Genomic DNA, 56,406 nt, shown 5'->3' on the forward strand with positions numbered 1-56,406 from the left:
CACCATGTGTTGATCTGGGCCGCGACCGTGTCCTGCGACGGCCATGTAAAGACCGGCAGCCCAAAGGTGCATTCGGTGATGAAGGCGTGGCAGGGCACCGGCTCAAACGGTTCGGACAGCCCGTCGGCGGCGGTCTTGTAGTCGCCGGAGGCCACCCAGACCTGCCCGCCGACCTCGACCCGGATCTGGGCGGAGCCGGGCAGGTGGCCTGCGGGGTGAAAGGACACCCGCGCGCCGCCGATCATGCGCGCCGCGCCATAGGCGATCTCCTCGGCGTTGATCTCACCCAGACGGTGACGGATGACCGGCAGCGCGCCGGTGGTGGCCAGATAGGCCCGGTGGCCCGGACGGGCGTGGTCTGCGTGGCCGTGAGTGATCAGCGCGCGGTCCACCGGACGCCATGGGTCGATGTAAAAATCGCCTGCGGGGCAATAGATGCCCCGGTCGGTAAAGGTGAGAACGCGCTTTGACATGAAGCTGAGGATAGGCGGTTTTTTCGCGCAGGCCAGCAAGGGTGCCCTTGCGTCCCGGCAGATGCTTGCGCAAGGGTGCCCCGCAAACAGGAGGGTGGCATGGGTTTTGCGGATTTCAGAAAACAGGTACTGAGCGGCGCGCCGCTGGCGGGGACATTCGTCAAGACGCCCTCGATCCCGGTGATCGAGGTGCTGGCGCAGTCGGGGCTGGATTTTGTCTGTCTGGATGCGGAACACGCGCCGTTTGACCGGGCGGCGCTGGACGCCTGCGTGGCGGTGGCGCGGGCGCTGGATTTCCCGATGATGGTGCGGGTCGGCGACGCCAGCCCGCGCGAAATCCTGCAAGCGCTGGACTATGGCGCGGTGGGCGTTGTCGTCCCCCATGTCGAGACGGTGGAACAGGCGCAGGCGGTGGCCCGAGCGGCGCGCTTTGGCCTTGGCGGGCGCGGCTATGCCGGATCAACGCGCTGGGCGGGCTATGCCACCCGCACCATGCCCGAGTTGCTGGTGCAAAGCCGGGAGGAAACGGTGGTGCTGGCCCAGATCGAGGAACCGGCGGCGGTAGAGGTCTGCGAGGACATCGCGGCGGTCGAGGGGGTGGACGGGCTGTTTCTGGGCCCGGCGGACCTGTCGGTGGGCTATGGCCACAGCAATACCGACAATGCCGAGGTGAAAGAGGCCCTGACCCGCGTGGGCGCGGCCTGCCGGGCGGCGGGAAAGGGCTATGCCAGCTTTGTCGGCACCGGGGCAGCGGCGCAGGACTGGGCGACAGCCTATGGCGTCAACATCTTTTGCATCGCGTCGGAACACACATGGCTGCGACAGGGCGCGGCAGAGGCGGCGCGTTTGGTTCACGATATCGGCGATTGACCCGCGGGGATGCTGCGGGTCAGGCCCGCAGCGCCGTCTGGTCACCGGCGTTGTCAAAGTGGGCGACGATTTCGGTCAGGACACGTTCACGGATCAGCGATCCTTCCATCAGGATTTCGTGTTCCCCCCGGTCGACCATGTCCAGCCGCCCGTTGCGCCAACGCGCCATACGAGAGCGAATCCGGTCGATATCGACGATGCGCTCATTGGTGCCGCAATAGCAGATGCAGGGTTGCTGCGGCGAGGGCAGACGGGTCAGGCGCCGCGTTTCGGCCAGCGCCTCATGCAGCCAGTGCAGGGACGGCCCGCCCAGTTGCAGTTCCGGGATCGCCAGCACCTGACGGCGCATGTAGTCCCAGCTTTCGGGGTCGGTGGTCAGCAGGTTTTCGGCAAAGGCGTTGGAGGCGACATAGCTGTCCACGCCGGTTCCGGGGGCAAAGAGGTGCCCCAATCCGACGGTTTTCGACATGCGCGAGATCGCCCATGCGGCGGGGCGCACCGGATCGGCGATGCGGATGCCCCACATCGGCCCGGTAAAGACGCAAGAGGCCACATCGAGCCCGTCATAAATCGCGCGTAAGCCGATGCAGCCGCCCATGGAATGGGCGATCAGATGGCGCTGCCCCGGCAGGCCCAGATCATCCGCCAGCCGGGTCATCGCGGCAACATCGCGCTGGTAGTCCTCAAACACGCCGACATGGCCGGTGCGGCGTTCGTCCAGCATCCGGTCGGCAAGCCCCTGACCGCGCCAGTCTATGGCCAGCGTGTGATAGCCCGCGTCCGACAGGACACGGGCCACACGACCGTATTTTTCGACGTATTCGGTGCGTCCGGGAAACATCAGCACCGTGCCCCGCGCCCCCTGACTGGCGTAATGCGCGATGCGCACGCGCAACCCGTCCGAGGTGGTCATCCACCAGGCGCGGGAGTCGGCCGGACCCTCAGCGAGGTCGGCATGGAATGGCGCGGGAGAGGCGTTCATCAGGCCAGAACCTGTGCAAGGCGCATGGCGGCGGACATGTCGCCGTCGATGGCCAGTTTGCCCGACATAAAGGCCGAGGTTGGGTCGAGGTCGCCGCTGACGATAGCCTCAAAGGTTTCTGCGCTGGCTGTCATGGTGACATCGGCCTCTTCATCACCGGCATGGGCACCGTTTTCATCAATGATCAGGCTGCCTTCATCTTCGATGGTCATTTTCGCGGTGCCGTCGAACCCGCTACCGCCCATTTTTTCATTCAGGGCGGTTACGGCCGCGTTAACAGTGTCGCTCATTTTTGCTCCTCGGCTTTCTCTCATAAACGTGCGCTGGAAAACCGGCGCACAGGCGCTACACTCAACCCAAGTTATGAGGACGGCAATTATGGAATACAAACGTATCCTCGCGGCATTTTGCGCCCTAGTCATGATTTCCCTACCTTCCCTTGGGCGGGCACAGGACAGGGCGCAGGCGTTGCTTCAGGAACTGTTGCAGGCCGAGACGGAGGTGGCCGCGCAACGGCTTGAGAATCAGATCATCTCAGAGTGGTCAAAGTCCGGTTCGGCCAGCATGGACTTGCTGTTGAAACGCGGACGGGATGCGCTGGACGTCAAGAATACCGCCGCCGCGATCGAACATTTCCACGCCCTGACCGACCATGCGCCGGATTTCGCCGAAGGCTGGCACGGGCTGGCGCTGGCCTATTTCGAGGCAGAGCGGTTTGGCCCGGCGATGGATGCGCTGGAACATGTTCTGGCGCTGAACCCCAACCATTTCGCGGCCTTGCGCGGGGTCGGAGCGATCAACGAGAGGGTCGGCAAAACCGGCCTTGCCTATCGCGCCTACGAGAAGGTACTTGAACTCAGGCCGCATGATCCCAACGTTGAAAAGGCGATGGAACGGCTCGAACGTGAGGCCATCGGCATCACACTCTGACGAGGCGGACGGGCGCGGCTCTGGCTGGGGCGCGACGCCCGAAATATAGGCGGCCCCATGGCCCAGAGATCGCGGATCGCGGCCGTTCTGGGCCCGACCAACACAGGCAAGACCCATTACGCCATCGAGCGCATGCTTGGCTATCGCAGCGGCATCATCGGCCTGCCGCTGCGCCTGCTGGCGCGCGAGGTCTATGACAAGATCGTGACCATTCGCGGCCCGTCCGTGGTGGCGCTGGTCACCGGCGAGGAACGTATCGTGCCGCCGCGCGCCCAGTACTGGGTCTGCACTGTCGAAGCGATGCCAGAGGGCATGGGCACCGATTTTGTTGCCATCGACGAAATCCAGCTGTGCGCCGACCCAGAGCGCGGCCATGTCTTTACCGACCGCCTGCTGCGGATGCGCGGCACCCATGAAACGCTGTTTCTGGGGGCCGACACCATGCGCGGCCCGATCTCGGCGCTGGTGCCGGGGGTGGAATACGTCCGCCGCGAACGGATGAGCCAGCTTGTCTATACCGGATCGAAAAAGATCAGCCGACTGCCCGCGCGCACCGCGATTGTCGGCTTTTCGGTCGATAACGTCTATGCCATCGCGGAATTGCTGAAACGCCAGAAGGGCGGGGCTGCGGTGGTCATGGGCGCGCTGAGCCCGCGCACGCGCAACGCGCAGGTGGAACTGTATCAGAACCGCGAGGTCGATTACCTCGTGGCGACCGATGCCATCGGCATGGGCCTGAATCTGGACATCAACCATGTCGCCTTTTCCTCGCTGACCAAATTCGACGGTCGGCGGATGCGCGCCTTGCAGCCGAACGAGTTGGCGCAGATTGCCGGGCGCGCGGGGCGGGGCATGTCGGATGGCACCTTTGGCGTCACCGGCGATGCCGGGCAGCTTCCCGACGACTGGGCCGAGGCGATCTGCAACCACAGCTTTACCCCGCTGAAAAAGCTGCAATGGCGGTCTGCGGCTCTGCGGTTTGGGTCCATCGACGCGCTGGAGGCCAGTCTGGATGTCAGCCCGGACCACGATACCCTGACCAAGACCCGCGAATCCGACGACCTGCGCGCCTTGCGCGCCTTGGCCAGCGAGGCAGAGGTGCGGGCGCGGGCCTCTGACGCGGTGTCGGTGCAGTTGCTGTGGGATGTCTGCCGAATCCCTGATTTTCGCGGAATCTCTCCGGCGGAACATGCGGGCCTGTTAAGCGTTATCTTCGGGCATCTGCACCAGCGAGGCGGCGTTCCCGATGATTTCATGGCCCGGCAGGTCAATCGGATCGACCGGACCGATGGCGACATTGACACATTGTCGAAACGGCTGGCGTATATCCGCACATGGACATATGTCGCTCAGCGCAAAGGCTGGGTTGGGGATGAAGACCATTGGCGCGGGCGGACTCGCGCTGTAGAAGACGCCCTGTCGGATGCCCTGCACGAGCGTCTGACGCAAAGATTTGTAGACCGCCGCACCTCTGTGCTGTTGCGGCGGTTGAAACAGAAGGAGGCCCTCTTGGCCGAAGTAAACGATCAAGGCGAAGTCACCGTCGAGGGCCATCTCGTCGGACGGCTCGAAGGGTTCCGGTTCCGTCAGGACAAAGAGGCAACCGGGCAAGAGGCCAAGACGCTGCGGCAGGCAAGCCTGCAAGCGTTGACGCCGCATTTCCATCTGCGCGCGGACCGGTTCTACAATGCACCGGACACCGAGATCGACTTTACCGAGCAGGGCGGCCTGATGTGGGGCAACCAGGCGGTCGGTAAACTTGCCAAGGGCGACGATGCGCTGAAACCCCGCGTGGTGGCCTTTGTCGACGAAGAAGCCGGGCCGGATGTGGCTGGCAAGGTCGAGCGTCGCTTGCAGCATTTCATGGACCGCAAGATCGCCGCGCTGTTCGAGCCGCTGCTGAAGATGCGCGACGACGAGACGCTGACCGGGCTGTCGCGCGGCTTTGCCTTTCAACTGGTCGAGGCGATGGGCGTGATTCCGCGCGCCCAGATCGCCGATGACGTCAAGGCGCTGGATCAGGACGCGCGCGGTGCGCTGCGCAAACATGGCGTGCGCTTCGGGCAATACACGATTTTCATGCCGCTGCTGCTGAAGCCCGCGCCGACCCGGCTGCGGCTGGTGCTGTGGTCGCTGGCCAATGGGCTGGACGAATTCCCCGAGGCGCCGCCGCCGGGTCTGGTGACCGTGCCCAATATCGATGAGGTTCCCGCGCAGCACTATTCGCTGGCGGGCTACCGCAAGGCGGGCGCGCGCGCGATCCGGATCGACATGCTGGAACGTCTGGCCGACATGCTGCGCGCCGAAGACAGCCGCGGCGGGTTCGAGGCCAAGCCCGACATGCTGTCGATCACCGGCATGACGCTGGAGCAGTTCGCCGACCTGATGCAGGGGCTGGGCTATCGCGCCGAAAAGGGCGAACGCGCCAAGGTGAAACCGGTGGATGCGGTTGTGGCGACAGAGGCCGGTGCGCCTGCGGATGACACACCGGTGATGGATGCCGCCGCCGAGGAACCGACAGGCGTGACACCTGATGCGGCTGAGACACCGGCCCCTGCGGATGTGGCCGAGCCGGTGGCCAGACTGGAAGATCAGGGAGAGGCGCCCATTTCTGCCGAACCGGCAGAGCCCGTGACCGAAACCCCGGTGCCCGACACCCCCGAAGAGGAAATCCTGCCGGGGACAGCCCCGGACGAGGCGCTGGCCGGGCCAGAGCTGGAGGTATTCTATGCCTTCACATGGGGCGGCAATCGCGGCAACACCCAGCGGCGCGGCGCGGGCGGCAACAAACCCCGGCGCGAGGCCCGCGGCGGCGAGGCCCCCAAGGGGGATCGCGGCGGGCGTCCGCAGCGTGGCAACAAGGGTGGCGAAGGCGGCGACCGGCCGCGCGGCAAAGGCGGCAAACCTAAGGGCAAGGGCAGACCGCCCAAGCACGAGGGCGGCAAGAGCTTTGAGGCGCGCCCGCCCCGCAAGGAAAAGCCCATCGACCCGGACAACCCCTTTGCGGCGGCGCTTATGGGGCTGAAGGACAAGACGTGATTGGCTGACCCCGCCCTCAAGATCCGCCTCGACAAATGGCTGTGGCATGCGCGTTTCTTCAAAACGCGCTCGCTGTCGGCCAAGGCGGTGCAGGGCGGGCATTGCCGCGTGAACAGCGTGCCGGTGGCCAAACCCGCCTACATGGTGTCCCCCGGCGACGTGCTGACCTTTCCGCAGGCCCGCGATGTGCGGGTGATCCGAGTCATCGCATTGGGCGAGCGGCGCGGCCCGGCCCCCGAGGCGCAGGCGCTGTACGAGGATCTGTCGCCCCCGGTCCCGAAAGAACGGCAACCGGACACCCCGCGCTATGACGGCGGCGGACGTCCGACCAAGAAGGACCGCCGCCAGTACGACAAGTCGCGCCCTTCGGCGCTTGAATGATGGCCGTTGCTGGATTAGCTAGAGCCAAACTTACGCCGCCAGGAACGAGAGCCTCATGACCTACGTCGTCACCGACAACTGCATCGCCTGCAAATACACGGATTGCGTCGAGGTATGTCCGGTGGATTGTTTCTATGAGGGTGAGAACGCGCTGGTGATCCACCCCGACGAATGCATCGACTGTGGCGTCTGCGAGCCGGAATGCCCTGCGGACGCGATCCGGCCGGACACCGAGCCGGACATGGAGAAATGGGTTGAATTCAACCGCAAGTATGCTGAAATGTGGCCTGTGATCATCACCAAGAAAGATCCGCTGCCAGAGGCAGAGGATCGCGACGGTGAGACCGGTAAGCTCGACAAGTACTTTTCCGAGGCACCGGGCGAAGGCGGCTGAATTGATTCGGGGCACCTGCTGCGCCGCCGCATGAGGTTGGTTCCTCAAGTGGCTGTTCTTGTGGGCGTTTCTGACGATTTGCGACGGCGCTAGGATGCGGTCGCATTCTGTGCTATACATATGTTTCACATGAGTAATGCACGTGCGTGGCGCAAAGCCCATCGGCCTTTCGAGGCATAACCAGACTGTATGACATGAGATGAACGGGAATCCTGCGGTCCCCGGTCGTCTTTCTTGTCGCCTGTCAACTGCTGAGTTGCGAGGACTGACTTACATGACCAAGACCAAAAAAGCTGACTTTCGTCCGAATGATTACGTTGTCTATCCGGCGCATGGCGTCGGCCAGATCGTGTCGATCGAAAAGCAAGAGATCGCCGGGATCAACCTCGAACTCTTTGTGATTTCTTTCGAAAAGGACAAGATGACCCTGCGCGTCCCGACGCACAAGGCCACCGAAGTTGGTATGCGGTCCCTGTCCTCGCCCGATGTGGTGGACGAGGCGATGAAAACGCTGCGTGGCAAGGCCAAGGTTAAGCGCGCCATGTGGTCGCGCCGCGCTCAGGAGTATGAGCAAAAGATCAACTCGGGCGATCTGATCGCGATTGCAGAGGTCGTGCGCGACCTGCACCGCGCCGACGATCAGCGTGAGCAGAGCTATTCGGAGCGTCAGCTGTACGAGGCCGCGCTGGAGCGTCTGACCCGCGAAGTGGCCGCCGTTTCGGGGGATGAGACAGCCGCCGCGAAACAGGTGGACGATGTTTTGAGCCTGCGCGCCGCGTAATTGCCGCAGATCTAAACGCACTGAACCGCGTCCCTACGGGGGCGCGGTTTTTTTTGTGCCTGTACGCCTGAACGCCTGTTCCGGCCTAGGGTCAGGCCGCGTCCTGCTTTCCGCGCGCGGTGAGGGCGGTATAAAGTTCCGTCTCCAACTCGCGCTCCAACTCCTTGGAGCGCGCCACATAGGCCGCGTTCTCGGCCTGCGGCACCGAAGGGTCCCACAATTCCGCCAGTTCCTGAATGGTCTTGCGGTCGTGGTGGTAAAAGGTCTCTTCGGCGATGGCCGCCTCGAACTCTGTCATGCCGACGTTTTCCAGCACGTAGCGCCCGGCGCGCAGGCTGGAATCGAACATTTCGCGCACGATGTCGTTGGCCCCAGCCTGATACAGCGCGTAGACATGCGTCCGGTCGCGGGCGCGGGCGACAATATGCAGGTCGGGACGGATGCGGCGGGCATAGGCCACCAGCTTGGTCGTGGCCTTGGGGTCGTCCAGCGCGGCCACCAGAACACGCGCGCTTTCGATCCCCGCCGCATGCAGCAGTTCCGGTCGGGTCGGATCACCAAAGAACCCCTTGACCCCGAATCGCCGCATCAGCTGGATCGTCTTGATGTCATGGTCCAGCACCACGGTCCGGTGGCCCGCCGACCGCACCAGACGATTGACGATCTGTCCGAACCGCCCGATCCCGGCGATGATGACCGGACCTTCCTCGTCAATCGTGTCCTCGGTGGTGTCGTCGACAACCTTGCTGAAGCCCTTGTTGAGATAGTCGAACAGCAGGAACATCAGCGGTGTGATCAACATGGTCATGGCGATCACCAGCAAAAGCCGGTCGCCCAGCACATCGGGAAAGACGTTTTGCTGGCGGCCAAAGGAGATTAGCACAAAGCCGAATTCGCCCGCCTGAGCCAGACCCAGCGTAAACAGCCAGAGCCCGCGCTTGCGCAGGCCAAAGCCGCGCCCCAGTCCGTATAGCACCGCGCCCTTGATCAGGATCACCGCCAGCGCCAGCCCCAGAATGGTCAGCGGCTCGGCAAACAGTGCTCCGACGTCGATCCCGGCCCCGACAGTGATAAAGAACAGGCCCAGAAGCAGCCCCTTGAACGGTTCCACATCCGATTCCAGCTCATGCCGGAACTCGGAGTTGGCCAGCACCACACCGGCGAGAAAGGTGCCCAAGGCGGGGGACAGGCCCACCAGCATCATCAGAAAGGCGATGCCGATGACGATCAGCAGCGCCACGGCGGTGAACATCTCTGGCAGACGGGCAGCGTGGATATAGCGAAACAGCGGCCGCGCGCCATAGATGCCGGCAAGGATGATCGCCGCGATCACACCCAGCGTCACAAGGGCCGCGCCCCAGCCGGGCAACCCCTCGACCAGCGACAGGCTGGCATGGTGCGCCTCGTCGGCGGCGTGGCCGTCGACCTTGTTCAGGAATTGCGCGGGGCTGACAAAAACTGCCACCGACAGCAGCGGAAAGATCACCAGCATGGGGATCACCGCAATGTCCTGCGTCAGCAACACCGAAAAGGCAGAGCGTCCGCCGTTGGTCTGCGTCAGTTTCTTTTCATTGAGCGTTTGCAACACGATAGCGGTAGAAGACAGCGCAAGTGCAAGGCCCACGGCCAGCGCCGTCTGCCAGTTCAGACCCAGCGCCATGGCCCCGGCAAGGATCGCGGTGGTCGTCAGCAGAATCTGCAATCCGCCCAGCCCGATCAGGCGGTGCCGCATGTCCCACAGCGCGCGGGGTTCCAGCTCCAGCCCGATCAGGAACAACATCATGACCACGCCGAACTCCGCGTAGTGCTGGATGTCCGCCGTATCGACGACAAGGCCCAGACCCGGCCCGATCGCAAGCCCCGCCAACAGGTAGCCCAGTACCGATCCCAGCCCCAGCCGCGCGGCCAGAGGCACCGCGATCACCGCCGCAAGCAGAAAGACAGAAGCCTGAAAGAGAAAGGAATCCACACTCCACCCCACTGATTGCGCCCATACACCATATTGTGCCCTAGAGTGCCGCAGAGGCAACAGGTGACATTTCGCGTGTGACTCAAATCAACGCGAACCGACCGCGCTCGGCCAGCGGCCGCTTACTCGGCGGGCAGCATCGGGATCTGCGGTCGGGGCAGGCGCGGGCGCAGGCGTGACCAGCGAGGGGCGCACTGCGCGGGCAGCAGGGCGCGCAGCCGGTCCAGCGGCATCTCGCCGGTCAGAACCGCGCGATACAGCGGGAAAACGCCATCGCGCAGGTAGGGCGACCAATGGCAGATCAGACGCTCCGGCGCGGCAATCGGAAAGCCCGCGCGGCGCAGGGCGGCAAGGCTTTGGGCGTCGTCCAGTTGCAGGGTGACCATGCGCGGGTGACGCAGGCCGCCATGGCCCAGCATCCGGTCGCCGCGCTGCTGCGGGGGAACCAGCCATTCCAGCACAAAATCGTAGAGATCGTTTTCGCGGCTGGTGACGTTCAAAACCTCGGTCCGCCGTCCGGCATCGCTGTCCAGTGTACCGCAGGCAGCGGCACCGTATTCTGCCGCCGCCAACAGGACCGCGCAAGAAATCGCGCCGGGCGCGCCAGCGCGCACCGCCGTCAGGGCAACCCGCGCCCCCAGCGAATGGGCAATCACATTGATGCGGCGGGAGGGCGCATATCGGCGGATGTCGCGCACCAGCGTGGCCAGCGCCTGACCCGCCGCCTTGGCCTGCCGGTGCGCCGCCCAGATCGAGCCGCGCGCCTTCCAGCCAAAGGAAATCGCCAGACCCTGTCCGTGCTGCCCGTGCAGGCCCAGCCGCTCTGGCCAGCTAACGATCTTCCGGCCGGTGTTGCGCGGTTCCGGCGACAGCAGCGATCCATGGGGGCAATGCACAGGATGTCCGGGCAGGTATTTGTATCCGTGCACCATGATCGTGACCGGCCCTGTGTCCGCCGCAAGGGCGGCGGCAAGCGCAGGCTGTAAAGGCAGGCCGTCGCCATGCAGGCGAGGGTCGGAATCCGTCACGGTGACGCATAGCATTGGCATTGCAACGTCCCACTACATCTTGTGCGAGGAGCTAAGCCAAGGCTGCGACGAAATCGTGAAGGTCCGGTTACATTGGCGTGACGCACTTGCAATGTGTTTTTAACGGCTCTATGCCAAGCGCAGTGGCGATTTGTTTACCGGATTGCGGGCCACGGAGGGCGTCGACCTTTCAAATTCCGCTAAAGAGGTCAGACGGAAGGCTCCTTTCGCTTGACCGCGATCGGGGCTTTTTTGTTGGGAGAGAACCCATGACAATCGATAACGGCCAATCAGTTGGCAAGGCGACCAAACTCGTACATGGCGGCACCAAACGCAGCCAGTGGGGGGAGGTCAGCGAAGCGATCTTTCTGACGCAGGGCTTTGTCTATGACACGGCCGAGGCCGCAGAGGCGCGCTTTCTCAAGGCGGGTGAGGACGAGTTTATCTATGCCCGCTACGGCAACCCCACGGTGGCCATGTTCGAAGAGCGTATGGCGCTGCTCGAAGGGGCGGAGGACGGCTTTGCCTGTGCCTCTGGCATGGCGGCGGTCAGTGGCGCGCTGACCTCGATGCTGAAGGCGGGGGACCATGTGGTTTCGGCTCGCGCCCTGTTCGGGTCCTGCCTGTATATCGTCGAAGAGGTGCTGACCCGCTTCGGGGTCGATGTGACCTTTGTCGACGGTGCCGATCTGGCGCAGTGGGAGGCGGCGCTGCGCCCCGACACCAAGGCGGTCTTCTTCGAGAGCATGTCCAACCCGACGCTGGAACTTGTCGACATCGAGGCAGTGGCGACTCTGGCGCACAGGGTCGGCGCGACGGTGATTGTCGACAACGTCTTTTCGACGCCTGTCTACTCAAAGGCCATCGCGCAAGGCGCTGATCTGGTTGTCTATTCCACGACCAAACACGTGGATGGGCAGGGCCGTTGCCTGGGTGGTGTGATCCTGGGGACGCGCGCGCACATCCGGGGCGTTGTCGAACCGTACATGAAGCACACCGGCGGCTCGATGAGCCCGTTCAACGCTTGGGTCATGCTCAAAGGGCTGGAAACGGTCGGCCTGCGGGTGCGCGCCCAGACTGAGGGCGCGGTGGCGCTGGCCGAGGCGCTGACCGGCCACCCCAAGGTGGCGCGGATGATCTATCCGGGCCATGCCAGCCACCCGCAGCGTGCGCTGGCGGAGCGTCAACTGGGGGCGGGCGGTACGCTGGTGTCCTTTGAGGTCACGGGCGGCAAGGAGGCAGCCTTTCGTCTGCTCAACGCGCTGCAAATCGTGATCATCTCGAACAACCTCGGCGATGCAAAATCCATCGCCACACATCCGGCGACCACCACGCATCAGCGGTTGAAGCCCGATCAACGGGCCGCGCTGGGGATCGGCGACGGGATGATCCGGCTTTCGGTCGGGATCGAGGATCCGCAGGACCTTGTGAACGATGTGCTGCGGGCACTGGACGCGGTCTGATCCCGGTGTGCCGCCTCTGAGTGATCCAGTCCAATCTTAATGACGTATAAGTTGATGAGATTGGAATTGCGGTAAACAGTTCTTAGGTCTCTGGTTGTAGGACATGCGCGAAAGGGGTGGACCTGACATGAACATCCACACACCGGACATTGACCGGAAACCCAGCAAGGAGGAGGCGGCAGAGGCGCTCGCCCTCCTTCGGCGTTGGGCGTCAAAGGCTCAGGACACTGAGATCGCGGCGCTCGACCCGGTGGTTGCACGGCTTGCGCCCGACGCCGCTCCGGACAGCTACCCGGCGCTGTCGAACAGCTATCCCGCGGATTTCCGCGTCGACTCCGCCTACAAGGCGTCGCTGCCGGACCTGCAAAATGGCCCATCCTCGCTGATCCGCGGGGCGAACCGGGCGATCCAGCATGTGGGAATCTCGAACTTTCGCCTGCCGATCCAGTATCACACCCGTGACAACGGCGATCTGCGGCTGGAAACCTCGGTAACGGGGACGGTCAGCCTTGAGGCCGACAAAAAGGGCATCAACATGAGCCGCATCATGCGGTCGTTTTATGTCCATTCGGAAAAGACCTTCAGCTTTGAGGTGATCGAGGCGGCGCTGGACGATTACAAGGCCGACCTCGACAGCTTTGATGCCCGCATCAACATGCGCTTTTCCTTTCCGATGAAGGTGGAAAGCCTGCGGTCGGGCCTGTCGGGTTATCAGTATTACGATATCGCGCTGGAACTGGTCGAACGCGACGGGGTGCGCCGCAAGGTCATGCACCTCGACTATGTCTATTCGTCGACCTGTCCCTGTTCGCTGGAGTTGAGCGAACATGCCCGCCGCACGCGTGGTCAGCTGGCCACGCCGCATTCGCAGCGTTCCGTGGCGCGGATCTCTGTCGAACTGCGTGACGGCGACTGCCTGTGGTTTGAGGATCTGGTCGACATGTGCCGCCGCGCCGTGCCGACCGAAACGCAGGTCATGGTCAAACGTGAGGATGAACAGGCCTTTGCGGAACTCAATGCAGCCAATCCGATCTTTGTCGAGGATGCGGCGCGGCTGTTCGCGGAACAATTGCAGGCGGACCCGCGGGTCGGCGACTATCGCGTCGTGGCCAGCCATCAGGAAAGCCTGCACAGTCACGATGCGGTCTCTGTCCTCACGGAGGGAGCGCTTTTTGCCGCCGACAGCCTCGACCCCAAGCTGTTCTCGACACTCTTCCACGTCGGATGATGCATTGCGCGGCACCCGCAAACCGGGTGCCGCCGCTTTGAGCAGAACACATTGCTCCTCAGTCTCTTGTGGCGTGGTCATGGCGTGTTCATGGCATGGTCATCGTTTCTGTGAGACACTGAGGGCAGGGAGGAAACCGACCGTAAAAAGGAAAGGTTTCCAGTCATGACGCGCGACAATATCCAGATCGGAATGGGCCACAGGTCCCTCAACACCCGAATTGACGTCTATCTTTCAGAAGTGGGATTCGGGCTGAACCCGGCACAATTGCGCCGGGCGCGGCTGCGCCAGATCATCACGCTGGAATGTGCAAGCGACGCTGAACTGGCCCGCCTTGGCATCCGTCGGGACGATATCCTGCCCTTTGTTTTCCGCGATCTTCTGGCCGCGTAGACACGGGGTCACAGGGCGCACCGCTCTGACGGGGCGTTGTGCCCGCACCCACATGCTTGACAGTCCCGCGCGGTCAGGCCAACGCTCGCCTTCATGTTCGATGTCCGTCCCGTCGCCTATGTGATTGGCCTGTTGGTCGCCTGTCTGGGCGGCACCATGCTGCTGCCGCTTGTGGTCGATCTGGCCGAGGGGCGCGGCGAATGGCCTGTCTTTCTCGAAAGCGCCTCGATCACGATACTGGCGGGCGGGTTGACCGCACTGTCCTGTGCCAATGCGGTCAAGGAGGGGCTGAGCCTTCAGCAAACCTTTTTGCTGACAACCGGGGTCTGGGTCGCGCTGCCGGTCTTCGGCGCGCTGCCCTTTGTTCTGGGGGCCACCGACGCCAGCTATACCGATGCCTTTTTCGAGGCGATGTCCGGGCTGACCACCACCGGCTCCACCGTGTTTACCGGCCTCGACGGGCTGCCCAAGGGGCTGCTGCTCTGGCGCGGGTTGCTGCAATGGCTGGGCGGGATCGGCATTATCGTCGTCGCCATGGTGTTCCTGCCCGAATTGCGGGTTGGCGGGATGCAGATTTTCCGCTCCGAGGCTTTTGACACCATGGGCAAGATCCTTCCGCGCGCGACGCAGATCTCGGCCTCGATCTCGTCGATCTATATTTCGCTGACCCTGTTCTGCACGATCTTCTATCTGTTGTGCGGGTTGAATCCCTTCGACGCGACGGTGCACGCCATGACCACCGTGTCCACCGGCGGGTTTGCCAACTACGACGCCTCTTTCGCTACCTTCGCGGGACCGGCAGAATATGTCGCCACGGTCTTTATGGTGCTCGCGGCGCTGCCCTTTGTGCGCTACGTCCAGATGGTTGCGGGCCACCGGTTTGTGCTGTTTTCCGACAGTCAGGTCTTGACCTTCATCACGATCATCGGAGTGCTGGTCGTCGTCACCGCCATTGTCCTGCTGTCGATCTTTCCGCATCACCCCGAACAGGCGGTGCGCGAGGCGCTGTTCAACATCACCTCGATCATGACCGGCACGGGCTTTGCCAGCGTCAACTACATGACATGGGGGCCGTTCCTGATCGCCATGTTCTTCTTCATCGGGTTGATCGGCGGTTGCGCGGGATCAACCGCCTGTTCGGTCAAGATTTTCCGTTATCAACTGCTGTTCGCCTCGATCCGGGTCCAGTTGCGCCGCATCCGGGCACCGCATGGCGTTTTTGTCCCGCGCTACGAGGGGCGGCCGGTCGGTCCCGACGTCATGAGTTCGGTCATGAGCTTCTTTGTCTTCTTCGTCGTCACGCTGGGGGTGCTGTCGGTTGCGCTCAGCCTGACGGGGCTGGACTTTATCACCTCTGTTTCCGGGGCCGCGACGGCGATTGCCAATATCGGGCCGGGTCTGGGGGACAAGATCGGGCCGGCGGGCAATTTCGCCGATCTCAGCGACACGGCCAAGTGGATCCTGAGTTTCGCCATGCTGGCGGGGCGGTTGGAGCTGCTTGCCGTCTTTGCAATCTTCACTGTCGGCTTCTGGAGGGCCTGATGCAAAAACCCCTTGGCGCACAGATCAGCCATGCCCTGAAAGCCCGCGGGGTCGAGGTGATCTTTGGCATTCCCGGCGTCCATAACGTCGAGATGTACCGCGGCATCGAAGAGGCCGGGATCACCCACGTGCTTGCCCGTCATGAGCAGGGCGCCGGTTTCATGGCCGATGGGTATGCGCGCGCCTCGGGGCGTCCGGGCGTGTGCTACCTGATCACCGGGCCGGGCTTTGTGAACGCGATGACGGCGCTGGGACAGGCCTATTCCGACAGCGTGCCGGTGTTGGCGCTGGCCTCCTGTCTGGATGAGACAGCAGCGCGGCGCGGCCAGTTGCACCAGATGCGCGACCAGCGGGCGGCGGGTGCGACGGTCTGCGACTGGTCGGAAACCGCCGCTGATCCGGCGGCGGTCTATCGACTGATCGACCGCGCATTGGGCGAGTTCGCCAGCGCGCGGCCCCGGCCCAAGGCGCTGCATGTGCCGATTGCGGCCTTGGGTGCGCTGGCCGATCCGGCCCCGCAGCCACCTCTGCGCCCCGAGGTGCCGCATCTGACGCATGACCAGATCTACGCCGTGATCGACGCGCTGTCCGAGGCGGAAAAGCCTTTGTTCGTGTTTGGTGGCGGTGCCGTGGCGGGGGCCGGGCATGTGCCCGCGCTGTTGCAGCAGACCGGGGCGGCCAGCTTTGTGACCTATGCGGGCCGTGGCATTGTTCCGGCGGATCAGCCGCTGTTCTTTGGCGCGTTCCTTGCGCGGCCCGACAGCGCGCGGATCGCGGCGGAGGCGGATCTGGTTGTGGCGCTGGGGACAGAGCTGTCGGAGGTGGATCTGTGGCGCGATACGCTGGGCCACAAGGGGCGCATGATCCGGGTGGATCTGGACCCGGAGGTGCTGTCAGGTCTGCGGGCCGGGGACATGGGGTTCATCGGCGATGCGGCGGCCTTGATGAAGGCGCTGACCATCGCGATCCCGGCGCGCAACGATGACCGGCCTGCCTGTTGGGATGCGGGCCGTGTGGCCGAGACGCGCCGCCGCTGGCGGGGCGAGGTCATGGCCGAGCGTCCCGGCATCGTCGAGGTGGCCGAGGCGTTGCGGGCGGTCATGCCTGACGATGCGATGATCTATTCGGATATGACCCAGCTGGCCTATGGCGGCAAAGAGGTCTGGGACATGCCGCGCGCGGGGCATTGGCACCACCCGTCCGGCTTTGGCACGCTGGGCTATGCGCTGCCTGCGGCGATTGGCGGGGCGGTGGCGCGCAAGGGTCTGCCGACCTGTGCGATCATGGGCGACTATGGCCTGCAATATACCCTGCCAGAGCTGGGCACGGCGGTGGAATTGGGCCTGCCCTTGCCCATTCTGGTCTGGGACAATGGCTCTTTGGGGGAGATCCGCGACAGTATGGTGGCCAGCCAGATCGCCCCCAATGCGGTGGTGGCGAGGAACCCTGACTTTCTGGCCCTTGCGCGGGCCTATGGGGCCGCGGCGGTGGAGCCTGCGGATCTGAAGGGGCTTCAGGCGGCGCTGGTGGAGGCGTTTCAGGCGGAGGGGCCGACGGTGATCAGGATGACCCCGGCGCTTGTGTGATTTGGGGCTGTCCACGCGTGGACAGCTTTGCGCCTGAGTAAAATCAAGGGCTTACAGTGGCGTTTTTACGTTTTGGTAGGAATTGCCGCGCTTTGCGAGTGGGGTGGCGTGGGGCGTTTGCGCCTCTGTTGACGGGTGGGATGCCGGTTTGTACGAAAAGGCCCTTTGAATGCGTTGTCGACCGGGCCGACTTTAAATCTGAAAGCCATTGCGCCTCAGCCCACCCCCAAAACCTACACCACACAACGAAACAGGTCGGGCAGGGGCCCGACACCTGTGGTCAAATGCAGCAGACTTGCTCGCCAAGAGCAAAGGCGTATATACTGTCATATATACAAGGAGCCACGCCATGATCGAAACCAAGGTCCGAAAAGTTGGCAATTCTGCCGTGATGACTTTGACAAGCGAAATGCTCACCATCCTTGACGCCAAGGAGGGCGACACGCTGTTCGTCATGCGCGGTGACGACGGCAGTTTGAAGATCACGCCGCATGATCCTGCGGTTGCCGCCGCTCTGGCCGCCGCAGAGATCGTGATGGACGAAAACCGTGATCTTCTTCAGGCTCTTGCGTGAGCGAGCCGGTCTGGGTTCCGCTTGCCGCCGTCCTGGCCATCCATGATCGACAGATTGCCCGTCATGGGGGGGCGTCAGGCATGCGCGACCGTGCGCTTCTTGAGATGGGGTGCGCCCGTGCAATGAACCTTGCGGCCTATACCGATGCCAGTCTCGCGGACATCGCAGCGGCATATGCTTTCGGAATTGCCAAGGCGCATGCTTTTGTCGATGGCAACAAGCGCACAGCTTTTGTGACGTCGCTCACATTTTTGCGCCTGAACGGATATTCTTTCCGCCCTTCACCGGTCGAAGGAGTCAGGATGATGGAAGATCTGGCCACGGGACAGACCAGTGAGCCGCAGTTTTCCAATTGGCTTTCGTCCGGAATGAATTCGATCTGAAGCCTCTGACGTTGCAACAAAAAAGGCCGGGCAAATTGCCCGGCCTTTTCATTTCTGCGGTCTGGTTCGTCAGCCAATCTCGGCCAATCTTGCCAGCGCCTCTTTCAGCTTGGCCTCTTCGCCTTCGCGCAGGCGGAGGTTTTCTTGCGCTTCTTCGACCACCTCGGGCGGGGCGGATTCGGCGAATTTGGGGTTGTTCAACCGGCCTTTAAGTCCGCCGATTTCCTTGCCCAGCTTGCCAAGGGTCTTTTCCAGACGCGCCTTTTCCGCACCCACATCGATGATATCCGCCAGCGGCAGGCCGAAGGTGGCGTTGCCCACGGGGACGGTGACGCAGCCTTTGGGGAAGTCGGCGACCGCCTCCAGCCCCTCGATCCGGGCGAGGCGCTTGATCAGCACCTCATTGCGGTCCCACGCGGCCTGTTCGTCGGCGGTGATGCCCTTGACCAGCATCGGCACATAAAGGCCCGCGGGGACGTGCATTTGCGCGCGCGCCGACCGGACGCCTTCAATCAGGGCAATGACCCATGACATTTCGGCCTCGGCGGCCGGGTCGACCATTTCGGCGGCGGCATAGGTCGGCCAATCGGCGTGAACCAGCAGCTTGGGCCGCTGCCCCAGTGTGTCCCAGAGTTCCTCTGTGATGAAAGGCATGATCGGATGCAGCAGGATCAGGCATTGGTCCAGCACCCATGCCATTGTCTGGCGGGTTTCGGCGACGACGGCCGCATCCTGCGCGTCGAACAGCGGTTTGGCGAATTCCACGTACCAGTCGCAGACCTTGCCCCACGTGAAGGCATAAAGCGCGTTGGCCGCATCGTTGAAGCGGTATTCGGTCAGCGCCAGATCCACGGTTTCGCGCACGCGGGCGGTTTCACCCAGGATCCACTTGTTGACGGTTTGCGTGGCGTCCGGCGCTGTGGCGCGGGTTGTGTGGCCCTCGAACACGCCGTTCATCTCGGCAAAGCGGCAGGCGTTCCAGAGCTTTGTGCCGAAGTTGCGGTAACCGGCGATGCGGTCGACCGAGAGTTTCAGAACGCCGCCGATGGAGGCCATGGAAGCATTGGTGAAGCGCAGCGCATCGGCGCCGTATTCGTCCACGATCTCCAGCGGGTCGATGACGTTGCCGGTGGTTTTCGACATCTTCTTGCCCTTCTCGTCGCGGACAAGCTGGTGCAGGTAGACGGTGTGGAAGGGCACCTGATCGACAACGGCAAGCTGCATCATGATCATCCGCGCCACCCAGAAGAACAGGATGTCCTGTCCGGTGATCAGCACGGAGGTCGGGAAGAATCGTTTGAGTTCATCGGTTTGCTCGGGCCAGCCCAACGTGCCGATGGGCCAGAGGCCGGAGGAAAACCATGTGTCCAGCACGTCCGGGTCGCGGAACATGGGCAGTTGCGCGGGGCTGTCGGCGGTGCGAATGCGGCCTTCGGTGCGCAGGTGCATGTGGGCGCGGAGGTCCTCAAGCACCTCTGCCGCCTCTTGGGCGTTCTCGACGATGCGGAATTCGGTGCCCTCGGCGGAAATGGCGCGGGCCTTGTCCAGCGCGTCGGATTCGGTGGCGGCGCAGATCGGATACCAGTCCTCTTCGCCGGGGATGTACCAGACCGGGATCTGGTGGCCCCACCATAGCTGGCGTGAGATGCACCACGGTTCGATATTGTCGAGCCAGTTGTAGTACACCTTTTCGCCCGAGTCCGGCATGATCTTGATGTCGCCATTGCGGACGGCATCCAGCGCGGGGCCAACGATTTCAGAGGTTTCGACAAACCACTGGTCGGTGAGCATCGGTTCGATCACCACCTTGGAGCGGTCGCCGAAAGGCTGCATGATCGGTTTGGATTCGACCAGCGGGGCGGGGGTGACGGCGGGCGGTTCCTCGCCCTTTTTCAGCTTTTTCTGCGGGCCAAGGCGGGGGTCGTCCGAGGTCGTCATGACGGCCAGACCCTCGGAGGTGATCTCGGCGATGACCTTTTCGCGGGCCTCAAACCGGTCCAGCCCGCGCAGGTGGTCGGGGACGAGGTTGATGGCGTCGGCCTCGGCCTCTGTCAGGGTTTGTTTGCCTTGGGCCACTTTCATGGTGATCGCGGCGGCCTCGGCGTAGGGCGCGCCGTCGTCGCGCATCTGGGCGCGGGTGTCCATCAGGCGGTACATGGGGATGCCGCCGCGCTTGGCGACCTGGTAGTCGTTGAAGTCATGCGCGCCGGTGATCTTGACTGCGCCCGAGCCAAAGGTGGGGTCGGGGTATTCGTCGGTGATGATCGGGATCAGGCGGCGGTGCTCTTTCGGGCCGACCGGGATTTCGCAGAGTTGGCCAACGATCGAGGCATAGCGTTCGTCCGAAGGGTGCACCGCAACGGCACCATCGCCCAGCATGGTTTCGGGGCGGGTGGTTGCGATGGAGATGTAATCGCGTTCTTCGGAGAAGACGGTTTTGCCCTCTTCGTCCTTTTCCTCGTACATATAGGTGACGCCGCCGGCGAGCGGGTATTTGAAGTGCCACATGTGGCCGGGGGTTTCGATGTTCTCGACCTCAAGGTCGGAAATCGCGGTCTCAAAATGCGGGTCCCAGTTGACCAGCCGTTTGCCGCGATAGATCAGCCCCTTGTCGAACATGTCGACAAAGACCTTGATGACGGCGTCGTGAAAGTTGGGGCTGTTTTCATGCCCCGTCTTCGGGTCACCCGGCGCGCCTGCCATGGTAAAGGCGTTGCGGTCCCAGTCGCAGGAACAGCCGAGGCGCTGCAGCTGGTTGATGATGGTGCCGCCGTATTGGCCCTTCCACTCCCAGACCTTGTCGAGGAAGTCCTGCCGGGTCAGGTCGGTGCGGCGCAGATTGCTTTCGGCTTTCAGCTTTTTCTCGACCTGAAGCTGGGTCGCGATGCCCGCGTGGTCCTGTCCGGGCTGCCAGAGCGTGTCAAACCCGCGCATCCGGTGCCAGCGGGTCAGGATGTCCTGAAGGGTGTTGTTGAAGGCATGGCCCACATGCAACGCGCCGGTGACGTTCGGCGGCGGGATCATGATGGTAAAGCTTTCGTCGCGCGAGCGGTTTGCCCCGGCGCGGAAGGCCCCTGTGTCCAGCCATTTGGCGGTGAGGCGCGGTTCGGCCTCGGCGGCGTTGAAACTCTTTTCCAGCGGCATCGGTCTCGTCCTCGTCCTTGTTGGCGGAGGGTCTACGACACGCGGGCGCGAAGGGGAAGAGGCGCGCGCCTCTGGCCGGGTGTCCGCGTGTGGTCAGGGCGGGCGGCCGGGGCGGCGCGCACAGAAAAAAAAACCCGCGATGCCAAGCATCGCGGGTTGAGTCAACGAGCGCCCCAGGGAGGAGGAGAGGGGCCTCGAACCGTAAAAGATGCGGCGGTGCCAGGGAGGAGGAGAGGCACCGCCGCGAATGTTTGGTCCCAGGGAGGAGGAGAGGGACCGCACATTGGGTGTCGGGTCGTCGGGACCCGGAAAGAGCGTGCGGCGGTGCCAGGGAGGAGGAGAGGCACCGCCGCGAATGTTTGGTCCCAGGGAGGAGGAGAGGGACCGCACATTGTGCGGCGGTGCCAGGGAGGAGGAGAGGCACCGCCGCGAATGTTTGGTCCCAGGGAGGAGGAGAGGGACCGCACATTGGGTGTCGGGTCGTCAGGACCCGGAAAGAGCGTGCGGCGATGCCAGGGAGGAGGAGAGGCGTCGCCGCGTGTGTTTGGTCCCAGGGAGGAGGAGAGGGACCGCACATTTCGGTTGGGTCATCGAGACCCGAATTTTAGGTGCGGCGACACCAGGGAGGAGGAGAGGTGCCGCCGCTGTGACTGCGGGTCAATTGGGAGGAGATCCCGCATTCTGCCGGGGCTTTCGCCCCTTTTGTTAGCGGCGCCGATCCTCATGGGAGGAGGAGAGGATCGGCACCAGTTCAGGCGGAGCAGGGAGGAGAACGCTCCGGCCTGTATCCTCAGATTTCGTTGGCCGCCTGCCAGGCGATGCGGCCGATCTCGCTGCGTGCCAGACCAAGATCCGCAAGATCCCGGTTGCTTAGTGCCGCCAGCTCACGATAGGTCTCGCGGAAGACTTTGCGGCGTGCGGAGCGCGCCTGAAGGGTCTCCATCAAGCTGGCAATACGTGCGCCCAAACCGCCGTGGGCTTTGGTGATGTTCGCAGTTGCAAGTGCCATTTTTTCGGTGCCTCAGTGTTTGTGTTCGCGTTTGTGTTCGTTTGCTTGCGCTAAACATGAGGCAAATGCTGCATGTGCACAATAGCCGGGGCGGCAATGCTGCTATGCAGAAATCGCATATGAATGATGTTCATTTTTTCCCGCAGCGCACTATGGATGCGCAGAATGAGGGATTTGGGTTGTGTTGCCGCTAGGTCATCGCCACCCGAAATGGCAAAGAAACGAGGAAGACTCATGTCTGACATCAAGACCGCCGTCGAAGCGGCGCTGACGCAGGTGGAATTGCCGGACGGCGGAAACCTGATTTCCAGGGATATGATTCGGGCGTTGCGGGTCGATCAGGGGGTTGTGCGGTTTGTCATCGAAGCGCCAAGCGCCGAGATGGCCCAGCATTTGGAGCCATTGCGGCAGGTGGCGGAGCGGGCGGCAGGCTCTGTCGCGGGAGTCCGTTCGGCCAGTGTAGTGCTCAGTGCGCCGACCGGGGGCAAGGCCCCGCCGCAGCTGAAGGTGGGCGGCCACGCCAAGCCGCAAGAGGGCGTGATGAAGCCCGCGGGCGTCAAGACGATCCTTGCCATTGGATCTGGCAAGGGCGGGGTGGGCAAATCCACCGTCTCGGCCAATCTGGCGGTGGCGCTGGCGCGGGCGGGCAAACGTGTGGGCCTGCTGGATGCGGATATTCACGGCCCCAGCCAGCCGCGCATGTTCGGCCTGACCGCCAAGCCCGCCAGCCCGGACGGCAAGACGATCATCCCGCTGGAGGCGCATGGCGTCACGGTGATGTCCATCGGGTCGATGCTGGCCGAGGACAAGGCGGTGGTCTGGCGCGGGCCGATGCTGATGGGGGCCTTGCAACAGATGATGATGCAGGTCGCGTGGGGCACCAAGGATGTGCTGATTGTCGACCTGCCGCCGGGCACCGGGGATGTGCAACTGTCGCTGTGCCAGAAATCCGAGGTGGCGGGGGCGATTGTGGTCTCGACCCCGCAGGATGTGGCGCTGCTGGACGCGCGCAAGGCTTTGGACGCTTTTGCGACGCTGAAGACCCCGGTGCTGGGGCTGATCGAGAACATGGCGGTGTTCACCTGTCCGCATTGCGGCAAGGACAGTCATATTTTCGGTCACGGTGGAGTGGTGGCGGAGGCCGGGAAGATGGGTCTGCCGCTGTTGGCGCAATTGCCGATTGATCTGGACACAAGGCTGGGTGGCGATGGTGGCAGGCCGATTGCGTTGGGGGACAGCGCGATGGCGCGGTCCTATGCGCAGCTGGCGGATCGGCTGATAAAGGGCGGGATCGTCTGAGCCCTGCCGGGCGGGATCGTCTGAGCCTTGCCGTTGCTGGCGCGCCTGCGGCGCGGGTTTGGGTATTTGGACAAAGAAGAAGCCGGGGCGGGGCGTGTTGGCCCGCCTTGGTGGGCGGTGTTTGTCAGGCCGCCTGTTGCAGGTGCAGGAACAGGTCGGTGATCAGGGCCGCCGGGTCGATATTGACGGCGCGGGCGTGGCGGGCGCGGTCGCCGGCCTTTTGTGACACCTCGGCCCAGCGGCGGCCGGCGGCCGGATCGGGGGCGAGGCGTGTCAGCATATCGCCTTCGCCTCGCAGGATTTCCAGCGGCGGGTGGCCGGTGACGCCGGTGCGGGCGAGGCGGGCGGCCAGTTGGTCGGCCAGCGTCAGCACCAGATCCAGCCGCGGCTCCTTGCCCTTGCCCGCGCAGCTGTCGGCCAGCGACAGCAGGGCGGCGCGGTCGAGGGCGGGCAGGCCGGAGAGCAGTTTCAGGATTTCGCGGTAGAGCGCCAGCCCGTCTAGGGTGAGCAGGCGCAAAGCCGCGCCGACGGAGCCTTCGGCGAGGGTGGTCAGGGGGGCGACGTCATTGGCGGCGACCTCTGCCCCGGCCTGTGTCAGCGCCTCTGCCATGTCTTCGGGGCCCACGGGGGCAAGCCGCAGGGTGCGGCAGCGCGAGCGGATGGTGGGCAGCAGGCGCGCGGGCTGGTGGCTGAGCAGCAGCAGGGTGGTGCGGGCGGGAGGTTCTTCGAGCATTTTCAGCAGGGCGTTGGCGGCCTGATTGGTCATCTCGTCGGCGCTGTCGACAATCACCACGCGGCGTCCGCCGTCCGCCGCCGAGAGGCCGAAAAAGGCGTGCAGTTTGCGGATTTCGTCGACGCGGATGGTATCGGAGAAGCGGCCCTCTTTCAGCGCCTTGTCGCGTTCGGTGTCGGTGGACCCGGCGCCGCCCCGGCGCAGCAAGAACAGGCCCGGTTCCGACAGGGCGCGCATGCGGCGGGCGACCGGGTGGTCCGGGTCGACGTGCAGGTCTTGCGGGGGGGGCGGCGCGCCGAAAAGGCCGTCGTCCTGGGCCATGGGTGTCGCCAGAAGAAAGCGCGCGATTTCCCACGCGAGAGTCGCCTTGCCGGTGCCGCGCGGGCCGGTGAGCAGCCAGCCGTGGTGCAGGCGGCCCGAGGTGAAGGCGGTCAGAAAGGTTTGTTCCGCCTGTGTCTGTCCGATCACGCGGGCGGTTTCGCGCGGGTGCGGCGCGCCACTCAGGCGGTCCGGTTCGGGAAGCTCGGCGGGGTCGCTCATGCCGGGCACACCGGCAGATGCGGGGTGACGGTGGTCAGGATGTCGGCGGCCACGGTGTCGGCGGCCCGGTTGCCGTCGATCACGCGGAAGCGGTTCGGGTGATCCTGTGCCAGAGCCAGAAAGCCGTCGCGCATCTGTTGTTGCAGGGCGAGACCGAAATCCTCGAACCGTTCTTCGGCGGTGGCGCGGGCCTTGGCGCGCGCCAGTCCCGCCTCGGCGGGCATGTCCACCAGCAGGGTCAGGTCCGGCTCTATCCCGATCATCAGCGCGTGCAGGGCATCGACCTTGGCGCGCAGACCGCCGCGGCCCTGATACATGCGCGTCGAGTCGGCGAAGCGGTCGCAGATCACCACCCGGCCCGCGTCCAGCGCCGGGCGGATGACCCGTTCAAGGTGGTCGCGGCGGGCGGCGGTGAACAGCAGCAGTTCGGTTTCGGCGGACCAGCGGTCCGGGTCGCCTTGCAGGACCAGCGCACGGATTTCCTCGGCCCCCGGACTGCCGCCGGGTTCGCGGGTCAGCAGGGCGTCGTGGCCGCTGTCGCGCAGGGTTTCGAACAGGCGGCGGGCCTGTGTGGATTTGCCCGATCCGTCGATGCCCTCGAAGCTGATGAAAAGGCCGGGCGAGGGCCTGTTCGCCTCACTCACATCGCGTCCCCGGCGTCTTCGGAAAAGCGTTTGATGAGCAGGCCGCTGACGGTCATGATCCGATCCACAAAGCCGCCTGCGTCCACCTTGTCGGCGGCGACCAGCGGCACGCGGGTTTCTGGCAGGCCGTCGGGCTGAATGATCAGTTCGGCCAGTTTCTGGCCCTTGGTCACCGGTGCCTCGATCGGGCCGGTATAGACCACCTCGGCCTTGATGCCGCCCGCCGTCATGGTGGGCAGCAGCAGGGTTACGTCCTTTTCGGCGACCAGATGCACCTCATCGGCGGAGCCCATCCAGACCTCGGCGGTGGCGACGCTTTTGCCCTTGGTCACCACGGTCTGTTCGGCGAACTGGCGGAAGGCCCAGTTGACGATGGATTCCGCCTCTTCGGCGCGGGCGCGGGTGCTGTCCAGCCCGGTGATGGCGAAAACCACGCGGCGGCTGCCGTTGGTGGCGCTGCCGACAAGGCCATAACCGGCCTCTTGGGTATGGCCGGTTTTCAGCCCGTCCGCGCCGATGCCAAGCCCCAGCAGCGGGTTGCGGTTGTTGACGTTCGAGGGCGCGCGGCCATCGAATTCAAAGCGCCGTTCCGAGAACATCGGGTAAAATTCGGGGAAATCGGTGATGATGCGATTGGCCAGCAGGACCAGATCGCGCATCGACATGGCGTGGCCCTGCGCGGGCCAGCCCGAGGCGTTCTTGAAGGTCGAGGAGGTCATGCCAAGTTGCTGCGCGCGCTGGGTCATGAGATGGGCAAAGCCGCCTTCGGTGCCATCGGGCGACAGCGCCTCGGCCAGCACAACGCAGGCGTCGTTGCCCGACAGAACGATGACGCCGCGCAGCAGATCCTCGACCTTGATCCGGTCGGTGGTGTCGAGAAACATGGTGGAGCCGCCAAAGGACATGGCATGGGCCGAGACGGGCAACCGTTCGTCCCGTTGCAGACGCCCGTCGCGGAGCGCCTCGAACGCGATGTAGAGCGTCATCAGCTTGGACATGGAGGCCGGTGGCAGCGCCTCATCGGCATTTTTGGCCAGAAGGACCGTGCCGGTGGTCTGGTCCAGCACAAAGGCCGCACGGGCGCGGGTGTCAAAAGCCAGCGCCGCCGAAGCGGTCAGCGCAAGAAAGGCGGCACCCAAAAGGAGGCGGCGTGGGATGAAGCTCATTTCGAGTCTCCGGTCTGCTCGGTTGCTGCGGATTACACCATGAAGTGCGGTCGGTTGCCAGCCCGTCCCGGCCTTTGGGGCGGCGAAATGGTGCCGCCGGGGGGTGGTCGGGCCCGGTCCGGGCCGGCGGGATCAGGGTGCGGCGGTCAGGAAACGGCTGCTCATCCAGCCGGTGACTCCCTCGGGGGTGCGGACCAGCCACCAGATCATATTGGTGAAGCTGCATTGCCGGACGCGGTCCGCCAAGTCGGGCGCGATATATCCGGCCTTGGCGGGGTTGCAGGTCTGGGCACAGGCGTCCGACAGGACCATTGTCGCGCTCAGGCTGTGGTTGACAGGCGTGACGCGGGTGCCTTTGGGAACCTCCATTACCACGGGTTTGTCAAAGCCGGGGCCGGCGCGCAGGTTGGAAAACGCGGCGACGTAGTTGACCTTGTACCCGGCGACCCGTGGCGCGCAGGAGTAGCCGGGGTCGCGGTCAAAGGTGGGGTGTGACGCGGGCGCGGCAAGCTGCGCAAGCGGGCTATCCGCAGGCGAGGCCAGTACCGGGGGCAGTTCCCGCCACGCCCACGAATCCTGTTCGGCCAAGCGGCGAAGGTGGTCGGGGCTGGGTGGTTGTGGATTGGAGTAGTGGCCAAGGTCAGACCCCATGTCCGGCAGGTACTGCACGGACAGCGGCGGCGGGTATCCAACCGCATCGTTTGCATCCCACCTCAGCAGGCAGGCGTCGTATTTCAGCGTGCCCTCGCCGGTGCTCAGGAGAACATAGGCGGTGGTCTGGACGGGTCCGGCGGTGGCGGGAACGTCGATGGTCCAGTCGTCCTGAAAGTGAAAGACGCCGTAGCCATCGGCGTAGCTGGCCGGGTCGATTTCGGGATAGGTCTGGTAGCAGATCCTGCGAACCGTTTCATCCGGGATGCGCGCGGGCAGGGGCCCGACGCCGGTCACGTCCACCCCCAGCTCAAGCACCCGAAAGCCGGTGTCGATATAGTAGAAACCGCCGTCATCGACGTCAAAGAACGACAGGGCGAATTTTCGGGTGATCCGCAGGTCATCGAGACGGGCAAAGATCAAGGCGGTGGCGCGAACGGCGGTGTCAAAGGCAGAGTGGATCAGGGCGTCTGAAAACTGTCGGCTGGAGGTGTCCAGTTGCGGGCGGTGAAAGCCCAGAACCGCGCGCGCGTGGATGCTGCGGCCCCGGTGCGGGATCAACCCGTCCTCGACCGAGAAAAACGTCCCGCCCAGAAAGGCCAGCGCGCAGGCGCTGAGGCAGCGGTCACCCGCCGCCACATGAGACCGGATTCCGGTGCCGCGCAGGTAGGCGGCGATTTCCAGCCCTTCGAGCAGGCTGCCGCCGGGGCTGTTCAGGCACAGGGTGATCGGGCTGCCGGTGTGGTCGAACAGGTCGTCGCTGCGGGGGATCACCTGTGTCAGCCTGTCGCGGTCGCCGTCGCTGATCTGCCCGGACAGCATGACATTGCAGCCTTCGGGATGGGTGTTCAGCACCTCGAATTCCGCCGCCTCGGCGGGGGGTGTCAGCAGGGTCAGGGCGGATGCGAGAAGGGGCCACAGGCGCGGGCGGAGGAGGCCGGGAAACGTGGACATTTCGGAGCGTGTTTCCGGTGTCGGTGGGCGTCTGCAGAGGCCGGGGTCACTCTTATTGATCCCGGCCTCGGTGGCGTATCAGGTCAGGGTTGGCGGCGGTCAGTCCGTCACGGCATAGGCGTCGGTAAAGCCGTTGCCCTTGATGGTTTTCAGCAGGGTCGCCATTTCGGCCTTGGACTGGGCCGGTCCGACAACAACGCGCCAGAAGGTCTTGCCCTTCGAGGAATGGGTTTTGATCGTCGGCACCATGCCCGCCTGCCGCATCGAAGTGGCGGTGTTCTTGGCGTTCTGTTCGACGCTGAAGATGCCGATCTGGATAAAGGGTTTGCCCAGTTTCGACGCATCCGCGGCGGGTTTGGCCGGCGCTGCCGCGGGTTTTGCAACCGCTTCGGGGCGGGGCTTGGGCGGCGTCGGGGTGGCCCCGTCGATGGCTGCGGCGGCCCCGTCGAGGACCGGGTCCAGCGCCGTGGCGCTGACGTCCGGGGCAGGGGGCACCGCGCCGGGTGTCAGGGCCGTGGTGTCGGCCAGAGGGTCCGCCCCCTCCGGTTCGGGGGCTTCTTCGCGGCGCAGGGCCACCACGTCCAGATTGGTCGGCTGACCGGCCAGAAGGCCAAGCGCGGCGGCGGCGTCAGACGACACTTGCAGGCGCGGCCCCGGCGTTTCGCGTTCCTTGCGGAACAGCGCGCCGATCACGAACTTGCCGTTTTGCTGGTTGCGGATGATGACGCGCTCGGGGTCCTTGGCGTCGGGATGTGCCACCCAGACGCCGCCCAGCGAGGGGCGTCCGTCCCACAGGCCCGCTTCTTTCGCCTCAAAGACCTCGGGCGCTTCGACGTCGCGCGGGGTGCCGCGTGTGTCCGAGGTGCTGGCCCGCGCGACAACGTCTTCGCCGCCGGTCTTGGGTTTGAGGAACCCCGGCATCTGGCCGTCGGCACAGCCCGAAGCCAATAGCAGGGCGATGCCCGCTGTGGACAGACGAATCGTCCGCGAAGGATGGAAGAAGATACCGCTCATGTCTTGCCTCTTGCCCTTTTGGCGTCTCGGGCGAACCCGGACGAGCGCCGGGTTTTCCCGGTCGCGCACTGCCTCATGAGGGCTCTGATGGCCCTTTTGATGGGAAAGATACCCTGTCAGGTGTCACATGGAAAGCCTGCAATGTATCCTTGCGCGGATTTTCGGTTGAGTACTTTCAGAATCGCGCGGGTGGGGGTAACGGTGTGCGCCACGGAGGTTTGGCAGAGTGGTCGAATGCACCGGTCTTGAAAACCGGCGAGGTGAAAGCCTCCCAGGGTTCGAATCCCTGAGCCTCCGCCAACCTGTCCGCGCGTTATCGGAATTGAGTGCCGAAAAACCGGGCTTTTTGCCGGATTGACCGTCAACTCAATAGGTCTGGGGCAGCGGTTTGGTTCGACCTCCATGGGGGGCTGGCGGGGGCCAGCGGCAGGGCACAATTTCAGTCCAGCGCCTTTTCGATGGCCTGAATCAGGACGCTTCTCCCGATCGGCTTCATCAGTCGGATGTCTTCGGGGCGCAGACCGTTTCCGTGAACGGTCGCTTCGCTGGCGTAGCCGGACATGAAGATCACCTTCAGCTCGGGGCGCTGGGCGCGCAAGGTTTTTGCAAGGGTCGTGCCTTGCAGGGCGCCGGGCATTACAATGTCGGTGAGGAGGAGGTCGAAATGCGGGTCGGCCTCGAATATGTCGCGCGCAAGGTCCCCGGAACTTGCGGTTCGGATGTCGTATCCGGCTTTGATGAGGGTGGATTCCAGCACCGCAAGCACCCCGGTGTCATCCTCGACCACAAGTATCCGGGCGAGTCCGCGCGAGACCGGCAATACCACTTCCGGATCGACAGGTTTCGAGACGTCAGAGGTCAGGGCCTTGAAATAGAGTTTGAACGTGGTTCCCACGCCCGGTTCCGAATAGACCCGGACGCTGCCACCGGATTGCTTCATGAAACCCAAGATCATGGAAAGGCCAAGCCCGGACCCGGAACCGGGCGGCTTGGTGGTGAAGAACGGTTCAAAGATATCTTCCAGACGATCCTCCGGAATACCTTCTCCATTGTCGCTGACCGCCAGCATGACATAACGGCCCGGTTCCATGTCCTCAAACCGACTTTCTATATAGTCTTCGTCAATTCGCACATTGGACGTTTCAATCGTCATCTTTCCGCCTTTGGGCATCGCGTCGCGGGCATTGAGGACAAGGTTCAGAAACGCGCTTTCCGTCGAGCTGGCATCGGCCTCTATTTTCCACAGCCCGGCCAGAAGTGACGTTTCGACGGAAATATTCGCCGGAAGGGTTCTGCCGATCCAGTTCTTTGCTTTTCCCGCCAGATCGTTGAGATCCAGCACTTCCGAGTTCAATCTGGATTTTCTTGCGAATGCCAGCATGTTTCTGGTCAAATCGGCACCACGTCGCACCGCTCCAATTCCGGAGTCTATCAGACTGATTTGCTCTGGTATGTCAATTTCGTCCCGCAATAGTTCCAGGTTGCCCAGAATGACAGCCAGCAAATTGTTGAAGTCATGTGCAATGCCGCCGGTCAATTTGCCAATTGCCTCAAGCCTTTGGCCATGCGCAAGGGCCTCTTGGGCTGCATGTTTTTCGGTGGCATCAATCATGATGCCTTCCAGTTCGATTTGTCCGTCCTGGGTCTTGACCGGCCTTCCGCGATCGGAAACCCATTTTTCGGAACCGTCCCGCAGGATTACCGGATATTCTATGGCGTAGGGTTGATTGTGGATGACGGCGCGGCGGAGCGCCTTGTCAATTCGGTGGCGGTCCGCCTCGTCGATATTCAACGTCGGATAGCTCTGACCTTTCGGCCATCCGGTTGATGGCACCTCCGGGTCGACAAAGAGATTGAGATAACCGCTGCTGTGATACACACTTGTGAAGTTTTGATCGTATTTAACCCGGTAAGCGGCACCGGATATATTATCAATGATGCTTTTCAGCCGGTCCTCCTGCGCTTTCAACCGGTCTTGCAGGTTGGCCTTGTCGGTAATATCAAGCAGAACTCCCGATATCGCAATGAGTCTGCCGCTGGAATTGAATATGGGCTCTGTTGTTTCATGCAAGGTGCGGACGGTCCCATCGTCGAGGACGACCCGAACAATAATGTCATATCCAACTTTGTTCCTGGTCGCTTTTGCCGATGCCTCTGCGTACATTTCCCGGTCATCCGGATGATACCAGTTCAGATCCTCGTCCCAGGAGGAAGACCGTCTGAGAAATTCTTCGACCGAAACGCCAAATATTTCCGCAAGCTCTGGCGAGCAATAGGTGCATTTTTCATCTATCTTGTCCCAGATCCAACTGGCAAGTTTTGCCAGCCGGGCTGCGTTCTTGTATTTCTGTTCGCTGGCGGCGAGGTCCTGTTCATGTTGTACGCGTTGCGTGACATCCTTGGCTGTGCCCCAGTATCCACAAAAGGTGCCATCGTCGTCGAATGTCGGCACCCCGGCGATTTCCGCGAAATGGAGATTTCCTTCCGAGTCCATCGCCGACACCACGAAATCGAATATCCGTTTCCGGTCGGTGACGCGTTTTTTCAGGCCGTCCCATGTCCCCGCCAGGGGAGTCAGGATTGGAACCTCCCATAACTTGTGGCCAATATAGTCGGCAGGCATTTGCCCGTCCAACGCGCGACTCCCGTGAAGCCTCTCGAACCTGAATGAGGTATCGGTCTCCCAGAACCAATCGGTTGCGAGATCGGTATAAAGCTTCAGGCGGTCCTCAAGAGCGCGCGCGGCTTTTTCCGCGATGACGCGTTCATTGTGCTCAATCGTGAGCGAAATCAGGCCCGCAACGGCGGTGGCAAAGTTGATTTCTTCGGTGGTCCATTGTCTTGGCTGGCCGGTGTCTTCGATGCAAACGACCCCGGCCAATCCGCCGAAGGTTCGAAGGGGGCAATCCAGCAAGGCGCGCACATTTGTGTTTGGCAGGTAGTCTTGGGCCAATTCGGCGCAGCGCGGATCGGTCAGGGCGTCATTTATGACGATGACCAAATCCTGAACAACCGCCTTGAGATATGTGCCCGCGTTCTCGGCGGTCAGATCGCCCCCCGGTTCGGTGACACCGCTTTCGCGGTCCCACATCAGTTTGCCTCTGAGAGAGTCGTTCGCCTCATTCAAAAGCCAGATACCGACGCGGGGCGCATCCAGGGCGTTTGACATAGTCTGGCAGAAGAACAAGAGCGCCTCTTCGAAGCCGAGGTCGCTGAATGCCCGTTTCGACAGCAAGTCCCGAAGAATCTGGTCAAAGCCGGAGTCGGTCGCGGATGGGTCTTGGGGCATTGCCTGGTATCTCGCTGCGCGTCTGTGGAACCCTTCATTGCAAAAGTGGGTCGCGCTGTCGCGCAAAAACTGGTTTTTTGCGCTGTGTCCAATGGCTGTTATGCCGGGAAAGAGGCTGATCCTGGCCGCGCAAGGGGGGCATGCGCCTAGGTGCAGTTGTCCTGATGGCCGTTCAGAACGGCGGTCAGGTTGTCGCTGAGTTCATCGCAGAGATAGCCGCCCTCCTGCACATAGAGGCAAGGCAGGTTCAGCCCGGCAATCGCCGCGCCGATCCTGCCGAACCCGCCGGTGGTGACAGCCAGTCCCTTGAACGGATCGTCGATGAAGGCATCCAGCCCCAGCGCGACGACAACCACATCCGCGCCAAAGCTCTGGATGCGCCGAAGCGCCACGCCCAGCGTCGCCAGATAGGCATCGTCCGCCGTACCACGCGGCAATGGCAGGTTCAGGTTATAGCCCAGCCCCGGACCGGTGCCGCGCTCATGGGCCTGCCCCCAGAAGAAGGGATAGAACCGTTCCGGGTCCGCATGGATCGACACGGTCAGCACGTCGCTGCGGTCATAGAAAATGCCCTGCGTGCCGTTGCCGTGATGCACGTCCACGTCCAGAATGGCGGGGCGCAGGCCGCGTGCGCGCAGCCGCTCTGCCGCGATGCCCGAATTGTTCAGAAAGCAAAAACCGCCCGCCAGATCGCCAAAGGCATGATGGCCGGGTGGGCGTGACAGGACGTAGGCGGACGACTCACCGCCAAGGATCAGATCGGCCCCGGTGATGGCGCTTTGCGCGGACCAATAGGCCGCCTGCCACGTCCCGGCGGCAATCGGGCAGGCGGTGTCGGCCTGATGATAGCCCGCCTGCCCAACGGCGGATTTGGGGTAGCTGTCAGAGCGGTTGGCGGGGTGGATGTTGGGAATGACCTCTTCGCCCGCACCCTCGATCCGTCGCCAGCGGGTGTGGATGTTTTCCAGAAAGGTCAGGTACTCGGGCGAATGCAGCGCGGCAATCGGTCCAAGGCCCGCGTCGTTCGGGGCCTCGACACTACACCCGGCGGCCCGCGCGCCGCTCAGCAGCCGGTCGATCCGTTCGGCCTGTTCCGGGTTGGGCCGGATCGCGCCATTGGCCATGAAATGGCGCGGCTGGTGTTTCCACTGGCGGTCGTCGAAGATGGCTTTCATGTCGGTTCTTTCAAAGGTTTGTGGGCAGGTCGCGACAGGGGGCGGCCTGGTCTCTTAGATCGCGGTACGGTCCGCGCCTTTGAGGTGCAGCATCTCGCGCGCCTCGTCCGCCGTGGCGACGGTGCGGCCCAGATCCTCGACGATGCGGCGGATCTTGGCCACCTGTTCGGCGTTGTTCTTCGCCAGCACCCCGCGTGAAATCATCAGGCTGTCCTCCAGCCCGACCCGGACGTGCCCGCCCAGAATGGCGGCCATCGTGACCAGCGGCATCTGGTGGCGCCCCGCCGCCAGAACGGAAAAGGTGTAGCTGTCGCCAAACAGCTTGTCGGCGATCATCTTCATATGAGTCAGGTTTTCCGGGTCGGTCCCCATGCCGCCCAGCACGCCAAAGACAAACTGGATAAACAGCGGGCCGCGCACCAGTCCGCGATCCACAAAGTGTTTCAGCATGTAGAGATGGCTGAGATCGTAACACTCGAACTCGAACCGCGCGCCGCGTTTTTCGCCAAGCTCTTGCAGGATATAGGCCATGTCGCGGGGAGTGTTTTTGAACACCAGATCCTCGGAGTCTTCCAGAAACGGCTTTTCCCAGTCGAATTTCCACTCGGTGATCTTGTCGACCGCCGGGAAGAGGGCAAAGTTCATTGTCCCCATGTTCAGCGAACACATTTCCGGTTCGGCCTGTTTCGGCGCGGCCAGCCGGTCGTCGAGTGTCATCGTCGCGCTGCCGCCGGTCGAGATGTTCAGCACCGCGTCGCAGCGCTGTTTGATCTGCGGCAGAAAGGCCATGAAATGCGCGGGGTCGGCCGAAGGGCGGCCATTCTCCGGGTCGCGGGCGTGCAGGTGCAGGATCGTGGCCCCGGCGTCGGCGGCGCCGATTGCGTTGTCGGTGATCTGTTGTGCCGTAATCGGCAGGTGGGGCGACATGGACGGGGTGTGGATCGACCCGGTGATGGCGCAGGTGATGATGATCTTGGACATGAGTGTTCCTTATGCCGCGCCGGAAAATTGCGGGATTTCCGCCATGTAGATGGCAAGCGACCGGTCCAGCCGGTCCGTGATGTCGTCAAGCTGCGCCTCATCGACGATCATTGGCGGGCAAACAAGGAAATGATCGCCGGAGGTGCCGCCACGGGTGCGCCGCGAATAGATGATCAACCCGTTGTCATAGGCGATATCGACCAGCCGCGCGTGTGCGTTCAGGTTGGCGGGCAGGGGGGCCTTGGAGGCGCGGTCGGCCATCAACTCAAACGCCATCAGCAAACCTTTACCACGGACGTCGCCAATCAGCGGATAGCGCTGCATCAGCCCGTTGAGGCGCTGAGCCAGCGCGTCGCCCATTCGGGCGGCGTTGCCGGTCAGGTCGTTGTCTGCGATCTGGTCCAGCACCGCGCATCCCGCCGCGCAGGCCAGCGGGTTGCCCGCGTAGGTGAAGCCGTGGATGAACCCGCCCGCACCCATCACCGCCTCGACGATATCGTCGCGCGCGATCATCGCGCCCAAGGGCACATAGCCACCGCCGAACCCCTTGGAGAGTGAAATCAGGTCCGGCGTCACATCCCAGTGTTCGGCCCCGAAAAAGCGCCCTGTGCGCCCGCCGCCGGTCATGACCTCATCGTGGATCAGCAGCACGCCGTATTGCGTGCAGATGTCGCGGATGCGCTGCATGTAACCGGTAGGGGGCACCAGCGCGCCGGTGGAGGCGCCGCCGACCGGCTCGACGATAAAGGCCAGCACGGTTTCGGGGCCTTCCTCAAGGATCTTGGCCTCCAGCATGTTGGCATAGTGCTGCCCGGTGGCAGGGTCCGTCGGGTCCAGCCCGTCCAGATAGGCGCGCGGGGCGGGCACCTTGGGCATCCGCATCATCATCGGGTCAAAGGGCGCGGTCATCGGCGCATAGCCGGTGATTGCCAGCGCGCCGAGTGTGCAGCCATGATAGCTGGGATAGCGCGAGATCACCTTGAACCGCTGCGGCTGGCCTTGGGTCAGCGCATACTGACGGGCCATTTTCAGCGTGCTTTCCACCGCCTCTGACCCGCCGGAGACAAAGAACACCTTGTTCAGCCCGTCAGGGGCCAAAGCCGCTGTTTTGGCGGCCAGTTGTTCAGAGCTGTCGGTCTGGAAATGCAGCCGGTAGCCAAAGGTGGATTTGTCCATCTGTGCGCGCATCGCGTCCAGCACGGCGGGGTTGGAATGGCCGATATTGCTGACCATCGCGCCGCTGGAGCCGTCGATATAGCGCTTGCCGTCGGTGTCCCACATATAGATGCCGTCCGCCCGGTCGAGCGTGGGGCGCGGCGATTTGGTCTGGTAGAACAGGTTGGTCATCCGGGCCACGCTTTCAGCGACTGAGGTGCTTGCGTAGGAAATTCCGCGTGCGTTCGTTTTCGGGGGCTTGGAAAATGACGGAGGGCGGGCCTTCTTCGACCACCACGCCGCGATCCATGAACAACACGCGGTCACAGACGGAGGCCGCGAAATCCATCTCGTGCGTGACGATGATCATGGTCATGTGCTCTTCGGCGAGTTGCTTCATCACAAGGTTGACCTCTTCGACCAGTTCCGGGTCCAGCGCCGAGGTCGCCTCATCGAACAGCATCACCTTGGGTTTCATCGCCAGTGCGCGGGCGATGGCGACGCGCTGTTTTTGGCCGCCCGACAGACGCGAGGGGTATTCGTCGATCTTTTCCGACAGGCCCACCTTGGCCAGTTGTTCCTCGGCCAACTTGTTGGCGTCCGCCTCTGACAGGCCTTTCAGCATCCGGGGGGCCAGCGTGATGTTGCCGCGCACCGTCAGATGCGGGAACAGGTTGAAGTGCTGGAACACCATGCCGATGTCCTGCCGCACCTGATTGACATGGGCCTCGTACTGGCGATGCGGCAGTTTCTTGTTGATCTGCACGTCTTCCAGCCAGACCTCGCCCGAGGTCAGCGGGTCCAACTCATTGATGGCGCGCAGCAGGGTCGATTTGCCAGAGCCGGAAGGCCCGATGATGGCGACGATCTGACCGCGGTGGACGGTCAGGTTGATGTCCTTGAGGACCTCAAGCGTGCCATAGCTTTTGGCGGCATTCTTGATGGTGACAAAGGCCTGATCGGTCATGAAGGGGTTCCTTTCTCAGCGCGAGGCGGCAATGCGGCGTTCCAGACGGCGCAATCCCGCCTCCAGCGCGAGGTTGACGATGTAATAACAAAAGGCAGCGGCGAGGTAGAACTCGAACGGGCGATAGGTGCGGCTGATGGCCTGCTGGGCGGCGAGCGTCAGTTCCATCACCCCGATCACCGACACCAATGCGGAATCCTTCAGCAGCGCGATCATGTTGTTGCCCATCGGCGGCACGACAGCGCGGACGGCCTGTGGGATTACGACCTTGCGCAGGGTCTGGCCGCGCGACAGGCCCAGCGTGCGCGCGCCCTCATACTGGCCCTTGTCCACCGCAAGGATCGACGCCTGTATCAGTTCCGAATTGTAGACCGCAAAGTGCAGGCCCAGCCCGATCACCCCGGCGACAAAGGCGGGCAGGTCGATGCCGATTTGGATCAGCCCGAAATAGATCAGGAACAGTTGCAACAGCAGCGGCGTGCCCATAAACAAAAAGGCAAAGCCCCGGAACGGCCAGCGCAGCGACCAGTGGCCATAGAGCGCGACAACCGCAAAGACGATGCCGCCGAAAAAGCTGAGCAGACCGGCGCAGACAGTAATCGCGACGGTCCATCCGGCCCCCATCAACAGCACGCCGAAAAAGCCGGGCACCACTGAGAAATCAAGTCCCATGGCGGGCTCCTGTCTTGTCAATCAAACCGCTCATGTGATGCGCGCCCGCCGGTCGAGCCAGTGAATGCCCTGACCCACCACATAGATGATCACCATGTAGAGCAGCCCGGACAGCAGGAACATTTCGAACGGTTTGTAGGTCGATCCGATAAAGCGTTGCGCGGTGTAGGTCAGTTCCACCACCGAAATGGGCGCGACCAGCGCGGTGCCCTTGATCAGCGCGTTGATGTTGACGCCAAGGGGGCGGATCATCAGGCGCGCGGCCTGCGGCAGGACCACTTTGCGCATGGTCTGCCATCGGCTGAGACCCAGCGTGCGGGCGGCTTCGGTCTGGCCCTTGTCGACGGAGACAATGGCACCACGAATGGTTTCGGTCATGTAAGCGCCGATATTGACCCCTAGTGCGATGGTGCCGGCGGCAAAGGAATCCAGCTGGATGCCCACCTGTGGACCTCCGAAATAGAGGATAAACACCTGAATCAGCGCGGGCGTGCCCCGGATGACGCTGACATAGGCCGCCGCGATCCAGCGAAAGACCGCCAGACGCGACAGCCGCGCCGCCGCGCCCAGTGCGCCACAGGTCAGGCCCAGAACAGCGGTCAGGACCGACAGCTGTATCGTCACCCATGCCGCTTCGAGGAAAAAGGGGTAGACCCGCAGGATCAGTTCCGTGTCCAAATCAGCCGCCTTTCAATGATGATCATGGCGCGGCAGAATGGGCAGCGCGCGGATTTCCCGGATCAGGGCGGTGGTTTCCTCGATCGCGGCGTCGAGGAATTTCTTGCCCGTCTCGGCATCGGCCACCGTCGGGTCGCCCATGGTGCCGTCGGGCGACACCTCGGACCACCAGCGCATCAGCATCGCGCCGCCGCCGCCGCCCGCCAGATCAAGGTTGAAGAACTTGCTGTCGGGGTTGTGCAGGTTCTGCGTGGTCGACTTTTCGATATGCACGCGGTCGGGGTGCAGGTGCATGTACATCGCGGCCTCGAACTCGCCGGCATGGGCGATGCCGCCGATGTCGGATTTGCGGACCTCGTTGATCCGCGCCGACATCAGGTTCCAGTACGAGGCAGAAACGCAGATGATGCCTGTCTCGATCACCGTCTTGCGCGCGGCAAGGTCAAGGCAGGGATGGTTCGACCCGTGTGAGTTCAACAGCAGGATGCGCCGGAACCCGTGGTGGGCCAGCGATTTGGTGATGTCGGTGACAAAGGCGATCAGTGTTTCGGGCTGAATCCAGATCACGCCGGGAAAGTCCTTGTGGTGTTCGTTGAACCCGTAGGGCACGGGCGGCATCACAAACACCTCATCGGGGGCGGCGCGTGCCACACCCTCTGCCACGGCCATGCCCAGCACCGTGTCGGTGTCCAGCGGCATGTGCGGGCCGTGATCCTCTGTCGCCGAGACGTTAAGGATGACCACACGATCCTTGTCGGCATCGCGCACGTCTTCCCATGTCAGATGGCCATAGGTGGTCGTTGTCATGTGGGCAGGTTCCGCAAGAGAAGGGGGCCTGCCGGGATTGTCCCGGCAGGCGTGGCAATTCAGCGGATGTCGCCGCCCACCCATTCGTTGGCGATGGCCAGATAGGTGCCGTCCGCCATCATCGAATCCAGCGCGGCCTGCATGGCGGCGGCCAGATCCGGGTTGCCCTCGCGGATGGCGATACCGGCCCCGATGGGTTCGGCGGCGGGATCGTTGATGATGGCCAGATCGTACTGTCCGGCCTTCATCGCCAGCATGACCGGGATGGAATCGTTCACGATGGCGTCGACCCGGCCATTGTTCAGTTCCAGCAGCAGTTCCGGCAGACCCTTGTAGGTGTTGATGTCATAGCCCTGATCGCGGGCCCATTGCTCATGCGTCTCACCCAGCGTCACGCCGACCTTGGCATCGTTCAGTTGTTCGACGGTGGTGATGTCAGAGCCTGCCTTGGTAAAGATCGCCCGCTTGGTGTTGTAGTAGGGGCCGACAAAATCAATCACCTTGTCGCGCTCTTCGGTGATCGACATGGAGCCGACGACCGCGTCGTATTTGCTGGCCAGCAGGCCGCCGATGATGCCGTCCCATGCGGTGGTGACGATCTTGACCTCCAGTCCCATGCGCTTGGCGATCTCGGTGCCGATGGCGGGGTCAAAGCCGACAACCTCGTTCTGTTCGTTGACAAAGTTGAACGGCGGATACTGCCCGCTCATGGCGATGCTCAGCACGCCGCGTTCCTTGATATCGGCCAGTTCATCGGCGCTGGCCGCCATCGGCGCAACGTTCAGACCCATCATGGCAACGGCTCCGGTCAGGACGCTGCGGCGCAGGATGTTCATCGATTTTTTCATGTCTGGTTCCCTGTTGTTTTTACGTTTTTTGGACCGCGCATGCCGAAGCGCAGTCCAAAGACACAGTGACTCACAGGTTGCGCCGCGTCGGATCATAGGGCAAATAGATATGTACAATCCCTAAGATAGTTTTGATCTATGCTAAAGCCTTACGCGCAACGTTTTCCCTGGAATCTGGATTGGAACCTGTTGCGCACCTTCATGGTGGTGGTGGATGAGGGCGGTATCACGCCTGCGGCGCATTTTCTCGGCCTGAAACAGCCGACAATCAGCGCGGCGCTGAAGCGGCTCGAAGACATCATGGGCCGCAAGCTGGTCAATCGGTCGCCCAAGCATTTCAGTGTCACGCCCTGGGGGCGGGTGTTGTATGCCGAGGCGAGCACGATTTTTGGCGCTGTCGCGCAGTTGCCGGATCTGATGGGGGGGCTGGAAGAAGAAGTAACCGGCCAGATCAGCATCGCGGTGGCCAGTCACGTGGTGTCGACCCATTTCGATTCGGTTCTGGCGCGCTTCAACGCGCAGTACCCAAGGGTGAGCTATACGATCTCGACCATGGACAGTGCCGATGTGATTGCGCATTTGCAGCAAAACCGCGTCACCTTTGGGGTCTGCCTGCTGCAACAGGACCCCGTCGGGCTGGAGGCGCGGGTGCTCTACCGGGAGTTTTTCGGCTTTTACTGCGGGCCCTCGCACCGGCTGTATGGCTGCGAGTCGATCGACCCTGCCGAACTCCGGGACGAAGACGCGGTGTCCTTTCAGACCGATGAACTGGAGGGGTCGTTGTCCGGTGTCGCGCAGTTGCGCAGGCGTTTGGGGATGCGATCAGACCCAAAGGGGCTGTCGTCCAATCTGCCCGAAGTCCGCCGCATGATCGTGGCCAATATCGGCATCGGGGCCTTGCCGGTGCATATCGCCAGCAAGGACGTGCAGACCGGGCTGTTGTGGCAGGTGCCGCCTTACAGCGCGCTGCCTGCGGTCGATATTCACGTTTTGACCAATGGCAAACGCAGCATGAACCGGGCCGAAATCGCCTTGCTTGACATGCTGAACGACGAAATGGATTCAGTCCCATTGGCGGACCGCACCTATCACGCCTGACCGCCCGACACTGGAGGGACACATGCCAAGCGCCCGGATCAGACTGCGTCACCTCAGGTGTTTTCGCACAATCGCCCTGCTGGGGTCCGTCACCCGCGCCGCCGAAGAGTTGGGGACGGTGCAGCCTTCGGTTTCGCGGTCGCTGCGCGAACTTGAGGAAATGATTGGCAAGCCATTGTTTGACCGCAGCAATACCGGGCTGGTGCTGAACGAGGCGGGCAAGACCTTGCTGGCCTTTGTGTCCAACGGTCTGGGTCAGATCGACCGGGGATTCGAGGTGCTGCGCGGGCAGATGGCCGGGGAACGGGTCGCGGCCTATGTGCTGCCCAATGTCGTGCGGGTGATCATGCCCGGTGCGGTGCGCCGGTTCAAATCGCTCTACCCGGAGATCGACATCACCTTTTTGCCGGCGTCCGGCGGTGGATTGCGGCAATATCTGGCGCAGGGGGCCGTTGACTTTGGCTTTGGCCGATTGCTGGCGGCGGAACACATGGAGGGGTTGCATTTCGAACACCTCTACACCGAACCGCTGGCGTTCTTCACCCGCTCCGGGCACCCGCTTGCCGGACGGTCGGGGCTGGGCATTCATGACATGGATGCCTATCCGGTGGTGCTGCCCAATCCGGGCACCATCATCCGGGCCGAAATCGACCGCTTTATAATCGCGCAGGGTCTGACCCGCTTTGTGAACCAGATCGAAACCATCTCGTTCGAGTTTGCCCGCAATTACCTTGCCGCCTCGGACGCCATTGTCTGTCATCCGATGGGCGCGATGCAGCGTGAACTGGCCGAGGGGCTGGTTACGCCTCTGGACATCGCGGGCGGCGCGATGCTGGGCGCGGTGGGCATCACCACGCCGACGGGGACCGTGCCCAGCCCGGCGGCGCAACTGCTGATCGACATGATCCGCGAAGAGGTGCGGGATCAAGGCCTGTCATAGCGGTTTCGTTATGATGCATCTGGAATCATTATTTCCCCCCTGACCTGACTTCCCGTACAACCAGTGATCAGGAACCACGGGAGGAGGGGATGCGACTGTCCCTGTTGGTGCAAAGCGTATCGATGCGACGGTTGCCGATATCAGAATGGCCAAAGCAAAGAACATCCTGTTCATCATGTTCGACCAGCTGCGCTGGGATTATCTGAGTTGTTATGGTCACAAGACCCTGCATACCCCCAATATCGACCGTCTGGCTTCTAGGGGCGTGCGCTTTACCCGCGCCTATATCCAGTCGCCGATCTGCGGGTCGTCCCGCATGTCGACCTATACCGGGCGCTATGTGCACAGCCACGGGGCCAGCTGGAACGGCATCCCGCTCAAGGTGGGGGAGATCACGATGGGTGATCACCTGCGCAAGCTGGGCATGTCGTGCCATCTGGTCGGCAAGACCCATATGCGGGCCGATGCCGAAGGGATGGCGCGTCTGGGTCTGGAACCCGACAGCCTGATCGGCGCACGCGTCGCCGAATGCGGCTTTGACGTCTATGAACGCGACGACGGGATGCTGCCCGAGGGACCGGATGGCCCCTATGATCCGGACGGCGCCAAGCAGTACAACAAGTACCTGAGGTCCAAAGGCTATGAGAGCGACAACCCGTGGCACGATTTTGCCAACTCGGGGCTGGATGACGCGGGTAACGTGCTGTCGGGCTGGTTCCTCAAGAATTCCAGCGAAGCGGCCAACATCGCCGAGGAAGACAGCGAAACCCCCTATCTGACAGGGCGCGGCATGGCGTTCATGGCGGCGCAGGACGGCCCGTGGTGTTGCCACCTGAGTTTTATCAAGCCGCACTGGCCCTATGTCGTGCCCGAACCCTATGCCAGCATGTATGGCGCCGAGGACGTGCAGCCGGTGATCCGCTCGGACACCGAGCGGGCAGAGGCGCATCCGGTGCTGGGGGCCTTTATGGGCACCCGCGTCGGAGAGGCGTTTTCAAGGGCCGATGTGCGCGACGCGGTGATCCCCGCCTACATGGGGCTGATCAAACAGGCCGACGACCAGATGGGCCGCCTGTTCCAGTGGATGGAGGACACCGGCCGGATGGAGGACACGCTGATCGTTGTGACCTCTGATCACGGTGATTTCCTTGGCGATCACTGGATGGGGGAAAAGACCTTTTTCCACGACACCTCCGCCAAGGTGCCGCTGATCATCTACGATCCGTCCGAGGCGGCGGATGCGACGCGCGGCACGGTCTGCGACGCGCTGGTGGAATCCATCGATCTTGCCCCGACCTTTGTCGAGGTCGCGGGCGGTACGCCGGACTATCACGTGCTGGAGGGCGAAAGCCTGCTGCCGATCCTGCGCGGCGAACGCGATGACACGCTGCGCGATTACGCAATCTGCGAATATGACTACTCTGCCTCGCCTGTCGCGGCGCAGATGAATGTGGCGGTGCGCGATGCGGTGATGTTCTGCGTGATCGACACGCGGTGGAAGCTGATCCATTGCGAAGGCGGCCATCGCCCGTTGCTGTTCGACCTGCAAGCCGATCCGATGGAGCTTGTCGATCTTGGCGGACGCGAGGATCACGCCGAGATTATCGCGGCGATGTATGACAAGCTGTTCACATGGACCCGGCGGCAGTCGCAGCGCACCACGCGCAGCGAAGCGCAACTGGTCGAGATGCGGACCAAGACGGCGCGGCGCGGCATCGTTCTGGGCGTCTATGACGAGAACGATATCCCGCTGGACCTGACCGTGCATTACCGGGGCCGCAAGGCGCCGGACATGAAAGCGGGGCCAAAGGGCACCTAGTCAAGACCGCCGGGGCAGGAGGAGCCACGGCCAAAATGGTTCAAGGGAGGAAGCCATGAAACGATTCACAAAGACTTTTGCCGGGCTGTGTCTGGCAGGCGCAATGGCGGCGGGGACGGCCTCGGCGCAGGTGAACCTGACGGCCGAGGCGTCCTCGCCCGGCAACAGTCCGCATGTCAGCATCCTGCACCTGTCCGAGGTCGCGGCGGGTGCGGGCATCGCCAGCCTTCAGGTCCGCGAGGGCCAGACGCTGACCAACTCGATCCTGAACGTCGCCAATGGCAGCACCGACATCGCACCGATGCCGCTGATCCTTGGGTTCCTGATGGCCAAGGGACGCGGACCCTATTCCAGCCTTGGCGAAGAGCAGGGGGCCGAACTGGCCGCGAACCTGCGCGCGCTTTATCCCTACAACGCCGGGGCCTATGGGTTGATCGCGCTGGAAAGCGAAGGCATCGCCACATGGGACGATCTGGCGGGCAAGAACGTCTGGAACGGTCCGCCGCGCGGCGCTGCGCTGGTGAATGCCCGTCAGGCGATCTTTCTGGCCGCCGGTCTGAAGGACGGCGAAGGCTATACCGGCCATCAGGACAATTGGGGTCAACTGCCGCAACGTCTTGTGGACGGGTCGATGGACGCCTTTGTCTTTCCGCTGACCTTTCCGTCGGCACGGGCCACGATGATGCAGGCGGCGGGCGATATCGTCATGATCTCGACCCCCAAGGACATCTTCGAAAGCGACGCCTATCAGCGTGTTTTCAAGGCACCGGGCAATGTGCCTATCGTCGTGAAATGGCAGGATATGGGCTATGGTGCCGACAGCGGCGTGCGCCTGATTTCGGACGACGACAGCTATCGCGGGATTGGAACCGCCTTTGCCGACGTTGTGCACAAGGACATGGACTTTGACATGGTCAAGGCGCTGGTGGCGGAATACATCGCCACGCTGGACGCGCTCAAGCTCAAGACGCCGTACATGAAGAACGTGAACCTCGCGGTTCTGGACCCGGAAGCCTCGGGATTTTGCGGGATCAACCCGCTCAAATACCACCCCGGCGCCGTCGCGGCTTGGGAAGAGGCCGGGTATACCGTGCCGGACTGCGCCAAGGACTGATCTCGCGTAGCGCCGGGCCGGTTTTCTGATGCGCCGCCCGGCGCGCCCCATTCTCGTGTCAACTGAACCCTTGAACCGGAGCCTTGGTCATGAGCACCGACACCCTTCCGCGTCGTACCGTCTACACTCGGATTTCCTTGGTCCTTGGCCTTGTGCTGGTGGCGATCGGGCTGTTGAACACGATGCCGTCGATCCCCGGACTGGATGACTGGGTGACGCGCACCTTCGGCGAAGGGGTCCTGATCCGGCGGTTCAGCTTTGAGTATCTTGCGCCGGTCTGTTTCGTGATTATGATGACGATTGTCGCGCTGGATCAGTCGATGGCGCGGCTTTATCGCGCGCGGGGCAGGGCGCAGTCCCTTCTTGGTCTTTGCATGGACATTGCGCTGGTTGTCATGGCCTTTGCCATCGCGGCGGCCTACCTGATCGAGATCGATTCTGTCTGTCTGATCGATCAGATCACCGGCGAACGGGCAGAGCTGATCGCCCGTGCATTGCTGGATGAGATCGAATTTGCCGAGTCGATGGGCCTGCCGCCGCCGACAACCATCGACGACCCGTCCTGCATCGACACGCTGGGCCTTGGGATCTTTCCGCTGATGGCGGTCGCGATAGTCGTCTTTCTGGGCTACAACGTGCGGGTCTGGGGCTTTCCGCTGGTGGCGGTGGCGATCCTGATCGCCGCCTACACCATGGCGACGGTGCTGATCTGGTACGTCTTTGGCGCGGACGACATGAACAAATACCTCGTGACCAAGCTGGGCGGAGAGCCGCGCCAGTTGATCGACGGGCGGCCCGACGTGCAGGACATCCTTGTGAACAACGCCCAGGGCCTGCTGGGGCGGTTCATGGCGATCCTGATGAGCACGGTCTTTCCCTACATCGTGCTTGGCGCGCTCTTTGGTGTCTCCGCAGGGGGCAAGTCGCTGATCAAGCTGGCCTTTCTCTGGACGCGCCGCCTGCGGGGCGGCCCGGCGCATGCCGCCATCGTGTCCTCTGCCATGTTTGGCACCATCTCTGGCGGGCCGGTGGTGAACGTGTTGTCGACCGGGGTGCTGACCATTCCGATGATGCTGAAGCGTGGCTTTGACCGGCGGTTTTCCGGCGGGATAGAGGCGGCGGCCTCATCCGGCGGGCAGATCATGCCGCCGGTCATGGGGGTTGCGGCCTTTGTCCTTGCCGCGATGACCGTGGTCCCCTACCGCGAGGTGATCATCGCGGCGACCCTGCCTGCGGTGGCCTACTTTGGCTGTCTCTTTCTGACGGTCGCCTTTCAGGCCCGCAAACAGGGGATCGAGGCGGTGGGTGACGTCACCGAGGACATGCGCCTGACCGGCGAGGACAAGCTGCATCTCCTGATGATCTTTCTGCCGGTGCTGCTGATCCTCGTGCTGTTGCTGACCCCGAAAGAGGCGGTGGGCTGCGGACCGCTGGCGTCTTTCTGGGGCGTGACGCAGATCGTCACCGGCGACAACTGCCGCGCCCAAAACCTGCCGTGGCTGCTGGAACTGATCCAGAACTCCGCCGGGGATGCGGGCTCTGCCGGATGGTGGGCGGCGGCGCTGCTGATCGGGTTGTTCTTTCTGGACCGTGAGATCCGGCGCAAACCCGGACAGATCGTTGCTGCGCTGGCGGATGCCGGGCTGTTGGTCAGCCGTCTGTACCTGATGTTCCTTGCCGTGTCGGTGATCGACTTTTGTCTGAATTTCACCGGCCTGTCGAATTATGTCGCCGTGGACGTGCTGAGCTGGCTCAGCAGCTCGGGCGCGGAGATCGGGCAGAACGGGCTGTTCCTGCTGCTGGCGCTGCTGGCGACCATGGTTCTGGCGGTTCTTCTGGGCATGGGGATGCCGACGGTGCCGGCCTATATCAACGTGGCGTTGCTGATGGGGCCGATGCTGGTCGGGCTGGGCATTGCGACCTTCACGGCCAACATGTTCATCTTCTACTTTGCCGTCGCTTCGGCGATCACGCCACCCGTGGCCGTGGCGGCCTTTGCCGCCGCGTCGATCACCGGGGCCGATCCGATGCGGACGGGGGTCGCGGCGGTGCGCGCGGGCATCGTGATGTTTGTGATCCCTTTTATCTTTGCCTTCTATCCCGAACTGTTGCTGATCGAGCAGGCGCAACTGAACCCGCTGCCCGGCGGTGACCGTTACCTGCCCGGTCTGGACGGCGGGGTGCATCCGCTGCACCTGCTGGGGTTGCTGGCGCGGCTGGCGCTGGCGTTTTACCTGCTGGCCAGCGTGCTGGCGCGGTTCGATACCGCCCCGCTGGGACGTGTCGAGATGGCGCTGCGCCTTGGTCTTGCGGTGCTGATCATGATGAAGTCGCCATACCTGTTCGCGGTCGGCGTGGTCGCGGGCATCGCCTTGATCGTGTGGCATCGCCGGTCGGCGGGGGCAGGGCAGGTGCAACGAACCTGAGCCCATCGACCAGAGGGCCGGGCGCACGTCGCCGATGCGGCGGACAATTGGTATGTACGGCTGACCGGCAGCCCGCTGCCCTTCGCCCGCTGACCAGCCGCCTATGCCCTTGGCATCCGGACAGGATGTGGCATTCTGCGCGCCATTGTCATCGACGTGGGCCATCGCCCGCGAACGGAGCGCCGGGATGGACAAGCTATCCGTCATGAACGCCTATTGCCGGATCGTCGAGCGGGGCAGCTTTGTCCGCGCGGCAGAGGATCTGGGCGTGTCCTCGGCGCTGCTCAGCCGCGAGGTCAAGCTGCTGGAGGAAAGCCTTGGCTGCCTGCTGCTGACGCGTTCCACGCGGTCGATGTCGCTGACCGAACAGGGGCGGCATTACTACGAGGAATCGCGCGCGTTGCTGCGCGCGGTCGGTGAGGTCGAGGACCGCATCCGCGCCGGGGTCGGCAGTGTGCGCGGTCATCTGAGGATCAATGTGCCCTCGTCCTTTGGCCAGATGGTGATTGCCCCCATGCTGCCCGACTTTCTGGAGCGGTTCCCCGATCTGCGCTTTACCATGTCGCTCGACGACCGGGTGGTGGACATGGTCGAGGGCGGGTTCGACCTGTCGATCCGCATTCGCCCGACCTTGCCGGATTCGGCTCTGATCGTGCGGCGCATCGGCCACGTGCGGCAACGGATATTTGCCGCCCGGTCCTATCTGGACCGGGCCGGGACGCCGCAGGGGCCAGCGGATCTGACCCGGCACCGCCTGCTGGGGTTCCTGATGGCCGACCACCTGACCCGCTGGACCCTGACCGGCCCCGAGGGCGACACGGTGCTGGACATCGACCCGTCGGTCCGCGTCGGCAACAGCCTTGTCCTGCGCGACCTGCTGATTGCGGGGCAGGGGATTGGCACCCTGCCGGACTTTGTGTCTGACGATCCCGTGGCGCGTGGCCTGCTGGTGCCTGTCCTGCCGGACCATGAATTGCCGGGGCCAGAGGTTTTTGCCGTCACCGCCTCACGTCTGGGCATGGATGCGCGGGTGAATGCCTTTCTCGAACATCTGCAACAGGCGATGGGCGACGGGACAGGTGGACGTCCTTGATCACTTGAGCGGGCACGGGGGCTGGTCCTGACTGTCTCAAGACTGCGGGACACGGTTATGGCGGTCCGGGCGAACTTGGCGTAGGGCTATACGAACGTATACCCAAGGAGCATGCCCATGACCCCCTCAGTGCGTCCAGCCGTCCTTGCTGATCTGGACATCATGGCTGATCTGCTGCTGCGCGACGCAGAGCAAAGGCAGGTCGCCAATCCCGTCTTGTGGACACTGAAGGCCGATGCCCGCGAGCAGATCGTCATGGCCATCAAACGGGCGATGGAGAGCGAAAACCCGCCGTTTCGCCAGCAATGGCTACTGGCCGAGGCAGGGGGCGCTGTGGTCGGGGTGATCCACACCATCCTGTTGCCGGTGCCGCCGATCTATGCCGGTGAATTCGGGGCGCCGGGGCTGATCATGGAAGACAGCTTTGTGTCTGATGACGCGCCGGATGGCACCCGGTCGGTGTTGCTGGATGCGGCAGAGGCCGACCTTGTCGGCGCAGGGGCAAAGGTTCTGGTGGCGTCGTCTGTCGTCGGTGGCAACTGGGCGCAGGACTATCAGGCACGGGCCTATGACCCGCTGACGCTGTATCTGGCGCGGACCGGCCTGCGGGATGCCCCTGCCGCCACGTCTGTGCGCAAGGCGTCCGATGCGGATGTGGCCGCGATTGTGGGCCTCAGCGCCGACCACAGGCAGATCCTGCTGGACCTGAACACCTTCTGGAAACCGCATCCCGACGCGGATATCCGGTTTGGCAACTGGATGACCCGCAGCCTGACATTGGCGGATCGCGACATGTTCGTGTCCGACCCGGAGGGCGAGGTTGAGGGCTATGTCATCTCACAACCCGCGACCGCCCTGCATTTCCCGCCCGCGCATGACATTGCCGCCACCGGGTTCATCGACGACTTTCACCATACAGACCTGCATGACCCGACCCGAATTGACGGTGCCGGAACCGGTGCGTCGGATCTGTTTGCGGCGGCAGAGGCGGCATTGGCCAAGCGGCAGAACGATGCGGCGCTTGTTGTCTGTCCCGCGGCCTGGACGTCGAAGAAGAACCTGCTTGGCTCCTTGGGGTATGAAACCGCTCTGGTCTGGTACATCAAACGCTAGTCGGGGCCCGCATTCTTCAACCGGCGTAAAGAATGACTTGAGAACGGGCCGGTTATTCCCGACCCCTGTCTGACCGATCTTCTGCGTATCGCACCCTACACAGGAGACATCCCATGCCCCGCATTCTTGTTCTTTACTATTCCAGCTATGGCCACGTCCGCGATCTGGCCCGCGCCGAGGCCGAAGGCGCGCTGAGCGTGCCCGGCACCCATGTCGATATCCGCCGCGTGCCTGAAACGGTGCCAGAGGCGGTGCGCCATTCTGCGGGCTATGTCGCGGATGCGACGCCGGTTGCGACCCCGGCGGACATGACGGCCTATGATGGCATCATCTTTGGCACCCCCACCCGGTTTGGCCTGATGACGGCGCAGATGAAGCAGTTCCTTGATCAGGCAGGCGGGCTTTGGGCCAGCAACGCGCTGGTCGGCAAGGTGGGGGCGGTTTTTGCCTCGACCGGCTCACAGCACGGCGGGCATGAGGCGGTTCTGTTGTCCGCGCATATCCCGCTGATGCATTTCGGAATGCTGATCGCCGGGCTGCCCTACACCTTTGCCGGGCAGACCTCTGCCGAGGGCATTCTGGGCGGCACGCCCTACGGGGCCGGGACCATCGCCGGGGCGGACGGCTCTTTGATGCCGACGCCCACTGACCTTGAGGGAGCGCGGTTTCAGGGCGCGCATGTGGCGCGGATCGCGGCGCGCATGGCGGCGGGTGCGGCACGGGAGGCGGCGGCATGAGCCTGTTCACAAAGCCCAAGCGCCCGTCGCCCCGGACCGCCCGCAGGCAGTTGCAAGGCATGTCCGACCACCTGCTGCGCGACATCGGTCTGACCCCGGATCCGACGCCGCCGCGTGTTCCGCATCCGCCCCTTTGGTGACCTGACAGGAGACCCGACATGACCCGCACAACCGATATCGTCCTCACGGCGCTGGCCCCGGCCATCTGGGGCAGCACCTATCTGGTCACAACCGAGGCCCTGCCGCCCGGCCATCCGGTGACGCTTGCCATGTTGCGCGCTCTGCCCGCTGGCTTGCTGTTGCTGGCGCTGACGCGCTGCCTGCCGCCGCGCGCGTGGCTGGGGCGGACCTTTGCGCTGGGCGCATTGAACTTTGCGCTGTTCTGGGTGCTGCTTTTCGTGGCGGCCTATCGCCTGCCCGGCGGTGTGGCGGCGACGTTGGGGGCGTTGCAGGCGATGATGGTGATCGGCATGGCGCGCGGCTGGCTGGGCACGCCCATCCGCGCGGGCGCGGTGATCGCAGCGGCCTGCGGTATTGCGGGGGTGGCGCTGTTGCTGCTGGGGCCAGAGGCCGCGCTTGATCCTCTGGGGGTCGCCGCCGGACTGGGCGGGGCGGCCTCCATGGCGGCGGGCACGGTGCTCAGCCGCAAGTGGCAGCCGCCGGTCCCGGCGCTGAGTTTTACCGCATGGCAATTGACCGCCGGGGGGCTGATCCTCGTGCCCCTTGCGCTGCTGCTGGAGCCGCCATTGCCTGCGCTGACCATGCTCAACATCGCCGGTCTGGCATGGCTTGGCCTGATCGGTGCGGCGGCGACCTATTGGCTGTGGTTTCGCGGCGTTGCGAGGCTGGAACCGGGGGCGGTGTCCATGCTGGGCATGATGAGCCCGGTGACAGCCGTCATACTGGGGTGGCTGTGGCTGGGGCAGGCGCTGAGCGTCGTCCAGATGGCCGGGGCGGTGATTGTGCTGGGATCGGTTCTTGCCGGTCAGTTTGCCAATCGTCCGGGCGCCGCAAGGTCGCTGGGGTCGCTCTCCCTTGGCCAAGCGGCCAAGGTCAGAAACGGGTGATGGGGTAAGGGCGCGTGCTGCCTTGGTGTCGGTTACGTTGGTTGCCTTTGAGGGAGAAATCCCCAGCCGTGACTGGACCAAGGCAATGGCAGGGCGTGCCCGTGCACAAGGGGGGGCTCCTATCCTGAAACAAGCACCTCTGGACGTTGAAACCGAAGCAGGGAGAAATCACCGTTCAGGGCACTGTCCAGCCCGGCGGCACGTGCCATGGACCATGCCAAGGCAAGGTTGCTGCCAAAGACCGGCAGGCCCAGTTCCCGCTCAAGCGGTCCGATCACATCGAGGGTCCGCAGGTTGGTGCAGGACAAAAAGATCCCGTCCACATCGCCGTGGCGCGTCACCTCACGCGCGGCGGCCATCACGCTGTCGGCGGTGATGCGCGCTACGTTTGCCTCTACCTCTTCGCCGAAATGGACGGCGCGCGTGACCTTCAAGCCGTCGGTTTCAAAGGCGTCGCTGACCGGTTGCGCCACATCGGCGCGATAGGGGGACACCAGCCCCAGCCTGCGAATTCCAAGGTGTGCGCAAACCGCCCGCGCCGCGCTGAGCGGATCGCAAACCGCATCCGTGTGGCGGCCCGACCGGATCAGCTCTGCCACCCGGTCGACGCCGATCAGCGTTGTGCCCGAGGTGCAGCCATAGCCGACCGCCGCATAGTGCGGGGTCTGCGGCAGCATCGACGCGGCCTCTGGCAGGTCCAGCGCCATCTGCGCAATCATCGCGGGCGTCACGGCGGCCCCCGCGCGCACGCGGCTGACATAGATCCTGACGGCGCTGCTCCCGAACAGCCGCAGGATGTCGCCCTCGATTGTTTCATCCGTTTGCAGAACGATCAGGCCCAGTACGGGCGCGCCGGGGGCCGACAGGTCGTAGGGAAAGCTGCTCATATCTCGATCTCCGGCAACGCGCAGGGGGCGCGGGGCGACAACAGGTCCGGGCCATCGGCGCGCAGGACGATGTTTTCTTCGTGTACCATGATCTTGCCCGGCGCGATCTCGACCGATGGTTCCAGCGTCAGCACCATGTTTTCGCGCAGGACGGTGGGGTCGCGATCGGTGAACGAGGGCCATTCGGTCAGCGTCACGCCCAACCCGTGCCCCAGCCTCCCGCCGCAGGGGGTGGCCCCCTGCGCAGTCAGGCTCTGTGTCAGCAGATGGTGCGCGTCACGTGCGGTCATGCCGGGCCGCAGCTGCGCCAGCGCCTGTTCCGTTGCCTCATACAGCGCCGCCTGCGCGCGGCGGGCAGCATCGGACGGCGGGCCGATGGCAAAGTTGCGGTCGAAATCGCAGAAATACCCCGCCTTCACCGCGCCGGTGTCCAGCATCAGGATATCGCCGCGCTGCAACGGGATCGGCTGCGCCGGAGAGATCACATCGCCATAGCCGCCGGGACCCGCGCCACCGGCGGTATAGCTGACCCAATCCGCACCCGCCTCCAGCAAAGCGGCCTGAAAGTGGCGGAACACGGCGTCCAGCCGCCGGTCGGTGGCGACGATGGTCGGGACGGCGTCAAAGGCGCGCCCGGCGATGGCGCAAATGCTGCGGATCGCGGCGATTTCCTGTTCGGACTTGATCTCACGCACCCGCTGCACGGTGTCGGTGGCATCGACAAAGGCGCGCGGGGCCAGCGCGGCGGTCAGGCGCAGATAGTCGCCCAGCGGCATCCGCAGGCTGGTTTCCAGACCCATGGGCAGACCGATGCGGCCACGTTCGGGGACAAGACCGGCCAGTGTGTCGGTCAGCAGACCGATGCCGTCATCCACCGGGTCCGGGGCGGGCCATGTCCGGATGTCACCCACGTGGCACTCTGCCATCAGATGCGCGCCGATCTCTGGGATGACCGCCACCGGCGCGCCGGTTTGCGGCAGGATCACGAACCACGGTCGCGCCGGGCTTTCCCAGAACCGGGTCAGAAATCCGGTGAGGTAGAACACATCGGCGGGAGAGGTCAGCAGCAATGCGTCCTGTCCCGCCTCCGCCATGCGCGCCTGCATGGCCTGCCAGCGGCGCGCGTATTCGCCTGCGCCAAAACCGGGTCGCGCGTCAGCCATCTTCGGGCCCTTCGCTCAGCACCGCCAGCACCCGCGCCTGTGGTCCGATGCCCGGCAATCCGGCGATCAGCGCGGCCAGCCCCGCCCCGCCAGAGGGGGTGGTGGCAAAGCCGTGCCGGTCCAGCAGGGCCACACCGGCGGCCGCCTCGTCCTCGGTGATGGTCACAAAGCTGTCGGCATCCCGCGAAAGCCCCGCCAGCGCGATCATCGAGGGCGTCTTGCAGTCCAGCCGCCCCATGCAGGACACCGGACCGGGGGCGGTCACCGCCTGTCCGGCGCGAACGCTTTCGATCAGGGCAGGCGCGGCCTCTGGTTCGACCACGACGATCTGCGGTGCGTCCCCCCAGGCCTTGCGGAAATGTGCCGTCAAGGCCGCCGCCATGCCGCCCACACCGGCCTGCAACAGGATATGGCTGGGCGGGGCGGGCATTTGCGCGACGACCTCACCGGCCAGTTGCAGATAGCCCTCCATCACCGCCAGCGGCGGGTCGGTGTAGCCCTCCCACGAACTGTCGGACAGCAGGGTCCAGCCATGGTCCGCAGCGGCCCGTTGCGCGGCCTCCATGCTGTCCTCATAGGTGGCGCCCGCGCGGACAACCTCGGCCCCCTTGGCGCGGAGCCGTTCGGCAAAGGCCTCGGGCACCGTCTGTGCCAGATAGATCACCGCGCGCGCGCCAAAGACCGCTGCTCCCGCCGCCACCGACAGGCCGTGGTTGCCCGCGCTGGCGGCGACATAGGTCCGGCCCGGTGCGGCGTGTTCGCCCCCATTGGCACGGGCGTCCTTTGCAATCGCATAGGCTGCGCCAAGTGCCTTGAAACTGCCCAGACCCATGCGCCCGCTTTCGTCCTTGATATGCAGGGCCGCCACGCCGCAGGCGCGCGCCAGATCGGGGGCGGACCGCAGCGGTGTCACGCCATGTTTCGGGCATTGCTCCAGCAGGGACGCAACCGGCGCAGGATTGTCCTTTGGCATCGGCCAGTCCCGCAAAAGGCCGGTGCCCCGGACGGGGTTGGAAAAACTCTCGGGCAAGGGGGGCCTCCGGTGACAAGGGATGACCTGCCAAGCGTAGGCGCATTCGAAAGGGCGCGTAAACCTCGCCACCGGCAGTCTTGGGGCGGAATTCGACCTGCGGGGCACGCGAGGGGCTTTTCCCTGCCACATCGGTGCCCGTTCCGCCGATGTGTCTGGCCGGGCGAAATGGGCGACGCGCGGCCCGATAGGTCAGATGGCCGCGATACCGCCCTCCTGTGGTCTCTGCCCGTTGACCAAAGGACAGACCTTGAAGGATGGGCCACATGGCGCAAGTCAAGGGCTGGTGAACCGTTGGCGAAATCAAGCCTGTCTCGCCTCAGGCGGGCTTTGTCGCAATCGCGCTGATGAACAGGATCGCCCCGAAAAACGTGCCGTTGGTGACACGGCGCGCGGCCTCTGCCTGAAACGCCTCTGACAGGGCCTCCCCGATTTCCGCGGCCTTGGCGGCGGCGGTCACGCCGCGCGACATCAGCGACTGGAGATAATCCGCCTGCTGCGTCTGAACAAACCCATGCGCCGTGCACCGCGGCGGGTCAAACCCCGCATCCTTCATCAGCGCGGGCAATCGGCGCATGATATAGCAATCGTGGATCAAGTTGCGCTGCGTCGCCGTCATCGCCGCCTGTAGCGGGTCGCCGTCAAACAGCGCGACGGTGTTTGTTGCATAGTCTCCGTCAAAGACGGCCAGCGTGCCGCCGGGCCTCAAGACGCGAAACGCCTCTGCCAGCGCCGCCGCGGGATCCGGGAGATGAGAGTAGACGGTATGGGCGACCACCACATCGAAAGCCGCGTCCGACTGGCCTGTGGACACAGCGTTCCCGACCGCAAATCGCAGGCCGTCGCGTCCGTGAAAACGTGCGCGCGCACGCGCCAACAGCCCGTCCGAAGGGTCGACGCCGGTGAAATGGGCGGGAGAGGTGGCCCGCAACAGCGCCTCGGTGCTGGCCCCGTTCCCGCAGCCGATTTCCAGCACCTGTGCGCCGGGTCTGGGCAGTTGTCCCATGTAACTGGCGCAGATTTCCTGCATGGCCGGATCTCTGGCCCGGTCGTCCATCGACGCGGCGATGGCGTCAAGGACGGCCTCGGGTTGTTCGGAGATGCTCAGATACAGATCGGTCATGGAATGCCCCCCACGGGGGACAGACTAGCGCGAACAGGGATTTTTGGAAACGGCCACGGTCGCGCAGTCACGCGGATGTCTCAGGTGGGTTCTGTCGCCGCCTCCAGCAGGCAGGCAACCTGACGGCCGTTGCGATCCACCAGCGGCGGGCGGATGTGGGCGCAATCGGCGATACGCTTGGGGCAGCGCGACTGGAACAGACAGCCCTTGGGCAGGTTCATCGGGCTGGGCAGATCGCCGGTCAAAAGCTGCGGTTGCGTGCGGACGCGCGGGTCCGGCACCGGCACCGCCGACAGCAAGGCCTGCGTATAGGGGTGGCGCGGATCGTGGACGAGGTCGCGCGCCGGGGCCATTTCCATCATGCCGCCCATATACATGACCAGAATGTCGTCCGAGATATGGCGGACCACGCCCAGATCATGCGCCACAAAGATCAGCGTCAGACCCATTTCGGCCTGCAAATCCTTGAGCAGATTGATCACCTGCGCCTGAATCGATACGTCCAGGGCCGAGACCGGCTCATCACACAGCAGGATCTGCGGTCGGGCGATCAGTGCCCGCGCGATGCCGATGCGCTGGCACTGGCCGCCGGAAAACTCATGCGGAAAGCGGTTCATGTTGCGCTGCGGAATGCCGACGCGGTCCAGCATCTCGACCACTTTCTGCCGCCGCTCCTTGGCCGAAAGCTCGGGGCAGAAGTAGATCAACGGCTCTGCCACGATCTCGCGGATGGTCATGCGCGGGTTGAGCGAGGCCATCGGGTCCTGAAAGATCATCTGCATCCGACGGCGCAGGCGCTGCATCTCTGCGCGGCGGCGATAGTCGATCTCTTCGCCCTCCAGCGTGACGGTGCCATTGTCGCGCGGACCCAGCCCCGCAATTGCGCGGATCAGGGTAGATTTGCCGCATCCGGATTCGCCGACCACGCCCAGCACCTTGCCGGGCATCAGGTCAAAGCTGACGCCGTTGACCGCATGCAGGCGACCGGGAGGCGACCACGGAAACCGCTGCCCCTGACGATGCGGGAAAGTGACGTGCAGATCGCGGACGGACA

The 56,406-nt window shown here is 63.7% G+C and carries 50 protein-coding genes and 1 tRNA gene (2 of these 51 running past the window's edge); 25 read left to right on the forward strand and 26 right to left on the reverse strand.

Translation table 11 applies throughout. The features are described from left to right. On the reverse strand, positions 1-473 hold the start of the coding sequence (locus ACN0S5_RS06505; RefSeq protein ID WP_417207124.1) for a ligase-associated DNA damage response exonuclease. 523 nt of this gene lie to the left of the window's left edge; the window shows 473 of its 996 coding nt (coding positions 1-473); the start codon lies at positions 471-473; its stop codon lies beyond the left edge, outside the window. Between the two features lie 99 nt (positions 474-572). Here ACN0S5_RS06505 and ACN0S5_RS06510 point away from each other — a divergent pair, with 99 nt between their 5' ends. Beyond that, positions 573-1,343, forward strand: coding sequence for an HpcH/HpaI aldolase family protein (locus ACN0S5_RS06510; protein ID WP_417207126.1), 771 nt, complete (start codon positions 573-575; stop codon positions 1,341-1,343). Positions 1,344-1,362: 19 nt separating this feature from the next. Here the strand turns inward: ACN0S5_RS06510 and ACN0S5_RS06515 are convergent, their stop codons facing one another. Both ACN0S5_RS06515 and ACN0S5_RS06520 read right to left on the reverse strand, forming a co-directional pair. Continuing rightward, positions 1,363-2,325, reverse strand: a complete 963-nt coding sequence (locus ACN0S5_RS06515; RefSeq protein ID WP_417207128.1) for an alpha/beta fold hydrolase — start codon at positions 2,323-2,325, stop codon at positions 1,363-1,365. Then, positions 2,325-2,615 (reverse strand): SCP2 sterol-binding domain-containing protein, encoded by a 291-nt coding sequence (locus ACN0S5_RS06520; RefSeq protein WP_323771167.1) that lies wholly within the window; start codon positions 2,613-2,615, stop codon positions 2,325-2,327. The genes ACN0S5_RS06515 and ACN0S5_RS06520 overlap by 1 nt, the downstream gene beginning before the upstream one ends. A gap of 88 nt (positions 2,616-2,703) precedes the next feature. Here ACN0S5_RS06520 and ACN0S5_RS06525 point away from each other — a divergent pair, with 88 nt between their 5' ends. The 5 genes from ACN0S5_RS06525 (at position 2,704) to ACN0S5_RS06545 (ending at position 7,850) form a co-directional block, all read left to right on the forward strand. Beyond that, positions 2,704-3,255 carry a tetratricopeptide repeat protein gene (locus ACN0S5_RS06525; protein ID WP_417207130.1) on the forward strand — a complete coding sequence of 184 codons (552 nt, stop codon included), beginning with the start codon at positions 2,704-2,706 and terminating at the stop codon, positions 3,253-3,255. Between the two features lie 57 nt (positions 3,256-3,312). Then, positions 3,313-6,294, forward strand: coding sequence for a helicase-related protein (locus ACN0S5_RS06530; protein WP_417207131.1), 2,982 nt, complete (start codon positions 3,313-3,315; stop codon positions 6,292-6,294). Next, positions 6,295-6,675, forward strand: coding sequence for an RNA-binding S4 domain-containing protein (locus tag ACN0S5_RS06535; protein ID WP_417207133.1), 381 nt, complete (start codon positions 6,295-6,297; stop codon positions 6,673-6,675). Positions 6,676-6,730: 55 nt separating this feature from the next. Next, a complete protein-coding gene (gene fdxA, locus ACN0S5_RS06540) occupies positions 6,731-7,069 on the forward strand; it encodes a ferredoxin FdxA (RefSeq protein WP_417207134.1) in 339 nt (112 codons plus the stop codon). Positions 7,070-7,343: 274 nt separating this feature from the next. Continuing rightward, positions 7,344-7,850, forward strand: a complete 507-nt coding sequence (locus ACN0S5_RS06545; RefSeq protein WP_417207135.1) for a CarD family transcriptional regulator — start codon at positions 7,344-7,346, stop codon at positions 7,848-7,850. A gap of 91 nt (positions 7,851-7,941) precedes the next feature. Here the strand turns inward: ACN0S5_RS06545 and ACN0S5_RS06550 are convergent, their stop codons facing one another. Together ACN0S5_RS06550 and ACN0S5_RS06555 are read right to left on the reverse strand one after the other, a co-directional pair. Then, positions 7,942-9,819, reverse strand: a complete 1,878-nt coding sequence (locus tag ACN0S5_RS06550; RefSeq protein ID WP_417207137.1) for a cation:proton antiporter — start codon at positions 9,817-9,819, stop codon at positions 7,942-7,944. 122 nt (positions 9,820-9,941) lie between these two features. Then, positions 9,942-10,868 carry an alpha/beta hydrolase gene (locus ACN0S5_RS06555; RefSeq protein WP_417207139.1) on the reverse strand — a complete coding sequence of 309 codons (927 nt, stop codon included), beginning with the start codon at positions 10,866-10,868 and terminating at the stop codon, positions 9,942-9,944. A 248-nt stretch (positions 10,869-11,116) separates the two neighbouring features. On the opposite strand from ACN0S5_RS06555, the gene metZ reads away from it, so the two are divergent. From metZ to ACN0S5_RS06590, 7 genes are all read left to right on the forward strand, one after another. Then, positions 11,117-12,310 carry an O-succinylhomoserine sulfhydrylase gene (gene metZ, locus ACN0S5_RS06560; RefSeq protein ID WP_417207142.1) on the forward strand — a complete coding sequence of 398 codons (1,194 nt, stop codon included), beginning with the start codon at positions 11,117-11,119 and terminating at the stop codon, positions 12,308-12,310. Positions 12,311-12,437: 127 nt separating this feature from the next. After that, the gene (gene folE2, locus ACN0S5_RS06565) at positions 12,438-13,538 is read left to right on the forward strand and encodes a GTP cyclohydrolase FolE2 (protein WP_417207145.1); all 1,101 of its coding nucleotides are present in this window, start codon (positions 12,438-12,440) and stop codon (positions 13,536-13,538) included. 165 nt (positions 13,539-13,703) lie between these two features. After that, entirely contained in the window at positions 13,704-13,931 is a 228-nt protein-coding gene (locus ACN0S5_RS06570) for a hypothetical protein (protein ID WP_417207148.1), read from the forward strand. 93 nt (positions 13,932-14,024) lie between these two features. Beyond that, entirely contained in the window at positions 14,025-15,473 is a 1,449-nt protein-coding gene (locus tag ACN0S5_RS06575; protein WP_417207150.1) for a TrkH family potassium uptake protein, read from the forward strand. After that, complete coding sequence (locus tag ACN0S5_RS06580) at positions 15,473-17,059, forward strand: 5-guanidino-2-oxopentanoate decarboxylase (RefSeq protein ID WP_417207152.1); 1,587 nt, start codon at positions 15,473-15,475, stop codon at positions 17,057-17,059. The genes ACN0S5_RS06575 and ACN0S5_RS06580 overlap by 1 nt, the downstream gene beginning before the upstream one ends. 349 nt (positions 17,060-17,408) lie before the next feature. Next, positions 17,409-17,633, forward strand: a complete 225-nt coding sequence (locus ACN0S5_RS06585; RefSeq protein WP_417207155.1) for an AbrB/MazE/SpoVT family DNA-binding domain-containing protein — start codon at positions 17,409-17,411, stop codon at positions 17,631-17,633. Then, positions 17,630-18,016, forward strand: coding sequence for a type II toxin-antitoxin system death-on-curing family toxin (locus ACN0S5_RS06590; RefSeq protein ID WP_417207157.1), 387 nt, complete (start codon positions 17,630-17,632; stop codon positions 18,014-18,016). The genes ACN0S5_RS06585 and ACN0S5_RS06590 overlap by 4 nt, the downstream gene beginning before the upstream one ends. Before the next feature lie 69 nt (positions 18,017-18,085). Here the strand turns inward: ACN0S5_RS06590 and ACN0S5_RS06595 are convergent, their stop codons facing one another. Together ACN0S5_RS06595 and ACN0S5_RS06600 are read right to left on the reverse strand one after the other, a co-directional pair. Continuing rightward, the gene (locus ACN0S5_RS06595; RefSeq protein ID WP_417207160.1) at positions 18,086-21,160 is read right to left on the reverse strand and encodes a valine--tRNA ligase; all 3,075 of its coding nucleotides are present in this window, start codon (positions 21,158-21,160) and stop codon (positions 18,086-18,088) included. Positions 21,161-21,950: 790 nt separating this feature from the next. Continuing rightward, positions 21,951-22,169: a DUF1127 domain-containing protein gene (locus tag ACN0S5_RS06600; protein ID WP_417207162.1), complete on the reverse strand. Its 219-nt coding sequence runs from the start codon at positions 22,167-22,169 to the stop codon at positions 21,951-21,953. Between the two features lie 234 nt (positions 22,170-22,403). On the opposite strand from ACN0S5_RS06600, the gene ACN0S5_RS06605 reads away from it, so the two are divergent. Next, positions 22,404-23,468, forward strand: a complete 1,065-nt coding sequence (locus ACN0S5_RS06605; protein ID WP_417207163.1) for an Mrp/NBP35 family ATP-binding protein — start codon at positions 22,404-22,406, stop codon at positions 23,466-23,468. A 124-nt stretch (positions 23,469-23,592) separates the two neighbouring features. Here the strand turns inward: ACN0S5_RS06605 and ACN0S5_RS06610 are convergent, their stop codons facing one another. The 5 genes from ACN0S5_RS06610 to ACN0S5_RS06630 form a co-directional block, all read right to left on the reverse strand. Next, on the reverse strand, positions 23,593-24,741 hold the full coding sequence (locus ACN0S5_RS06610; RefSeq protein ID WP_417207165.1) for a DNA polymerase III subunit delta': 1,149 nt from the start codon (positions 24,739-24,741) through the stop codon (positions 23,593-23,595). Beyond that, a complete protein-coding gene (tmk, locus tag ACN0S5_RS06615) occupies positions 24,738-25,385 on the reverse strand; it encodes a dTMP kinase (protein WP_417207167.1) in 648 nt (215 codons plus the stop codon). Before tmk ends, ACN0S5_RS06610 begins: the two co-directional genes overlap by 4 nt. Continuing rightward, on the reverse strand, positions 25,382-26,551 hold the full coding sequence (locus tag ACN0S5_RS06620; protein ID WP_417207169.1) for a D-alanyl-D-alanine carboxypeptidase family protein: 1,170 nt from the start codon (positions 26,549-26,551) through the stop codon (positions 25,382-25,384). Before ACN0S5_RS06620 ends, tmk begins: the two co-directional genes overlap by 4 nt. A 132-nt stretch (positions 26,552-26,683) precedes the next feature. Then, entirely contained in the window at positions 26,684-28,156 is a 1,473-nt protein-coding gene (locus ACN0S5_RS06625) for a hypothetical protein (RefSeq protein WP_417207171.1), read from the reverse strand. 99 nt (positions 28,157-28,255) lie between these two features. Continuing rightward, positions 28,256-29,170 (reverse strand): SPOR domain-containing protein, encoded by a 915-nt coding sequence (locus tag ACN0S5_RS06630; RefSeq protein ID WP_417207173.1) that lies wholly within the window; start codon positions 29,168-29,170, stop codon positions 28,256-28,258. A 212-nt stretch (positions 29,171-29,382) separates the two neighbouring features. Between ACN0S5_RS06630 and ACN0S5_RS06635 the strand changes: the two genes are divergently transcribed. Continuing rightward, a tRNA-Ser gene (locus ACN0S5_RS06635) sits at positions 29,383-29,470 on the forward strand. A 139-nt stretch (positions 29,471-29,609) separates the two neighbouring features. Here the strand turns inward: ACN0S5_RS06635 and ACN0S5_RS06640 are convergent. The 9 genes from ACN0S5_RS06640 to ACN0S5_RS06680 all read right to left on the reverse strand — a co-directional run bounded on the left by ACN0S5_RS06640 (position 29,610) and on the right by ACN0S5_RS06680 (position 39,742). Next, on the reverse strand, positions 29,610-32,459 hold the full coding sequence (locus tag ACN0S5_RS06640) for a PAS domain-containing protein (RefSeq protein ID WP_417207175.1): 2,850 nt from the start codon (positions 32,457-32,459) through the stop codon (positions 29,610-29,612). Between the two features lie 146 nt (positions 32,460-32,605). Further along, the gene (locus ACN0S5_RS06645; RefSeq protein ID WP_417207177.1) at positions 32,606-33,634 is read right to left on the reverse strand and encodes a histone deacetylase family protein; all 1,029 of its coding nucleotides are present in this window, start codon (positions 33,632-33,634) and stop codon (positions 32,606-32,608) included. Between the two features lie 54 nt (positions 33,635-33,688). Continuing rightward, positions 33,689-34,615 carry a 3-keto-5-aminohexanoate cleavage protein gene (locus tag ACN0S5_RS06650; protein WP_417207179.1) on the reverse strand — a complete coding sequence of 309 codons (927 nt, stop codon included), beginning with the start codon at positions 34,613-34,615 and terminating at the stop codon, positions 33,689-33,691. Positions 34,616-34,624: 9 nt separating this feature from the next. After that, on the reverse strand, positions 34,625-35,962 hold the full coding sequence (locus ACN0S5_RS06655) for an aspartate aminotransferase family protein (protein WP_417207182.1): 1,338 nt from the start codon (positions 35,960-35,962) through the stop codon (positions 34,625-34,627). Positions 35,963-35,975: 13 nt separating this feature from the next. After that, entirely contained in the window at positions 35,976-36,737 is a 762-nt protein-coding gene (locus ACN0S5_RS06660; protein WP_417207184.1) for an amino acid ABC transporter ATP-binding protein, read from the reverse strand. A 15-nt stretch (positions 36,738-36,752) separates the two neighbouring features. After that, on the reverse strand, positions 36,753-37,409 hold the full coding sequence (locus ACN0S5_RS06665; RefSeq protein WP_089280161.1) for an amino acid ABC transporter permease: 657 nt from the start codon (positions 37,407-37,409) through the stop codon (positions 36,753-36,755). A gap of 30 nt (positions 37,410-37,439) precedes the next feature. Further along, positions 37,440-38,087, reverse strand: coding sequence for an amino acid ABC transporter permease (locus ACN0S5_RS06670; RefSeq protein ID WP_417207186.1), 648 nt, complete (start codon positions 38,085-38,087; stop codon positions 37,440-37,442). 12 nt (positions 38,088-38,099) lie between these two features. Continuing rightward, complete coding sequence (locus tag ACN0S5_RS06675; RefSeq protein WP_417207187.1) at positions 38,100-38,894, reverse strand: creatininase family protein; 795 nt, start codon at positions 38,892-38,894, stop codon at positions 38,100-38,102. Positions 38,895-38,953: 59 nt separating this feature from the next. Beyond that, entirely contained in the window at positions 38,954-39,742 is a 789-nt protein-coding gene (locus tag ACN0S5_RS06680) for a transporter substrate-binding domain-containing protein (RefSeq protein WP_417207189.1), read from the reverse strand. A 138-nt stretch (positions 39,743-39,880) separates the two neighbouring features. Between ACN0S5_RS06680 and ACN0S5_RS06685 the strand changes: the two genes are divergently transcribed. The 10 genes from ACN0S5_RS06685 (at position 39,881) to ACN0S5_RS06730 (ending at position 51,149) form a co-directional block, all read left to right on the forward strand. Continuing rightward, on the forward strand, positions 39,881-40,840 hold the full coding sequence (locus ACN0S5_RS06685; RefSeq protein WP_417207191.1) for a LysR family transcriptional regulator: 960 nt from the start codon (positions 39,881-39,883) through the stop codon (positions 40,838-40,840). 22 nt (positions 40,841-40,862) lie between these two features. Next, the gene (locus tag ACN0S5_RS06690) at positions 40,863-41,780 is read left to right on the forward strand and encodes a LysR substrate-binding domain-containing protein (RefSeq protein WP_417207194.1); all 918 of its coding nucleotides are present in this window, start codon (positions 40,863-40,865) and stop codon (positions 41,778-41,780) included. 145 nt (positions 41,781-41,925) lie between these two features. After that, positions 41,926-43,599: a sulfatase-like hydrolase/transferase gene (locus tag ACN0S5_RS06695; RefSeq protein WP_417207195.1), complete on the forward strand. Its 1,674-nt coding sequence runs from the start codon at positions 41,926-41,928 to the stop codon at positions 43,597-43,599. 55 nt (positions 43,600-43,654) lie between these two features. Next, positions 43,655-44,713, forward strand: a complete 1,059-nt coding sequence (locus ACN0S5_RS06700; protein WP_417207196.1) for a TAXI family TRAP transporter solute-binding subunit — start codon at positions 43,655-43,657, stop codon at positions 44,711-44,713. Between the two features lie 89 nt (positions 44,714-44,802). Continuing rightward, complete coding sequence (locus ACN0S5_RS06705; RefSeq protein ID WP_417207198.1) at positions 44,803-47,139, forward strand: TRAP transporter fused permease subunit; 2,337 nt, start codon at positions 44,803-44,805, stop codon at positions 47,137-47,139. 187 nt (positions 47,140-47,326) lie between these two features. Next, positions 47,327-48,232, forward strand: coding sequence for a LysR substrate-binding domain-containing protein (locus ACN0S5_RS06710; protein WP_417207200.1), 906 nt, complete (start codon positions 47,327-47,329; stop codon positions 48,230-48,232). A 117-nt stretch (positions 48,233-48,349) separates the two neighbouring features. Further along, on the forward strand, positions 48,350-49,345 hold the full coding sequence (locus tag ACN0S5_RS06715; protein ID WP_417207203.1) for a hypothetical protein: 996 nt from the start codon (positions 48,350-48,352) through the stop codon (positions 49,343-49,345). Between the two features lie 113 nt (positions 49,346-49,458). Beyond that, complete coding sequence (gene wrbA, locus ACN0S5_RS06720) at positions 49,459-50,082, forward strand: NAD(P)H:quinone oxidoreductase (RefSeq protein WP_417207205.1); 624 nt, start codon at positions 49,459-49,461, stop codon at positions 50,080-50,082. Continuing rightward, on the forward strand, positions 50,079-50,222 hold the full coding sequence (locus ACN0S5_RS06725) for a DUF1127 domain-containing protein (RefSeq protein ID WP_417207206.1): 144 nt from the start codon (positions 50,079-50,081) through the stop codon (positions 50,220-50,222). Before wrbA ends, ACN0S5_RS06725 begins: the two co-directional genes overlap by 4 nt. Positions 50,223-50,240: 18 nt before the next feature. Further along, the gene (locus ACN0S5_RS06730) at positions 50,241-51,149 is read left to right on the forward strand and encodes an EamA family transporter (RefSeq protein ID WP_417207208.1); all 909 of its coding nucleotides are present in this window, start codon (positions 50,241-50,243) and stop codon (positions 51,147-51,149) included. Positions 51,150-51,268: 119 nt separating this feature from the next. Here the strand turns inward: ACN0S5_RS06730 and ACN0S5_RS06735 are convergent, their stop codons facing one another. The 5 genes from ACN0S5_RS06735 to ACN0S5_RS06755 all read right to left on the reverse strand — a co-directional run. Next, positions 51,269-52,036: an Asp/Glu racemase gene (locus ACN0S5_RS06735; protein ID WP_417207210.1), complete on the reverse strand. Its 768-nt coding sequence runs from the start codon at positions 52,034-52,036 to the stop codon at positions 51,269-51,271. Beyond that, on the reverse strand, positions 52,033-53,199 hold the full coding sequence (locus ACN0S5_RS06740) for a M24 family metallopeptidase (protein WP_417207213.1): 1,167 nt from the start codon (positions 53,197-53,199) through the stop codon (positions 52,033-52,035). The genes ACN0S5_RS06735 and ACN0S5_RS06740 overlap by 4 nt, the downstream gene beginning before the upstream one ends. After that, complete coding sequence (locus tag ACN0S5_RS06745) at positions 53,192-54,229, reverse strand: pyridoxal-phosphate dependent enzyme (RefSeq protein WP_417207214.1); 1,038 nt, start codon at positions 54,227-54,229, stop codon at positions 53,192-53,194. Before ACN0S5_RS06745 ends, ACN0S5_RS06740 begins: the two co-directional genes overlap by 8 nt. Positions 54,230-54,548: 319 nt before the next feature. Further along, a complete protein-coding gene (locus ACN0S5_RS06750) occupies positions 54,549-55,352 on the reverse strand; it encodes a methyltransferase domain-containing protein (RefSeq protein ID WP_417207216.1) in 804 nt (267 codons plus the stop codon). Positions 55,353-55,432: 80 nt separating this feature from the next. Next, positions 55,433-56,406, reverse strand: the 3' portion of a protein-coding gene (locus ACN0S5_RS06755; protein WP_417207217.1) for an ABC transporter ATP-binding protein. Its footprint extends 16 nt past the window's final position; only the last 974 of its 990 coding nucleotides appear in the window; the start codon falls outside the window, past its right edge; its stop codon occupies positions 55,433-55,435.

The sequence above is a fragment of the Antarctobacter sp. genome, from assembly GCF_048262615.1.
GTDB lineage: Bacteria > Pseudomonadota > Alphaproteobacteria > Rhodobacterales > Rhodobacteraceae > Antarctobacter.

What these genes read in the sequence shown, in the direction of transcription:
- ACN0S5_RS06510 (WP_417207126.1), top strand. Translation starts at nt 573, where the DNA reads ATGGGTTTTGCGGATTTCAGAAAACAGGTACTGAGCGGCGCGCCGCTG.
- ACN0S5_RS06515 (WP_417207128.1), bottom strand. Translation starts at nt 2,325, where the DNA reads ATGAACGCCTCTCCCGCGCCATTCCATGCCGACCTCGCTGAGGGTCCG.
- ACN0S5_RS06520 (WP_323771167.1), bottom strand. Translation starts at nt 2,615, where the DNA reads ATGAGCGACACTGTTAACGCGGCCGTAACCGCCCTGAATGAAAAAATG.
- ACN0S5_RS06525 (WP_417207130.1), top strand. Translation starts at nt 2,704, where the DNA reads ATGGAATACAAACGTATCCTCGCGGCATTTTGCGCCCTAGTCATGATT.
- ACN0S5_RS06530 (WP_417207131.1), top strand. Translation starts at nt 3,313, where the DNA reads ATGGCCCAGAGATCGCGGATCGCGGCCGTTCTGGGCCCGACCAACACA.
- fdxA (WP_417207134.1), top strand. Translation starts at nt 6,731, where the DNA reads ATGACCTACGTCGTCACCGACAACTGCATCGCCTGCAAATACACGGAT.
- ACN0S5_RS06545 (WP_417207135.1), top strand. Translation starts at nt 7,344, where the DNA reads ATGACCAAGACCAAAAAAGCTGACTTTCGTCCGAATGATTACGTTGTC.
- ACN0S5_RS06555 (WP_417207139.1), bottom strand. Translation starts at nt 10,868, where the DNA reads ATGCCAATGCTATGCGTCACCGTGACGGATTCCGACCCTCGCCTGCAT.
- metZ (WP_417207142.1), top strand. Translation starts at nt 11,117, where the DNA reads ATGACAATCGATAACGGCCAATCAGTTGGCAAGGCGACCAAACTCGTA.
- folE2 (WP_417207145.1), top strand. Translation starts at nt 12,438, where the DNA reads ATGAACATCCACACACCGGACATTGACCGGAAACCCAGCAAGGAGGAG.
- ACN0S5_RS06570 (WP_417207148.1), top strand. Translation starts at nt 13,704, where the DNA reads ATGACGCGCGACAATATCCAGATCGGAATGGGCCACAGGTCCCTCAAC.
- ACN0S5_RS06575 (WP_417207150.1), top strand. Translation starts at nt 14,025, where the DNA reads ATGTTCGATGTCCGTCCCGTCGCCTATGTGATTGGCCTGTTGGTCGCC.
- ACN0S5_RS06580 (WP_417207152.1), top strand. Translation starts at nt 15,473, where the DNA reads ATGCAAAAACCCCTTGGCGCACAGATCAGCCATGCCCTGAAAGCCCGC.
- ACN0S5_RS06585 (WP_417207155.1), top strand. Translation starts at nt 17,409, where the DNA reads ATGATCGAAACCAAGGTCCGAAAAGTTGGCAATTCTGCCGTGATGACT.
- ACN0S5_RS06595 (WP_417207160.1), bottom strand. Translation starts at nt 21,160, where the DNA reads ATGCCGCTGGAAAAGAGTTTCAACGCCGCCGAGGCCGAACCGCGCCTC.
- ACN0S5_RS06600 (WP_417207162.1), bottom strand. Translation starts at nt 22,169, where the DNA reads ATGGCACTTGCAACTGCGAACATCACCAAAGCCCACGGCGGTTTGGGC.
- ACN0S5_RS06605 (WP_417207163.1), top strand. Translation starts at nt 22,404, where the DNA reads ATGTCTGACATCAAGACCGCCGTCGAAGCGGCGCTGACGCAGGTGGAA.
- ACN0S5_RS06610 (WP_417207165.1), bottom strand. Translation starts at nt 24,741, where the DNA reads ATGAGCGACCCCGCCGAGCTTCCCGAACCGGACCGCCTGAGTGGCGCG.
- ACN0S5_RS06620 (WP_417207169.1), bottom strand. Translation starts at nt 26,551, where the DNA reads ATGAGCTTCATCCCACGCCGCCTCCTTTTGGGTGCCGCCTTTCTTGCG.
- ACN0S5_RS06625 (WP_417207171.1), bottom strand. Translation starts at nt 28,156, where the DNA reads ATGTCCACGTTTCCCGGCCTCCTCCGCCCGCGCCTGTGGCCCCTTCTC.
- ACN0S5_RS06630 (WP_417207173.1), bottom strand. Translation starts at nt 29,170, where the DNA reads ATGAGCGGTATCTTCTTCCATCCTTCGCGGACGATTCGTCTGTCCACA.
- ACN0S5_RS06640 (WP_417207175.1), bottom strand. Translation starts at nt 32,459, where the DNA reads ATGCCCCAAGACCCATCCGCGACCGACTCCGGCTTTGACCAGATTCTT.
- ACN0S5_RS06645 (WP_417207177.1), bottom strand. Translation starts at nt 33,634, where the DNA reads ATGAAAGCCATCTTCGACGACCGCCAGTGGAAACACCAGCCGCGCCAT.
- ACN0S5_RS06650 (WP_417207179.1), bottom strand. Translation starts at nt 34,615, where the DNA reads ATGTCCAAGATCATCATCACCTGCGCCATCACCGGGTCGATCCACACC.
- ACN0S5_RS06655 (WP_417207182.1), bottom strand. Translation starts at nt 35,962, where the DNA reads ATGACCAACCTGTTCTACCAGACCAAATCGCCGCGCCCCACGCTCGAC.
- ACN0S5_RS06660 (WP_417207184.1), bottom strand. Translation starts at nt 36,737, where the DNA reads ATGACCGATCAGGCCTTTGTCACCATCAAGAATGCCGCCAAAAGCTAT.
- ACN0S5_RS06665 (WP_089280161.1), bottom strand. Translation starts at nt 37,409, where the DNA reads ATGGGACTTGATTTCTCAGTGGTGCCCGGCTTTTTCGGCGTGCTGTTG.
- ACN0S5_RS06675 (WP_417207187.1), bottom strand. Translation starts at nt 38,894, where the DNA reads ATGACAACGACCACCTATGGCCATCTGACATGGGAAGACGTGCGCGAT.
- ACN0S5_RS06680 (WP_417207189.1), bottom strand. Translation starts at nt 39,742, where the DNA reads ATGAAAAAATCGATGAACATCCTGCGCCGCAGCGTCCTGACCGGAGCC.
- ACN0S5_RS06685 (WP_417207191.1), top strand. Translation starts at nt 39,881, where the DNA reads ATGCTAAAGCCTTACGCGCAACGTTTTCCCTGGAATCTGGATTGGAAC.
- ACN0S5_RS06690 (WP_417207194.1), top strand. Translation starts at nt 40,863, where the DNA reads ATGCCAAGCGCCCGGATCAGACTGCGTCACCTCAGGTGTTTTCGCACA.
- ACN0S5_RS06695 (WP_417207195.1), top strand. Translation starts at nt 41,926, where the DNA reads ATGGCCAAAGCAAAGAACATCCTGTTCATCATGTTCGACCAGCTGCGC.
- ACN0S5_RS06700 (WP_417207196.1), top strand. Translation starts at nt 43,655, where the DNA reads ATGAAACGATTCACAAAGACTTTTGCCGGGCTGTGTCTGGCAGGCGCA.
- ACN0S5_RS06705 (WP_417207198.1), top strand. Translation starts at nt 44,803, where the DNA reads ATGAGCACCGACACCCTTCCGCGTCGTACCGTCTACACTCGGATTTCC.
- ACN0S5_RS06710 (WP_417207200.1), top strand. Translation starts at nt 47,327, where the DNA reads ATGGACAAGCTATCCGTCATGAACGCCTATTGCCGGATCGTCGAGCGG.
- ACN0S5_RS06715 (WP_417207203.1), top strand. Translation starts at nt 48,350, where the DNA reads ATGACCCCCTCAGTGCGTCCAGCCGTCCTTGCTGATCTGGACATCATG.
- wrbA (WP_417207205.1), top strand. Translation starts at nt 49,459, where the DNA reads ATGCCCCGCATTCTTGTTCTTTACTATTCCAGCTATGGCCACGTCCGC.
- ACN0S5_RS06725 (WP_417207206.1), top strand. Translation starts at nt 50,079, where the DNA reads ATGAGCCTGTTCACAAAGCCCAAGCGCCCGTCGCCCCGGACCGCCCGC.
- ACN0S5_RS06730 (WP_417207208.1), top strand. Translation starts at nt 50,241, where the DNA reads ATGACCCGCACAACCGATATCGTCCTCACGGCGCTGGCCCCGGCCATC.
- ACN0S5_RS06735 (WP_417207210.1), bottom strand. Translation starts at nt 52,036, where the DNA reads ATGAGCAGCTTTCCCTACGACCTGTCGGCCCCCGGCGCGCCCGTACTG.
- ACN0S5_RS06740 (WP_417207213.1), bottom strand. Translation starts at nt 53,199, where the DNA reads ATGGCTGACGCGCGACCCGGTTTTGGCGCAGGCGAATACGCGCGCCGC.
- ACN0S5_RS06750 (WP_417207216.1), bottom strand. Translation starts at nt 55,352, where the DNA reads ATGACCGATCTGTATCTGAGCATCTCCGAACAACCCGAGGCCGTCCTT.